Raw genomic sequence first — 54,700 nt, forward strand, 5'->3', positions numbered from 1 at the left:
GACGCCGCCGACGTCGACGGCGCCACGCACGCTGCCGCGCGCCCCGGCGAACACGCCGGCCTTGGCCTCGACCACTTCCTTCGTGGCTTTGAGCCCGGCGCGGCCGCGGACGCCGAACATGCCTTCCGCCTTGCCGTCGAGACCGAGGACGCCGTAGTCGGCGCGGCCGGTCGCGGTGCTCTTGACGCCGTCGATGGTCTCGGCCTCCAGGATGAGGCCCTTGTTGTTCAGCGCCGCCTGGAGGTTGGTCTCGATGCCGACCATGGTCTCGACCTTGCCGGTGAGCGTCAGGTCGCCCTTCTGGAGCTTGCCCTCGGCGACCTGGTGCAGCAGGTAGGCGTAGTAGCGGTAGCGGCCCAGCTTGCCGTGCTCCGGCGGGATGAACTTGCTGCCGTTCTCCCACGTCTTGATCGACGAGCTGCCACTGGCGTCCCACCCGCTGGTGATCGCGTCGACGAGACCGCCGATCGCGCTGCCGGCCGCGGCCTCGATCGTGCCGATGACCCGCGCGGCGTCGACGGCTTCGCGTTCCAGCTGGTCACGCGCCCGGTCGAGCACTTCCCGCGCCTGCTGCTGGAGCTGCTCACCCTGCCGCACCGCTTCTTCCGCGGCGTCCTCGGCGGCTCGCTCGAGAGCGCGGCGGCCGTCGTTCCACAGCTCGATCGCCTCCCGGGCCTGCTCCTGCGCCCAGCGCAGCGTGTCGGCGTAGCGGCTCAGCCCGCCCGCGGCGGCCGCCAGGCTGTCGGCCGCCTTCAGCCACTGCGGAGGCAGCAGGTCGACCAGCTCGCCGAAGGCGTCGGAGGCCGCGCCCTGCCAGCCCGGCACGCCGAAGCCGGCCAGCCCGGAGCCGACGCCCTCGAACTGCTTCGCCTGGTCGAGCAGGGTGCGGACGTGCTCGACGATCGTGTCCGGAGAGCCGGGGACGAGCGCGCGGGGATCGTCGGTGGAGCCGAGCTCCGCGCTCACCGCCCGGCCCGGCGGATGGCGGCCTCGTTGTCGAGCTCGGTGCCCTGGAACAGCGTGGCCGTGTCCCGCAGCGCGGTGCCCGTCAGGCCGACCCGCTCCTGCAGCAAGCGCGCGGCGATGCGTGCCAGCCCGGTGAACTCGCCGAGCCTGCTCGCCAGAGCGGGGTCGCCGTAGACGTCCGCCGTCGCCACGATCCCGGCGAGCGGCGAATCGTCCAATTTGGCCAGTACGTCACCTAAGTGACCTGCGGCTTTGTTCAGCTCATCCGGCTCGGCGTCAAGAACTCCCCACACGTGCTCCGATGTAAGCCAGCGGGCGGGAACGGGCGGTGAACGAGCGTGTGAGCGGGGGTGAACCGGCCGCGAAGATCAAGATCGCGCGATTCCGTTGTGCAACGTTTTGACCACGGTGTCCACAATGCCGTGCCGGGGCACGCCGGACAGCTCGCCCTCGGTGTGCCCGGTGTACACCAGCGCCCACAGCACGCGCTGGATCCACTGTGGAGTGAGCCCGGGGTCGAACACGCCCTCCGCCTGCCCGCGTTCGATGAGGGCGATCACCGGATCGTCCGGCGGCGTGCCGCCGTCCGGGCCGTGCTCGGCCAGCACCCGCGGGTCGCCGAACAGGAAGACCAGCCGGTCCCCGACCGCCACCATCGCGGCGACCAGCCTGCGCATGGCGTCCAGCGCCGGTCCCCGGTCGATGGCGGCGTCGGCGACGGAGGCCTCGATGGCGGCGATCGAGTCCTCGACCGCGGCCTTGATCAGGGTCGCGCGATCCGGGAAGTAGCGGTGCAGGGTGGTCCGCCCGACCCCGGCCGCGTCGGCGATCTCGGCGAGTTTGGCCTGGTAGTCGCGACCGAGGAGGGTCGCGGCGGCGCTGAGGATGGCGCTGCGGGTCCGGTCGCGGGTGCTCACGGCGACAAACTACCGCCTTGCCATATTGGGTCGCGGGAGTACTGTTGTGGAACACAGATGTTCCACTCTGGGGAGGGCGAAATGCGAATCCTGGTGACCGGCGCGACGGGCAACGTGGGCAGGCTGGTGGTGGACGAGCTGCTCGCCGCGGGCGCGTCCGAGGTGCGGGCGCTCACCACCGATCCGGTGCGGGCCGCGCTGCCGCCCGAGGTGGAGGTCGTCGAGGGCTACCTCGGGCGCGTCGAGACGCTGCCCCGCGCGCTGGAGGGCGTGGACCGGATGTACCTGGCGCCGCTGACCCGGACGGTGCGGGAGGTGACCGAGCTGGCCAGGGAGGCCGGCGTGACGCGGATCGTCGACCTCGCCGGGCCGGAGGGCAGCTGGTGGTACGACATCGAGAAGGCGGTCGAGCACTCCGGCATCCCGTGGACGCACCTGGAAGCCGGCGAGTTCATGACGAACACGACGATCTGGGCCGACCAGATCCGGAGCCGCGGCGAGGTGCGCGAGGCGTACCCGCGGGCGGCGAACGCGCCGATCGCGCTGGAGGACATCGCGGCCGTCGCGGCGAAGGCCCTGCTGGAGGACGGCCACGAAGGCGCGGCGTACGGGCTGACCGGGCCGGAGACGCTCACCCGCGCGGAGCTGGTGGAGCAGATCGGGCAGGCGCTGGGGCGGGAGATCCCGCTGGTCGAGGTCTCCCACGCGGACGCACTGGCCGACCTGACGGAGACGATGGGCGCGGACGCGGCCGCCTGGTACCTGGACGGTTGCGCCGAGATGGCGGAGCACCCGCAGCCGGTTTCGCCTGCGGTGTCGCAGGTGCTGGGCCGCCCGGGCATGAGGTTCGCCGAGTGGGCGGCCGCGCACGCGTCGTTGTTCCGCTAGGCGGGGCGCGCGGTTGGCGGCGCGCGCCGAGTGGACGGACGTGCCGCGGCCGCGAACGCTGGGCGGGCGTGAGGTTCGCCGAGTGGGCGACCGCGCACGCGTCGTTGTCCGTGCGGCTCGCGAGGTGCGGCCGCATCGCGGGTGCTGGGCCGCCCGGGGTTGTCGTTCGCGGAGTGGGCGGCCACCCACGTGTCGTTGTTCCACTAGGCGCGCAAGCGCGCGGCGGCGCCGAGGTGGCGGAGTATCCGCAGCCGATCTCGCCCGCGGCGTCTAGGGTGTCCGGGCACGGCCCACGCCGAGTGGGCGGCCGCGCGCCTCGTTGACCGTCAGGCGCGCAAGCGTGCGGCGACCTCACGGGTGCTGGGCCGCCCGGGCATTCCGTTCGTCGAGTGGGCGGTCGCGCACGCGTCGTTGTTCCACTAGGCCACGCAAGCGGGTGGCGGCGCCGAGGTGGCCGAGCGCCCCGCAGCCAGTCTCGCCTGCGGTGCTAGGCGCGCAAGCGCGCGGCCGCATCGCGGGCGGCGGACTGGACCTTGCCGCGGTCGACGTGCACCGGCTCCCGGTCCGACACCACCTGTTCGCCTGCCACCCAGACGTCCCGGACCTGCCGCGACCCCGACGCCCACACCAGGTTCGAGATCACCTGCTCGTCCGGCTCGTCCAGGCCGGTCGCGAACGCCGGGCCGTCCGGGTCCACGTGCACGAAGTCGGCCCAGCGGCCGGGCTCCAGCGCGCCGATGTCGGTCCGGCTCAGCGCGTCCGCGCCGCCGCGGGTGGCCAGCAGCAGCGCGTCCTTCGCCCGCAGCGCGGTCGAGTCCTGTGTGGACAGCCGGGCGAGCATCGCGGAGAGCTGGACCTCCTCCCACAGGTCGAGGTCGTCGTTGCTGGCCGGGCCGTCCGTGCCGAGCCCGACCGCGACCGCCGCCGCCCGCAGGTCCGTCAGCCGCGCGATGCCGGACGCCAGCTTCGCGTTCGACCCCGGGCAGTGCGCCACCCCGGTCCCGCGCGCGGCGAACAACGCGATGTCCTGATCGGACAGGTGGACGGCGTGCGCGGCGAGTACCCGCCCGCCCAGCATGCCGACCTCCTCCAGCAGTTGCGGCACCGAGCCGAACTCCGCGCGCTGCCGGGCGTCCTCGTCCGCCGCCTCGGCCACGTGGATCTGCACCAGCGCACCCCGCGCCGCGGCGGATTCGGTGACCTGCCGCAGCGCCTCGACCGGCAGCATGTACGCCGAATGCGGCGCGTAGGACAGCTCGATCCGCTCACCGGGGCCGAACCGCAGACCGTCGGCGTCGATCCAGCGGTCCGCCACCTCGATCATGCGCCGCCAGTCGACGCCGGGCAGGTCGATGATCGGGCCGCCGAGCACCGCCCGCGCACCGGTCTCCAGCACCGCCTCGGCCATCTGCTCGGCGAAGAAGTACATCTCCGCGCTCGTGGTGACGCCGTGCCGGAGCATCTCGACCGAACCGAGCAGCATCCCGGCACGCACGTCCTCCGCGCGCAGCTTCGCCTCGGCAGGCCAGATGATCTCGTTGAGCCAGCGCAACAGCGGCAGGTCGCCGCCCATGCCGCGGAGCAGGGTCATCGGGCTGTGCGCGTGCGCGTTGATCAGGCCGGGCAGCAGGATCCCGGTCAGCTCGGTGACCGGCAGATCGCCGGGCGCCTCGGCCGCGGGACCGCAGAACGTGATTCGCCCGTCGTCGCCGACGTCCACCACGCCGTCCCGGATGACCGAGCAGGCCGGATCGCAGGGCAGGACGACGGGGGCGCGGAAGCGTTGCGGCATCCTGGGATTCTAGGTCTCCTGCCGGGCCGTGGCGGCCAGCGACCCGAGCAGCGCGAGGGCCTCGGCGCTCGGCGAACCCGGTTCGGCGTGGTAGACGACGAGCTCCTGCCCCGGACTGGACCGGACGTCGAAGGTCTGCATGGTCAGGGTCAGCGGGCCGACCTCGCGGTGCACGAACTCCTTGCGCTCCAGGCTCTTGCCTCGGGCGTCGTGACCGGTCCACAGCTCGGCGAACTCCGGGCTGGCCGCGAGGAGCTCGGCGAGCACCTGCCGGACCCGCGGGTCGTCCGGGTTCTTGCCGTAGCCGAGCCGGAAACCGGCGACCGAGTTGCGCGCCACCTCGTGCCAGTCCCGGTAGAAGGTGCGCGCGGCCGGGTCGGTGAACACGACGTGCATCAGGTTGCGCGAGTGCGCCCAGTCGTGGAAGAGCGCGTCGGCGATCGCGTTCGAGGCGAGCACGTCGTAGGCGAGGTTGTAGACGATGGCGGGGTTGTCCGGCCAGGCGCTCATCAGCTGCAGCAGGCTTGGATCGACGCGAGCGGGCACCGCGGTGAGCCGGGTGCGCGGGCTGAGCCCGGCGAGGCGGAACAGGTGCTGGCGGCCGTCCTCGCCGAGGCGGAGCGCGGCGGCCAGTGCGTCGACCACCTGCGCCGACGGGGTGCGCTCGCGGCCCTGCTCCAGGCGGACGTAGTAGTCCACGCTGACGCCGGCCAGCAGCGCCACCTCCTCGCGGCGCAGGCCGGGCACGCGGCGCTGGCCGGTGCTGGGGAGGTTGACCTCGTCCGGGCGCACCTGGGACCGCCGGGAGCTGAGGAAGTCGCCGAGTTCGGACCGTGCCATGACGTGATCGTAGGTCCGCGGCGGCGGTGCTACCTGGGTGCAGCGCTCCCAGGAAGACCGCGCCCTGCCACGGTCCGGCCACCCGGGCCACGGTCGGTGCCATGAGCAAACTCGATCTCACCGGGCGGGTCGCCGTCGTCACCGGCGCGGCGCGCGGCATCGGCCGGGCGTGCGCGGAGTTGCTGCGCTCGCGGGGCGCGCGCCTCGTCGTCACCGATCTGCGGGAGTCCGTGCACGAGCTGGCCGCCGACGACGTGGCGGTGCTGACCGGCGACGTCGCGGACGAGGAACTGGCCCGCGCCACGATGCGGCTTGCGGTGGAGCGGTTCGGGCGGTTGGACGTGCTGGTGAACAACGCCGGGCGGACGCTGAACAAGCCGGTCACCGAAACGAGCGTCGAGGACTTCGAGGCGATCCTGCGGGTCAACGCGCGCGGCAACTTCGTGCAGGCGCGGGAGGCGTTCCGCGTGATGGCGGCCGCCGGTGGCGGGGCCATCGTGTCGATCGCGTCGGTGTCGTCGGTGGTGGCGTTCGAGACGCAGACCGCCTACGCCGCGTCGAAGGGCGCGCTGGCCCAGATGACGCGGGTGCTGGCCATCGAAGGCGGACCGGTGGGGATCCGCTCGAACGCCGTCCTGCCGGGCGTCATCGACACCGACATCATGGAGGGGGTGGTCGACAACGGCCGCGAAATGCTCGCCTCGTTCGGCCCCGCCCACCCCATCGGCCGCATCGGCAAGGCCGACGAGGTCGCCGAAGCGGTGGCGTTCCTGTCCTCCGACGCGGCGAGCTTCGTCACCGGCGCCCTGCTCCCGGTCGACGGCGGCTGGACGGCGCAGTGACTCAGCGCGGCAGCATGGGTTCGAGGCTGGTGGCCAGGTCCTGAGCCGCCGCGCACGCCTCCGCCTGCAGGTCGGCGGAGAGCAGCACGACGGTCGTCGCGGCCGGGGCGTGCCCGGGGACGTCGAGCACGACCTCGCACGTGCCGGGGCCGGTGAACTGGCCGATCAGCGCCTTGCGGCCGTTGACGTCGAGCGGCGCCGCCTCTGCCGGTTCCCCCTGCTCGTGCTCAAGGGCGATGCTCACGGTGCCGTAACCCGGCCTGGACGCGCCGCACTCGTTCCGCACGCCGATCGGCCTGCCCGGCGTGAACCCCTGTCCGGCGAGCAGCTGGTCCAGGACGGCGCAGGCGGCCAGCGGCTCCAGCGGGTCCGCGGTCGGTGCCGCCGTCGTCGGCGCCGGCGTCGGCCTGTCGCTGTCGGTTGTCGAGCAGGCCCCGAGACCGGCCGCCGCGACGACCGAAACCACCCACGCCGCCCTGCGCCCCATGAACGGACAGCCTGCACCCTGCGCGGCTAGTCCACCAGCCCGCTGCGCCACGCCCAGGCCGCGACCTCGACGCGGTTGCGTGCGCCGACCTTGCCCTGCACCGCGGCCAGGTGCGTCTTCACCGTCGACAGGGACATGTACAGCTCGGCGCCGATCTCGGTGTTCGTCAGGCCGCGGGCCGCCGCCTTCACCACGTCCAGCTCACGCGCGGTCAGCGGTTCCTTCGGCGGATCGACCTGCCGCCTGGCGGACGCGCCCTCGAAGTGCTTCAGCAGCCGCACCGTCACCTGCGGCGACACCAGCGCGTCGCCGCGGTGGGCGGCCCGGATCGCTTCGATCAGCAGCGCCGGGCCGGCGTCCTTGAGCAGGAAGCCGCTCGCGCCGTTGCGCAGCGCGGTGTGCACGTACTCGTCCAGGTCGAAGGTCGTCACCACCACGACCTTCAGCGGGTCGGCGACGTCCGGCCCGGCCAGCTGGCGCGTCACCTCCAGCCCGTCCAGCCCGGGCATCCGGATGTCCAGCAGGCACACGTCCGGCCGCAGCTCACGCGCCTTCGTCACCGCCGCGACACCGTCCTCGACGTCGGCGACCACCTCGATGTCGTCCTGCGCGTCGAGGATCATCCGGAACCCCATGCGCACCATGCTCTGGTCGTCGGCGATCAGTACGCGAATCAAGCCTCTTCCTCCACCGGCAACCACGCCTCCACCACCCAGCCCCCGTCCGGCGCCGGGCCCGCGGCGAGCCGGCCGTGCAGCAGCTCGACCCGCTCGCGCATCCCGACGAGACCGTATCCCCCGGAACCTCCGGCCGGACGCGTCACCACTTGGTGTCCGTCGTCGGCCACCCGGATGTGCAGTTCGCCGTCCCGGACCTCGGCCAGCACGCACGCCCGCGTCGCGCCCGCCGCGTGCTTGCCGATGTTCGTCAGGGACTCCTGAACCAGCCGCAGCGCCGAGCGCGCCACCTCCTGCGGCAGGTCCGCGGGCACCCGCACGTCGGCCTCGGTGGGGACGCCGTGGTGCCCGGCCTCGACGAGCCGCCGCAGGTCCGCGTCCAGGTCCATGGTGGCCTGGTCGGTGACCGCCTCCCCGCCCGCGCGCATGCTGCCGACCAGCCGCCGCATCGCGGTCATCGCCTCGGTGCCCGCGGCCTCGATGCGTTCGATGACCTCCAGCGCGACCTTCGGGTTCTGGTCGGCGATCACCTTCGCCGCCTGCGCCTGCACGATGATCCCGGTGACGTGGTGCGCCACCAGGTCGTGCAGTTCCCGCGCCAGCGCCATGCGCTCGGAGTTCTGCGCGTCGGCGACCGCGGCCTCGACCACCTTGCGCCGCTCGGAGTCGCGGGCCCGGAAGTACAGCCCGGCGGCCACCGCGATCCCGAGCACGAGCACCGCGGCGATCACCAGGTCGCGCAGGTCCGACATGTCCGCCCGGCCCCGGCCGCTGACCACCGTGGTGAGCGTGGTGAACGCGACCGCGGCCGACATCAGCGCGATCGCGCCCCACGCCCGCTTCGGCTCGACCGACCGGACCAGCAGGACCACGACGATGATCCCGGCGACGATCTCGGTGAACGGCAACGCGCCGTAGCCCAGCAGGTACTGCCGCGGCGCGATCCACAGCGCAGCCGAGGTGGCGAAGATGATCCCGGCGAGCAGCAAGCCGGCGCGCAGCGGGCGGCGGGTCGCGTACACGGCCGTCGCGGCCGCGGCGAGCGAGCAGGTCAGCGCGGGCAGCGCCCGGATGTTGCTGTCCAGCAGCTGGTACAGCTCCAGGAAGACGGGCAGGCTGAGCGCGCCGATCAGAGGCCACTGCTCGCGCACCAGGTCACGCACCGCGCTCTCCTTGCGCGGCGCCTGCCCGCGCCGGAACTGCAGCCCGGTGAGCACCACGGCGACCAGCAGCACCATGCCGAGCAGCATCGTCTCGCTCAGCCCGCGACTGCCCGAGCCGTTGCGGTAGGCGGTGGCGAACAGGGTGGCGAGCACCAGCGTGGCGGTGCCGATGATGGACTCCGCCCACCGCACCCGCCGCACGCAGAAGAACACCAGCTCCAGCCCGGCGACGGTCTCGCTCAGCGACACGTTGCTCAGCAGCGTCGTATACGCCGCCGCGTCGGTCGCCCGGATCAGGAAGGTCGACGCGAACAACGTCGCGGCGCCCGCGAACACGGCCACCGCGGGCCGCGTCCGCGCCCACAACGCGCACGCGCCCAGCGCGACCATCCCGGGCAGCAGCAGGAGATCCCGGCCCCGCGGCCCAAGCGAGTCCACACTGGCCGGCAGCACCACCGCGAGATCGCACAGGAAGGCGGCGAGCAGCAGGACGCCTTCGAGACCCAGCCATCGCCAGGCCGAGGTCACGCGATCGGAGAACGGCACAACGGAACGGTAGAGGATCCGCGCGCCCCCGCACCTTGGCCGCCCGGCCACCCCGTATCGGCCGATCGGCCGATACGGGCACCCCGCCCCACCTGTGAACCTGCTGTGCGGGAACAACGGAAGGGGAAGGTTCATGACTCCACAAGGGAGTGTCGTGTTGTCCGGGCGGGGGCTCGTCAAGCGGTACGGCGAGCAGGTGGCGCTGGCCGGCGTCGACGTGGACGTCCACGCCGGGGAGGCGCTCGCCGTCGTCGGCCCGTCGGGGTCGGGCAAGACGTCGCTGCTGCACGTGCTGGCCGGGATCCTGCGGCCGGACGGCGGCGAGATCCTGCTGGACGGCAGGCGTGTCGACCAGCTGTCCGAGACCAAGCGCAGCGAGCTGCGGCGCACCGAGTTCGGTTTCGTGTTCCAGCAGGGGATGCTCGTGGCCGAGCTGTCCGCGGAGGAGAACGTGGCGCTGCCGATGCTGCTCGGGGGCGCCAAGCGCCGCGAGGCGATCGGCGCGGCACGGGAGTGGCTGGGCCGGCTCGGGCTGCGGGGCCGGGAGGGGTCCCGCCCCGGTGAGCTGTCCGGCGGCCAGGCGCAGCGGGTCGCGATCGCCCGCGCGCTGACGCACCGGCCGAAGGTGATCTTCGCCGACGAGCCGACCGGCGCGCTGGACACCCGCACCGGCAAGGACACCATGGACGCCCTGCTGGTCGCGGCCTCGGACTCGGGCACGTCGGTGGTCATCGTGACGCACGACGTGGAGCTCGCCGCGTCGCTGCCGCGCACGGTGACCATCCGGGACGGGCGCATCGCGGAGCAGGTGGGGGTGCTGCCGTGAGCCCGGTCCAGCTGGCGTTCAAGGTTCTGCGGGCGGACCGGCGGACCAGGACCGCCACCCTGCTCACCGCGGTGGGGGTCGCGGTGGCCACGGGTCTGGTCCTGTTGCTGCTGAGCCTGCCGTACGCGACGCAGGCCCGCGCCGAGCGCGCGGTGTGGCAGGAGCAGTACGGCTCCCGTGACGGCGGCACGCCGACCCTGTCGATCTCGTCGAGCGCCGACTACTTCGATGGCAGGCGGATCGACCGCGTGGACGTGGCCCAGCTCGCCAACGGGGTCGCGTTGCCCGCCGGGGTGCCGAAGTTCCCGGCGCCCGGCGAGGTGCTGGTGTCGCCGGAGTTGTACCAGGCGATGAACCGGCTGCCCGCCTCGCAGCTGGCCGACCGGTTCCCCGGCAAGGTGGTGGGCACCCTCGGCGAGGACGCCCTGCGGTTCCCGGACCAGCTCGTCGCGCTGGTCGGGCACACCCCGGAGACGATGCCGGCGAACGCGAACGAGCGGAACGGGTTCGTGCCGCCGTCGGAGGCGAGGGTGGACGCGCTGCTCACCCTGCTGGCCGGGGTCGGGGTCGTGGTGCTGCTGGTGCCGAGCCTGGTGCTGGTGGCCTCCTCGGCGCGGCTCATCGCGGCCCGCCGCGAGCAGCGGCTGGCGGCCCTGCGCCTGGCCGGCGCGACACCGGGACAGGTCGTGTCGATCACCGCGGCCGAGACCGGGATCGCCGCGGTCACGGGCGCGCTGCTCGGCTGGGCGATCAGCCCGCTGCTGTGGTCGCTGGCCCGGCTGGTGCCGTGGGACGGCGGCACCTGGCTCGCCGGTGACTTCCGCGTGCCGATCGGGCTGACCGTGTTCGTGCTGGTCGCGGTGCCCGCGCTGGTGCTGCTGGCCGCCGTGCTCGGGCTGCGGCGGGTGGTGAGCAACCCGGTCGGGGCGGTCGTGCAGCACACGCCGAAGCCGTTGCGTTGGTGGCGCCTGCTCTCGCTGCCGGCGACCGCGTTGTTCTTCTTCTTCGCGATCGAGCAGGGCGACGACGTCAACCTGATCCTGCTCGGGCTCGCGCTGATGATCGCCTCGGCGATGCTGGTAGGGCCGTACGTGACGGCGGTGATCGGCGGGTTCTTCGTGAGCCGCTGGCGCAAGCCGTCCGCGTTGCTGGCCGGGCGCCGGCTGCGCAACGACCCGCGCGGCGCCTACCGCGCTTCGGCCGGGGTCGTGCTCGCCGTGTTCACCGGGTCGATGGCGCTGACGCTGATGCCCAGCTTCGACGCGATGACCGGTGGCGGCGGGACCTACCGCGACTCGGTGCTGTCGGTGGACACCTCCGGGGAACGGGCGGGGACGATCGCCGCACAGGCCAACGCGACGCTGGAGCGCTACAACCTGCCCGCCCGCGCGGTGTCGATGCCGGAGGTGACGCTGAAGTCGGTGAACGGCTCCACCTACACCGGCGTGGTCGTCCCCTGCGCGGACGCGGTCAAGGTCTTCCGCGTGCAGGCCGCCTGCACCGGGCCGGGGATCTACAGCACCCACGACCTGGAGCTCGGCGGCTTCCGGGTGGCAGGCGACTACGACGCCGAAGGCGTGCCGTTCGCCGCGGGCACCGCGGTCAAGCCGATGACGCAGACCGACGACGACGGGTACGCGCCGCTGATCATCGACCCGGCCGTCATGCCGGCCGGAGTGGTGCCGTCGTACTCGCGGGTCGCCGTCGACACCACGCCGGCCGACCGCGAGCTGGTGCGCACCGCGCTGGTCGGCGCGGCCGGCGGCGAAAGCGTGTACAGCCGGGAGCTGTACCTGGACGGCCAGCGCGACCAGCTGGACGACCTGCGGCGCGTCACCGTCATCGGGGTGACGGTCGCGGCGATCCTGGCCGGGTGCAGCGCGGCGATCGCGACCGCCGGATCGGTGATGGACCGGCGCCGCACGTTCGGGGCGCTGATGGCGGCCGGCACGCCGACCCGGGTGCTGTCCAGGGCGCTGCGGATGGAGGCCGCGCTGCCCGCGCTGGTCGCCACGATCGGGTCCGGGCTGCTGGGAATGATCGCGGGCCTCGGGTTGTTCTCGATCATTCAGGAATCCCAGAACGCCTCGGCGGTGATCAGCCCGTGGCTGGTCGCGCCGGTGGTGCTCGGGTTCGCCGTGGCGGTGCTCGCCGCGTCGGTCTGCACCCCGGCCCTGAACCGGGTGCGCGCGGAACCGCTGGCCGACGAATGAGCTGGTCCGGCCGCCCCTCGTCGGGGGAGGGGCGGCCGGTCAGCCCACGCGTTCGAAGATCAGGTCCCGGCTGATCCGGCCCTCCTGGTCGGCCCGATGCTCGAACTTGGTGACGGGCCGCCAGCTCGGCCGCGGCGCCCAGTCGTCGAAGCGGTTGCGCAGCGCGGGCTCGGCGGAGCACACCTCGAGCATCTGCTCGGCGTAGTGCTCCCAGTCGGTGGCCATGTGCAGGATCCCGCCCGGCGCCAGCCGCGACGCCACCAGCTTGACGAAGTCCGGCTGCACCAGCCGGCGCTTGTGGTGGCGCTTCTTCGGCCACGGGTCCGGGAAGAAGATCCGCACCCCGGACAGCGAGTCCGGCTCGATGTGCTCCTTCAGCGCGATCACCGCGTCGCCGTGCAGCAGGCGCAGGTTCTCCAGGCCGAGCCGCTCGGCGCGCAGCATCAGCTGCCCGAGACCGGCCTCGTACACCTCGACCGCGACGTAGTTGACCTCCGGCTCGGCGGCCGCGAGCTGCGCGGTCGTCTCACCCATGCCGGAACCGATCTCCAGCAGCACCGGAGCCGGGCGGCCGAACCACCCGGCGAAGTCGATCGGACCGGGCGGCAGGTCGGCCACCCTGCGCCCGATGTCCGCCCACTGGCGCTCCCAGGCACGCTGCTGGCCGACCGTCATCCGGCCGCCACGCTGCACGTATGAAACGACACTCCGCAGGCGGGGTTCGTGCTCGCTCTCCACCCGCCCAAGTTAGCTGCCGTCCCTGATGCGGCCTGCGTGGCGGTGCGGGTAGCGGCCCCTCCCGCCAGCCCGCCACCGCCCTCAACGGACACGCTTACGCGTGACAGCCTCGGTCAAGGCGGCCCCTGGCTGCGGGATCGCCTCCTCATGAATCCCCGACCACCACCCCTGGTGGACGCGCTCCGCGCGGCTATGCCCGTTCAAACCCGCGGCGGTGCCGGCTGCCCGAGTGGTGCAAGCGGCTCCGCCACTTCTCCAGAGGAAAGCCCCTAGCGGACGGCCTCGAACTCCCCCAACCGGGAGCGCAGGCCGCCGACCCCGTTCACGGCGATCGGCGACGGCGTCGTGCCGGTGTGGGCCGGCAACACGTCGATCCACCCGTCGTGGCGGCTGGTGGTCAGGATCGTGGTGGGGATCTTGTGCCCGGAGCGCCCGTTCTCCGACGGCATGAACTCCCAGTACCCGGATTCGCCGTCCGCGGCCCACGGCACGTACTCCCAGCCGGGGCGCCGGGACAGCAGCTGCGCCACCCGGTCCTCGATGCGGAAACCGGTCTCCCGCGAGTCCAGCCTGCCCTCCGCGAGGGCCCGCAGCCACCAGGGCGCCGGGATCATCTCGCCCCGGGCGCTCACGGCGCGGAACAACGCCAGCACTTCGGCTTCGGCGGCGCGGTGGATCCACGCGCGCCGGATCTCCGCCGGTCTCGTCGCGGTGGCCACGATCCGGGGCAACTCCACGGCCTGCGACCATTCGAGCGCGTCGAGCGGTTCCAGAGCGGGCGGATGCGCGACGGCGCGCGGGGCGGCGATTTCCTGATCAATATCCACCGTCAAGGGTCACCTCCGTGGAGTCGCCTGACGTGGTGATTCCAGAATGCCTGGTCAGAGGCGGTGCGTCCGCTTCCTGTGAGGGCGACCACAGGTGCTTTACGCGGTATTAACCCAGGGGTCGTAACAGCATCATCCGATTAATCGATTCGACCTTTCCGAAGGTCGCCGGATGCACTACAGGCGAAGGCCCGGGCCACCCCCCGAATTCGGTGGCCCGGGCCGTTCTTCTTCCCCGTGCTCCGGTCCCCACCGGAGCGTTCCTGTGGTGGTCTTCGCTCAGGCGTCGCGCTTGCGAGCCGTGGCGACCGCGATGGCCAGCAGCCCGACGGCGACCGCCGCGAAGTAGGCCAGCGACCAGCCCTGCGACAGCACCGCGGTGGACATCGGCGCGCCCGCGTCGACGTTGCGGCCCATGTTCGACGCGCCGTCGCCGGTGAGGAACTTGTTGGCGACGTTGAACGGCAGCCACTGGTAGATGTCGTCGCCGATGCTCGGGATGAGCCGGATCAGGTCCTCGACCGCGAGCGCGTAGATCAGCAGCAGCGCGATGGCGCCGGCGCTGTGGCGGAGCAGGATGCCCACGGCCACCGCGATCACCGCGGCGAGCGCGTAGACCGCGCCGACCCCGGCCACGTTGATCCAGTCTGCGCCGGTGTCCAGCGCGAGCGGGGCGTTCGGCTTGAGCAGCAGCGCCAGCGCCCACGAGCCGAACGCGCTCAGCTCGCCGATGACCAGTGCGACCAGTGCGACCACTGTCGTCTTCGCGACCAGTGCGGCGGCCCGGTTGGGCACCGCCTGGAAGGTCGTGCGGATCGTGCCGAAGCGGTACTCGGTGGTGACCGCGAGAGCGGCCAGCACCATGATCACGGCCATGCCGAAGCTGTAGCCGAACTGGGTCGAGGCGACGGTGGCGGTGAACTCGCCCCCGTCGTCGGCGTTGCCGACGACCAGGGCGGAGAACCCGATCGTGGTGGCCAGGGCCACCAGTGCGCACCACCACGGCGAGCGGGTGGTGAACAGTTTCATCCGTTCCACGGCAAGCAAAGTCATGATGTTCGCGTCTCCCCTAGTTCGCCGGCTCGAGAGCGTGCCGGGCTTCGGTCTCCAGACCGGTGTGGTACTCCACGGAATCGCCCGTGATCTGCATGAACGCCTGCTCCAGCGAACCCGTCTGCGGGCTCAGCTCGTGCAGCACGATGCCGTTGCTCGCGGCCAGCTCGCCGATCTTGTCGCTGTCCAAACCGGACACCAGGATGCCGTCGTCGGTGTCGGTGGCGCTGTCGGCGGGCAGCAGCGAGCGCAGCTTCGCCAGCTGCGGGCTGCGCACCTTGACGGTGTTCTCGCTGGCCCTGGCCACGAACTCCTTCGTGGTGCTCTGCGAGATCAGCTTGCCCTTGCCGATGACCACGAGGTTGGAGGCGGTCAGCGCCATCTCCGACAGCAGGTGGCTGGAGACGAAGACGGTGCGGCCCTCGTCGGCGAGGCGGTGCATGAACTTGCGGATCCAGAGGATGCCCTCCGGGTCGAGGCCGTTGACCGGCTCGTCGAACAGCAGCACCTCCGGGTCGCCGAGCAGTGCCGCGGCGATCCCCAGCCGCTGCGACATGCCCAGCGAGAACCCGCCTGCGCGCTTGCCCGCGACGCTGGTCAGGCCGACGATGTCCAGCACCTCTTCGACGCGGCGCGCCGGGATGTGGTTGGACTTCGCCATCCAGGCCAGGTGCGCTCGCGCCGAGCGGTTCGGGTGCACCCACTTGGCGTCGAGCAGCGCGCCGACGGTCCGAAGTGGATTCTTCAGTTCCGTGTAACGCTTTCCGCCGATGGTCACCTGGCCGCTCGTCGGATTGTCCAGGCCCAGGATCATCCGCATGGTGGTCGATTTCCCGGCGCCGTTCGGACCGAGGAAACCGGTCACCTCGCCGGGGGCGACGTCGAATGACAGATCGTTGACGGCGAGCGTTTTTCCGTAGTGTTTGGTGAGGCCCCGTGCCTCTATCATGGTTGCTCCCCTGTGCTGGTCAAAAGCCTGTTGTTCCCCGTGCGGCTCTCATGCTGACCGATCGGGGCACGCGTGCGCGTCATCCTGTGGTTCGAACTTCCCACCCGACTGCGGTAGTAGCCTCCCGCGATTCGCGTGCGCACGGGATCGGTGATGACCCTGAATCGCCCCTGAGCTTCGGGGCCCGATTTTGTCGGGGTCGGGCGTTATCGTGCCCGCATGACGGCGAAGACGGTGCTGGTGACGGGCGCGACCAGGGGGTGCGGTCGCGCGATCGCGGTGGAGCTCGGCCGGGGTGGGGCGACGGTGTACGTCACCGGACGTACGACCCGCGAGTCGTCGTCGCCGATGAAGCGGTCGGAGACGATCGAGGAGACGGCCGAGCTGGTGGACGCGGCGGGCGGCCGGGGCGTTCCGGTGCGGTGCGACTTCACGTCGGTGGCGGACGTGGACGCGCTGCGGGACCGGGTCGAGGCGGAGTCCGGCGGCCTGGACGTCCTGGTCGACGACGTCTGGGGTGGTGACCCGTTCGTCGACTTCGAGCGGCCGTACTGGGAGTCCAGCCTGGACGACGCGCTGACCCTGGTGCACAACGCGCTGGACACACACCTGATCGCGCTGCACCGGCTGTTGCCGCTGGTGGTGCGGCGCCTCGGCGGTTTCGTGATCGAGGTGACCGACGGCGACGACGACGAGTACGTGGGCGCGGGCATCCCGTACTACCTGGCGAAGTGCGGGGTGCGGGCGCTCGGCAGGGCGCTGGGCGCGGAGCTGGCGGCGAAGGGGTGCGTCGGCCTGTCGGTCACGCCCGGTTTCCTCCGCTCCGAGGCGATGCTGGACCTGTTCGGCGTCGCGGAGCCGAACTGGCGCGACGCGGTGACCGGCGCGGGCGGCCCGGACTTCGCGATCTCGGAGACGCCGTACTACCTGGCGCGTGGGGTGGCCGCGCTGGTGAACGACCCGGACGCGGCCCGTTTCGCCGGCCGCACGCTCGCCTCGTGGACGCTCATGCACGAGTACGACGTCACCGACGTGGACGGCACCCGGCCGGACTGGGGCCGCTGGTACGCGGAGGTCCACAAGGCGGGCCGCAACCCGGCGGAGGTGGACCCGGCCCCCTACCGGTGAGAGGATGACCGGCATGACGACCAGAAAGGGCCATGCCGCGTAGGCGCCCCGCACAGCTGCGCACCGGCCGGACGACCTGGCCGGAGCACCGCCGCATCCCGCAGGTCGGCGGGGTCTCCGCGGGCACCCTGCGCGCGATCGCCCACCTGGAACGCACCCGGCTGCACCCAGGCGCTGTCGCCGAGGCGGTGGCCGGCTGGTCCCGGTTCGTGCACGGCGCGGCCCGGCGCTTCGACGGCTACGCCCCCGAAGACTGCCCCTGCCCCGGCTGCCAGTGGGACGACCCGGTCGTGCGCCGGAAGACGCTGGCGGCGGTGCTGGCCGCACTGCCCGGTAGGGCGGCGCGTGAGCTGCGGTCCGTCCTCCGCCCTCTGGACGAGCGTTATCTGGCGCGCGCGGTGGCTGATCCGGAGTCGTATCGCGTGCGAGTGCTGCTCTTGTGACGCCACAGGCCGGAACCGTCGAGGACTGCCGCTCGGCGGGGCTGCCAGTCGAGTGGCGCGGTCGCGCGTCGGAAGGGGTGGCGGCGGTGCTGGCCGCACTGCCCCGTAAGGCGGCGCGTGAGCTGCGGTCCGCCCTCTGGACGAGCGCTACCTGGCGCGCACCGTCGCTGGTTCGGAGACGCATCGCCTGCGAGCGCTGCTCCTGTGACGCCACAGGCCGGAACCGTCGAGGACTGCCGCTCGGCGGGGCTGCCAGTCGAGTGGCGCGGTCGCGCGTCGGAAGGGGTGGTGGCGGTGCTGGCCGCACTGCCCCACAAGGCCGCGCGTGAGCTGCGGTCCGTCCTCCGCCCTCTGGACGAGCGCTACCTGGCGCGCGCGGTGGCCGACCTGGAGTTGTATCGCCTGCGGGTGCTGCTCTTCTGACGCCTCAGGCCGCACCGCCGACGGCTGTCCACGGCGGCGACCCACGCGCCGCCCACGCCGGAACCCGATGGCCACCTCGCGCGTGGCCGGCCGCCTCAGTGCGGCCACCGGCACGCCGGGGGGTCGCGAGCCGGAGCCGGCTCCGCCGCGCTGGCCCGGACGCGGGCGGCGCCACCCGGCGCCCAACGGCAAGCGATCGGTCGCCCCGAGCCAGGTGCCCCGCCGGGGCCGCCTCGCTCAGGCCAACCCGGGCCGGATCAACCCCGTCTCGTAGGCCAGCACCACCGCCTGCACGCGGTCCCGCAGTCCGAGCTTCGCCAGGATCCGTCCCACGTGCGTCTTCACCGTCGCCTCGGAGAGGAACAGCTTTTCCGCTATCTCCACATTGGACAGGCCCTTCGCGATGAGCACCAGCACCTCCCGCTCCCGCTCGGTCAGCACGTTCAGCTCGGCCTCGTCGCGCAGGGGGCCGCCGCCGCTCATGAAACGGTCCAGCAGCCGCCGCGTCACCGACGGCGACACCACGGCGTCCCCGGACGCCACCGACCGCAGCGCCGACACCAGGTGGTCCGGCGGCGTGTCCTTCAGCAGGAACCCGCTGGCCCCGTTCTGCAGCGCCGCGTACACGTACTCGTCCAGGTCGAAGGTCGTCATCACCAGCACCCGCGACGTGCCGGCCTCGACGATCCGCTTCGTCGCCTCCACCCCGTCCATCACCGGCATCCGCACGTCCATCAACACGACGTCCGGCCGCAGCGAACCGGCCAGTGACACCGCGTCCGCGCCGTTGCCCGCCTCGCCGACCAGGTCGATGTCGTCCTGCGCGCCCAGCACCATGCGGAACCCGACCCGCATCAGCTCCTGGTCGTCGACCACCACCACGCGGATCACGGGTCGAGCCTCACCGGGAAGCTCGCGTGCACCCGCCAGCCACCGCCCGGCCGCGGCCCCACCTGCAAAATCCCGCCGAACAGGTGCGCCCGTTCGCGCATCCCGATCACCCCGTTGCCTCCCGGCAGGTCCGGCCCGGGCACCAGCTCCCGCGCCTTCCCGGCCCCGTCGTCCACGATCTCCACGTCCACCAGGTTCTCGGTCCGCCGCACCCGCACCTCCGCCCGGGCCCCCTGACCGGCGTGCTTGAGCGTGTTGGTCAGCGACTCCTGCACGATCCGGTACACGCCGAGCGACACCCCGGCAGGCAGTTCGGCGAGCGACCCGTCGATCGACAACTCCACCGGCACCCCCGCGGTCCGCACCCGCTCCGCCAGGTCGGCCAGCGACTCCGCGGTCGGCTGCGGGATGCGCGGCTCCCCGGCCACCTCTTCGTTGCGCAGCACCTGCAGCAGCCGCCGCAGCTCGGTCAGCGCCTGCCTGCCCGTCTCGGAGATCGTGCGCACCGCCCGCTCGGCCAGCTCCGGGTTGGACCGCAGCGCGTAGGACGCCCCGTCGGCCTGCACCACGATCACGCTCACCGCGTGGGCGACCACGTCGTGCAGCTCCCGCGCGATCCGCCCGCGCTCCTCGGCCACCGCGATCCGCCCGGCCTGGTCGCGTTCGGTCTCCAGCAGGTGCAGCCGCGCCTCCATCTCCGCGTGGTAGGCCCGGCGCGCGCCGACGAACTCGCCGAGCACCCAGCACAACGCGAAGATCAGCCCGATGAACAGCAGCGGCGCCCAGCCCTGCGGCGACCAGCCGGCCCACATCTGCACCACGCTGATCACGGCCTGCGCGGCCAGGTACAGCGCGGCCTGCCGCCGCCCGACGTAGACGACCACCGTGTACAGCGCCACGCAGCTCGCCGTCGCGCTGCCGACCCCCAGCTCCAGCGCGCTGTGCGGCACTGTCATCAGCAGGATCACGTAGGCGGTGACCACCGGGTACTTCCGGCGGAACGCCACCGGCCCCACCATCGCGAGGTCCAGCGGGATCGCCACGTACCACCGCTGACCCTCGCTGGGCTCGGCCCGCGCGACCAGGAACAACAGATCCATGAGCAGCAGCAACACGGCGAGCAGGACGTCCCCGACCATCGGGTGCGCCCGCATCCACAAGCTCAGTCGCCGCACACCGTTCACCCTAGGTCGGCGGCGGTCCACTCCGCGTCATCCCGAGGTATCACCGCACGTGGGACTTCGGGCCGAGCTTCATGGCAGGATTCGGGGGCACAACGCAGGCACCGGGAGGGGGCGACGTGACGGCGACGACGGATCAGGGCCGCCTGGCCGGTCCGCTGTCGGTGTCGGTGGCCAACCTCTGCCGCCGCCTGCAGCCGCAGGTTTCCGCCCGCACCGCCGCCGGGTTCGCCGAGGTGCTGCGCCGCCTCGGCGCGCCGCTGCAGGTCGCGGTCGCCGGGCGCATCAAGTCCGGCAAGTCGACGCTGGTCAACGCGCTGATCGGGCGGCGGGTCGCGCCGACCGACGTGGGCGAGTGCACCCGCCTGGTGACCCGCTTCCAGTACGGCACGGTCGACCGCATCGAAGTGGTCTTCGCCGGCGGACACAAGCAGGTGCTGCCGTTCGCGCCGGACGGGTCCATCCCGGCCGAGCTGGGCGTGGACATCAGCAAGGTCTCGCACATCGAGGCGTACCTGACCAGCGCGGTCCTGCAGGAGATGACCGTCATCGACACCCCCGGCCTCGGCTCGCTGGACGCCGCGTCGGTGTCGCGCACCGAGCAGTTGCTGGGCGCGGCCCACGCCGAAGAAGGCGGCGACGAGCTGGACGAGACCTCGCGCAACGCGGTCGCCGGCGCGGAGGCCGTCCTCTACGTCGTGACCCAGGGCGTGCGCGCGGACGACCAGCAGGCGCTCGCCGCGTTCACCGCCGCGACCGCGAGCCGCGAGGCCGGCCCGGTCAACGCGATCGCCGTGCTGAACAAGGCCGACACCATCCCGCCGGAGTCCGTCGAGGGTTCCGGCGGCGACGTGTGGCGGGCCGCGTCGATCCTCGCCGAGAAGCAAGGTCTGCTGCTCAAGCCGCGGGTCGCCGACGTGCTGCCGGTGATCGGGCTGATCGCCGAGTCGGCCGAGTCGGGCAACTTCACCTCCGCCGACGCCGACGCGCTGCGCCAGCTGGCCGCTCTGGACGACGCGACGCTGGAGACCATGCTGATGGCGGCCGACATCTTCACCAGCTGGGACTGCGACGTCCCGGCAGGCACCCGCCTGCGGCTGCTGGAGAAGCTCGACCTCTACGGCATCCGCCGCGCCATCGACGCGATCCGCGCCGACTCGGCGATCACCGCGGGCGCCCTGCGCAGGCTGCTGCTCAGCGCCTCCGGTCTGGACGCCGTCCGCGCCCGGCTGAACACGGTCTTCGCCGCCCGCGCGGACGGGATCAAGGCCGCCGCCGCGCTCGCGTCGGTCACCGCGCTGGCGCACGCTTCCGGCGACCCGGCCGAGCGGCAGCGCGTGCACGACGCCATCGAGGTGCTGCTCGCCAAGCCCGAGGCGCACCAGCTGCGCCTGCTGGAGGCGCTCACGCTGGTCGTGGCCGGCGCGGTCGACATGCCCGAGGACCTGGCCGAAGAGGTCCTGCGGGTGGGCAGCAACGCCGACATCGACGAGCAGCTGGGCCTGCCCGGCGCGTCCCGGCCGGAGCTCGCCGCGCACGCGCTGGAGCGCGCCGGCTGGTGGCGGTCGTTCGCGTCCTTCGGCGCGACGCCCGCGCAGAGCCGGGTCGCGCACGTCGTGCACCGGGCGTACTTCCTCATCTGGCAGCAGCTGAGATGAACGAGGGGTGGTGAGCGTGGCTTCCTGGTTCCGGCGCCGGTCCGCGGACGACTCCCCGACCGGGCAGATCCCCGGCGCGCAACTGGCGAAGATCATCGACGAAGTCGAGGGAACCACAGCGGCGCAACCCCCGTCCAACACCGATGTGAACCGTGTATCCGATCTGGCCGCCGCCGGCCCGGAAGCGCTGGAGCAGGCGCGGGCCGACCGGCAGGAGCTGATCCAGCTCTGCCTCTACGCCCTGGACCGGGCGCGCAGCGGGGGCGTGGTCGAGCGCCTCGAACAAGGGCTGGCCCGCGTCGGGGTGGAGGCGGTGCGGCCGGACGGGCAGCGGTTCGACCCGTCCGTGCACGAGGCAGGCGGCGCGATCAAGACCGACGACCCGGCGCTGGACGGCGTGGTCGCCGAGACCGAGGTCGTCGGGTTCACCGACGGCGGCCGCCTGCTGCGCGCGCCCGTCGTGACGGTCTACACGAAGCGCTAAGGTCCGGTCGTGACCGCTCCGCCGCTCTCGTCCCTGCCCAACCAGGTCAAGCAGGCCCGCGAAGCACTGCTGACCCTGCTGCGGGAGAACGACCCGAAGGCGGCGGCGTGGGTCGAGGAGGTCCGCCGGTCGCGGCCGAAGAAGCCGCAGGTGGTGGTGGTCGGCGAGACCAACCGCGGCAAGAGTTCCCTGGTCAACGCGCTGCTGGCGACCCCAGGTCTGTCCCCGGTGGACGCCGACGTCGCCACCGCCGGCTACCTCGTCTTCGACCACGCCCCGGAGTGGGGCGCGCAGGCCTGCTACCCCGGTCAGCTCGCGCCGGTCGCCGTGCCGCTGCCTGAACTCGTTCGCTGGGTCTCGGCCGCGCACGAGCTGCCCGACGGCCAGCTGCCGCCGCGGTACGTCGAGGTCACCGGTCCCGTCCCGATCCTGGAGCGAGTGTCGCTGGTGGACACCCCCGGGGTCGGCGGGCTCGATTCGATGCACGGCGAGCTGGCCGCCGAAGCCGCGGCGAACGCGACCGCGCTGCTGTTCGTCGTCGACGCCTCGGCCCCGTTCACCGCCGGTGAGCTGGAGTTCCTGCGCCGCGTCGGCGATCGCGTGGAGACCGTGGTGTTCGCACTGTCCAAAACGGACGCCTTCCGCGGCTGGCGCGAGGTGCTGGAGGCCGACCGGCGGCTGCTGGCCGAGCACGCGCCGCGCTTCGCCGACGCGGTGTTCCACCCGGTGTCGGCGCGGATGTTCGAGATGGCCGCGAAGGCGCCGAACGAGCAGGCCGCGGTGATGCTGCGGGAGCGGTCTGGTGTGATCGAACTGCAGGCCGCGCTGCAGGAACTCGTCGTCGGCCGGTCGGCGATGCTCGGCGAGGCGAACACGCTGCGGGCGCTGTCCAGCGCGCTCGGCGAGGTGCACGCCGGGCTGCTGGCCGAGCAGCGGGCCCTGTCCTCCGGCGAGGCCGAGGCGGAGCGGTTGCGTGAGCGGCGCGACGAGCTGGCGGCCGAGCGCAAGACGTCCACCCGCGGCTGGCAGCTCAAGCTGCGCGGCGAGATCCAGCGGGCCAGGGTCGACCTCGGCCACGAAACCAGCCGCCAGGTCCGGGACGCCCAGTCCTACTTCCGCGCCCAGATCGACAACGCCAAGCGCGACCAGCTGACCCAGCTGCCGCAGCAGGTGGACGCGGCGCTGCAGATGATCTCCCAGCGCGTGTCGGCGACGATGGCGCAGCGGTTGAACCGGGTCACCGAGATCGCGCTGGCCGAGCTGTTCGCGCCGGAGGAGCTGGACGTGATCCGCTCGCAGTTCCTGCGCGCGGGCGGCCCGCAGGTGGTGCTGCGGCCGCCGGACCGCAAGCCGTCCACGCCCGAGGACAAGCTGCTCATCTTCATGGGGATCTCCGGTGGCGTCGGGGCGGGCAAGATCGCCGCGCTGCCGCTGGCCGGGGTCGCCCTGCTCAACCCGGTGGTGCTGCCCGCGACGATCGTCGTCGGCCTCGGCGCGGGCTGGTGGATGGCCCGCACCCGGCGGCACGCGGCGGACAAGCAGCACCTCAAGCAGTGGCTGGTCGAGTCGATCGCCGAGGCGCGTTCGATCCTCGACCAGCTGGTGGCCGAGCAGCTCATCGAGGCCGAACAGCAGCTGTCGCTGGCGCTCGACGAGGCGCTGTCCCGCCGGATCGACGCCATCGAGGCCGAACTCAAGCAGGTCGACAAGTCGATCAAAATGGGCGCGCAGGAGCGGGCGAAGAAGCTGGCCGCGGTGAGCCGGAAGCTCAAGGAGACCGGTGACGGCCGTGATCGGGCCGAGACCCTGCTCGGGCGCATCCGCACCCTGCGTGAGCAGGCCTGAGAGGGTCGGTTGTGCCGGGGAACCGAACCGGCCTAACGTGAGTCAAAGCGTGTGACTTCATTGGTGTGAGATTGGGGAGTTCGGCGTGTGGATCGATGAGACCGGCGGGGTTGAGCCCACCGACGCCACGACCTCCGACGGTGACCTGGAGATCACGGTCGACGGGCAGACCTACACGGCCGAAGAGAACATGGACCTCAACCACGACGGGGTCAACGAGACGGTCCGCCTCGACAACGCCGACGGCACGATCACCGCGTACGTCGACACCGACGACGACGGGCGCGCCGACCAGTACGTGCACACCGACACCGAGGGCAACGTCGTCGACCTGGCCCGCTACGACGAGACGACCGGCGACTGGGTCGCCGACCACGACTCCGAGGCGGGCGAGCCGGACGCCACCGAGACCGGCCGCGCGGGCGAGATCACGGCGGACATGTCCGACGGCACCGTCGAGGTCGGCCCGGCCACTGTGGACAGCGACAACGACGGCACCGCCGACAGCGCGGTTGTCACCGACGACCAGGGCAACACGCGGGTCTTCACCGACGTCGACGGCGACGGCCAGGCCGACGTCCAGACGATCATCACGCCCGAGGGCGAGACGACCACGTACCAGCACACCGGCCCCGGCGAGTGGACCGAGACGACGAACGGTTTCACCGCCGAGGTGCCGCCGGACAGCGACCAGCTGTGGGGCGGCAGCGGCGCACAGGCCGTCGAAGGGGTCGCGAAGATCGACTCCGGCACCGGGCAGTGGATCTCCCAGAACTGACGGCCGCGGAACCGAACTTCCCTGAACTGACCGGTAACCACGGCGAAATCAGGCCCCGATCGTCCCTCGCGGACGGCGGGGCCTGATCGCGTTTCCGGGCAAATCACCCACCCCCGGATATCGGCGAGATCACGCGCAAGCCGAAGAACTTTCTCCGCTACGCCGGTTCAGCGATATCTGAATCGATTCCCTGATCGTTCTTGTGAGAGAACCGACAGGTCAGGCCTCGGTTACCGGCCGTCCATCCGGCTACCCTCGGGGAATCCCAGTATTTCCAGCACACCGGTAGGGCAGCCGGTGTGCGAAGCCATTCGGTCGCCGGCGACGGAGCGCTTCCCCGGACTCACTGTCCGGGGTCGTGCTCCTGCCGTCGAAGTCAGGAGAAGGAATGACTGCAGTAGCCATCCCGGGACTGGACAAGGCGCCGACGTCGCACAGCGGTGTGCTTGCGTGGGTACGGGAGGTCGCCGAGCTGACCACCCCTGACCGAGTGGTGTGGTGCGACGGCTCCGACGAGGAGGCCGAGCGCATCAACAACGAGCTGGTCGAGGCCGGCACGTTCGTCCCGTTGAAGGCGAAGCCGAACTCCTTCTGGGCCGCCTCGGACCCGAGCGACGTCGCGCGGGTCGAGGAGCGGACCTTCATCTGCTCCGAGAACGAAGAGGACGCCGGGCCGACCAACAACTGGATGCACCCGGACGAGATGCGCGCCACCATGACCGAGCTCTACCGGGGCTGCATGCGTGGCCGGACGATGTACGTCATCCCGTTCTGCATGGGCCCGCTCGGCGACGAGAACCCGAAGCTGGGCATCGAGGTCACCGACTTCGCCTACGTCGTGGCGTCGATGCGGGTGATGACCCGCATGGGCACCAAGGCGCTGGAGAAGTTCGTCACCGACGACGGCACCGAGCGCGAGTTCGTGCCCGCTCTGCACTCGGTCGGCAAGCCGCTGGAGCCGGGCGAGAAGGACGTCGCCTGGCCGTGCAACGACACCAAGTACATCTCGCACTTCCCGGAGAGCCGGACGATCTGGAGCTACGGCTCGGGCTACGGCGGCAACTCGCTGCTGGGCAAGAAGTGCTACTCGCTGCGCATCGCCTCCGTCATGGCCCGTGACGAAGGCTGGCTCGCCGAGCACATGCTGATCCTCAAGCTGATTTCGCCGGAGAACAAGGCCTACTACGTGGCGGCCGCGTTCCCGAGCGCGTGCGGCAAGACCAACCTCGCAATGCTGCAGCCGACCATCCCGGGCTGGCGCGCCGAGACCATCGGTGACGACATCGCGTGGATGCGGTTCGGCGAGGACGGCCGCCTGTACGCGATCAACCCCGAGTTCGGCCTGTTCGGCGTCGCGCCGGGCACCGGTGTGAAGACCAACCCGGTGGCGATGAAGACCATCGAGGCCGGCAACACCGTCTTCACCAACGTCGCGCTGACCGACGACGGCGACGTGTGGTGGGAGGGCATGACCAAGGAGGCGCCGGCGCACCTCACCGACTGGAAGGGCCGCGACTGGACCCCCGAGTCGGACGAGCCCGCCGCGCACCCGAACTCGCGCTTCTGCACCCCGATCGCGCAGGTCCCGACGCTCGCGCCGGAGTGGGACGACCCGAAGGGCGTGCCGATCTCGGCGATCCTGTTCGGCGGCCGCCGCGCCACCACGGTCCCGCTGGTGACCGAGGCCCGCGACTGGCAGCACGGCGTGTTCATGGGCGCCACCATGTCGTCGGAGAAGACCGCGGCCGCGGCGGGCAAGGTCGGCGAGGTGCGCCGCGACCCGATGGCGATGCTGCCGTTCCTCGGCTACCACGCCGGCGCGTACTTCCAGCACTGGCTGGACACCGGCAAGAACGCCGACGCCGCCAAGCTGCCGAAGATCTTCTACGTCAACTGGTTCCGCCGCGGTGACGACAAGCGGTTCCTGTGGCCGGGCTTCGGCGAGAACTCGCGCGTGCTCAAGTGGATCGTCGAGCGTCTCGAGGGCAAGGCCGGCGCGGTCGAGACCCCGGTCGGCCTGGTGCCGCGCGCCGAGGACCTCGACCTGGACGGCATCGCCGAGCCGATCGAGGACGTCCAGGAGTCGCTCGCGGTCAAGCCGGAGGAGTGGCGCCAGGAGATCCCGCTGATCGAGGAGTGGTTCGCCAAGATCGGCGACCGGGTGCCCTCCAGCCTGCACGACGAGCTGGCGGCCCTGAAGCAGCGCCTCGGCTGAGTTTTCCGCCGCGCGAACGGCCATCCCCGGTTCCGGCCGGGGGTGGCCGTTTCGCCGTTTTCGGCTCTATGGTCGGAACATGCTGGGGATGCGCTTCGGTGTGAACATGATGGAGCCCGGATCGCGGGCCGAGTTCGTGGACAAGGTGCGGCGGGCGGAGGAGCTGGGCTTCGACGTCGTGACCGTGGCCGATCACCTGGGGATGCCGGCGCCGTTCCCGGCGCTGGTGCTCGCCGCGGAGGCCACGTCGACGGTGCGGCTGGGCACGTTCGTGCTCAACGCGCCCTTCTACCACCCCGCCGTGCTGGCGCGGGACGTCGCGACGACCGACCAGTACAGCGGCGGGCGGCTGGAGCTGGGTCTCGGCGCGGGGTACGTGCGCGAGGAGTTCGAGGCGGCCGGGCTGCCGTGGCCGGGGCGCCGGGTCGACCACGTCGAACGGACGGTCGTGGAGCTGCGCAAGCTGTTCGGCGACCCCGAGCACCAGCCGCGCCCGGCGCAGGACGGCGGGCCGCCGCTGATGCTGGGCGGCTGGGGCGACCGGATGCTGGCGCTGGCCGCGGAGTACGCGGACACGATCGCGCTGACCGGCGCGCCGACGGCGAAGGGCGGCGGACTGGTCGGCCTGGCCGGCGCGGACGCGTTCGCCGAGCGGGTGTCGTTCGTGCGGTCACGGCTGGGCGCCCGCACGGCGGAGATCAACGTCCTGGTGCAACTGGTCGTGGTGACCGACGACCGCCGCGCCGCACTGGCCGACCTCCAGCGGTTCGCGCCGGAGATGAGCGTCGACGCGATCGGCGAGCTGCCGACGCTGCTGGTCGGTTCGGTGCCGGAGATCGTCGCGCAGATCGAGCGCATGCGGGAGCAGTTCGGGATCACCTACGTGTCGGTGCTGGAACGCAGCCTGGACGCGTTCGCCCCGGTGCTCGAGCAACTGAAGTAACCGCGAGCCCCACGCTCCGCGCCGCGAGTCCCACGCTCGGCGCCGCGAGTTCCGCGCTCCGCCGCGCGAGCCGCACGCTGGCGCCGGGCGGGTGATTCCGCGCTCAGGGTCGCAAGTCCGTGCTCCGCGCCGCGAGTTCCACGTTCAGCGCCGCGAGTTCCACGCTCCGCCGCGCGAGTCCCGCGCTGGGTGGCGTGAGTTCTGCGCCAAGTGCCGCGAGTTCCACCCTCGGCGCCGTGAGTTCCACGTTCCGGTGCGCGAGTTCGCCGTCAGCCGGTCGGTACGCCGGTGATCGCGTCGCGCAGGGCGTCCAGTGGGAGGCCGACCGCGTCCGCGAGTGCGACCACCGTGAAGAACGCAGGCGTCGGGATGCGGCCGGTCTCGATCTTGCGCAGCGTCTCGACCGAGACGCCGGCCTCCAGCGCCACCTCGGCCATGCTGCGGGAACCCCGCGCGGCTCGCAGTGCGGCACCGAGACGCTCGCCGCGTTCGCGTTCGGCTTCGGTCAGCGGGACTCGCACCATGTCCACAGTCTATCCGCCCACCTGTCCCCAGCCTGTGGACAACTCTGTGCACAGGCTGGGGACTACCAGAAGAAAGGGGGCGTGAAAACCGCCGGAACGGCAACTCTTCTGCTGTGTCGCACGTCTCACTCATACCAGTCGGAGAGGAGGCCGCCATGTTGCTGGCCGGCGGACTGATGTTCGTGTTGACCCTGGTCTACCTGGTGTTGTGCACCTGCACGGGCCGGTTCCGCGAACTGAAGGAAGAACTGAAGAACCCCGCCGAGAACGAGCCCGGCGGGGTCCTGAAGACCGAGAACTAGGCGGTCGGGTCGGGCAGCGGCATACCAGGCAGCGTCTGGTCCCGCGGCACCACCCCGTCCACGAGGAAGTCCTCCACAACCTTGTCCACCGCCGCGTTGCCCCCGGCGTAGATCCCGTGGTCACCCTCGCCGGTCACGGTGATCATCCGCGAGCCCTTGAACGCGCGGTGCGCGCGCTCGGCGCCCTCGATCGGCGTCGCCGGGTCGTGCGTCGACTGCACCATCAGCACCGGCGGGACGCCCCGCCCGTCCAGGACCGGAAGCGGCTCCGGCTTGTTGTTCCAGAAGATGCACGGCTGGATCAGCCACCCCCAGCCCAGCAGCGGGTACTGCGGCCCCAGCTGCGCCGACTGCCGCACCGCCGTGTTCCGGTTGCCGAACCACGGACCCTCGTTGCACGGGATCGTCCAGAAGCTCGCGTCGTAGGCGTCGTCGTAGTCGGTGGGCACCACCAGCGGCTGCGGGCCGACCGCGTCGGTCACCGCCTTCACCTGGTCCAGCAACGCGGTCTGCTGCTGGGCCGACGCCGTCCCCTGCGTCAGGTTCCGCACGTTGACCAGGTAGTCCGCCAGCTCCGGGAAGTACCGCTTGTTGTACAGCTCGGAGGCGATGAACGAGTCCAGCGCGTTGGCCGACAGCTTCGTCCCGTCGACCTCGACCGGGTTCTGCGTGAGGGCGTAGCGCACCTGCTCGTAGGTCTGCCGGGTCATCTCCGCGGTCGTGCCGAAGTGGTACAGGCTGTCGTATTTCGCCATCCACGGCAGGAAGTCCTCCCGCCAGCGCCGCTCGAAGCCCAGCGGCTGCCAGTCGAACGACTTCTGCCACGTCGTGGTGAACTCGGTGTTCGAGTCGAGCACGAACTTGCCGGTGCGGTCCGGGAAGGCCTGCGCGTAGTGCGCGCCCATCCAGGTGCCCGCCGAGTAGCCGACCCAGTTGATCTTCTGCCGCTTCAGCAGCACGCGCAGCAGGTCGAGGTCGTTGATCGTCTGCCGGGTGTTGATGAACGGCCCGAGGTCGCCGGACTTCACCTGGCACGAGTCGGCCGCGTACTCGGTGGCATCCAGGATCAGCTTCAGGTTCTCCCGGCTGCGGTCCCGCGGGTCGAGGTCGCTGCCGGTGCCGATCGCGCCGCCGCAGGTGATGTTCGTGCTCTTGCCGGTGCCGCGCGGGTCGAACCCGATGATGTCCTGGTGCTCACGCACCCGCGTCTGGTTGCGCAGCCGCGCCGGGAACATCCGGCCGGGAGCGCCCGGGCCGCCCGGGTTGACGAACGTGCTCTCCGTCGCCTCGCCGGTCGCCTTGAGCCTGCTGACCGCGATCGTCACGTCGATGCCCTGGTTCGGCGCCGACCAGTCCCGCGGCGAGAGGTAGGTGGCGCACTCAATGCCCTCGGCGCCGGGAGGCGGGGTCTGCCCCGACAGCTCGTCGGGCGTGCAGGTGTGCCAGTTCAACGTCTGGAGGGCGTAGCGATCCGGGATGCCGGCCGAGTTCAGTGCGGGCCCGGCCGGCGCCGCGATCGCTGGTGTGCCCGCCGCCAGCAGGGTGCCGGCCAGAGCCGGGATCACCACCGCCCAGCGCGTCCGTGTCATGCTCGCCCCTTCGTCACTAGCCGCAGCCGCGCGCATACCCCGCGGCGCGCCTATTCATATCGGCCGGGCCGGGGCCGGGCAACCTGCGTTCGTCGGGTGTTGCGCTGATCAAATCGATACTCGGGCACGCGTGACGGCGGGGAGGTCAGGACTTAAGGTCAACGCGGCCATTCCCCGTCCAAGTGAGGTCACATGTCTGGCAAAGCCGCCGGGAAGGTCACCGGGCTCCAGATCAGCCCGTGGAACCTGATCCTGCTGTTACCACTGCTGATGCTCGTCACGCCGTGGTTCAACTTCGACAAGCCGCGGTTGCTGGGACTGCCGTTCTTCTACTGGTACCAGTTCCTCTTCGTGTTCGTCGGTGTCGTATCCGTGGCGATCGTCTACGTGATGACCAAGGGGAAGCCGGTCGTGACGGGCAAGCCGGACCGGCTCGCGGCCGAAGAGCTGGACGAGGGTGAGAAGTGATGGCACTGGCGCAGGCGCCCGGCAGCGGGCTGCAGTGGGTGGAGCTGAGCGTTTTCGTCCTGCTGTTCCTGGTGGTCAGCGTGATGGGCTTCGTCGCGTCCCGGTGGCGCGCGGCGGCCTCGCTGGACCACCTCGACGAGTGGGGCCTCGGCGGCCGCAAGTTCGGCTCGTGGATCACCTGGTTCCTCGTCGGCGGTGACCTCTACACCGCCTACACGTTCGTCGCCGTGCCCGCGCTGGTGTTCGGCGCCGGCGCGCTGGGCTTCTACGCCCTGCCCTACACGGTGATCCTGTACCCGATCGTCTTCCTGCCCGCGCTGCGGATGTGGTCGGTGTCCCGCTCGCGCGGCTACGTGACGCCGGCCGACTTCGTGCGCGGCCGCTACGGCTCGCCGACGCTGGCGCTGCTGATCGCGATCACCGGCATCGTCGCGACCATGCCGTACATCGCGCTGCAGCTGGTCGGCCTGGAAGCGGTGCTGCGGACGATGGGCCTCAACGGCGGCGGCATCGCCGGTCACCTGCCGCTGCTGATCGCGTTCCTGGTGCTCGCGCTCTACACCTACCAGTCGGGCCTGCGCGCGCCCGCGCTGATCGCGTTCGTCAAGGACGGCCTGATCTACATCGTCATCCTGGTCGCGGTGTTCTACCTGCCGTCCAAGCTCGGCGGCTGGTCGCACATCTTCGACGTGAGCCAGCAGAAGCTGCAGACGCCGGACCCGAAGACGGGCAACCCGTCGGGCTCGATCCTGCTGACCGCGAACAACCAGCTGCAGTACATCACCCTGGCGCTGGGTTCGGCGCTGGCGCTGTTCCTGTACCCGCACTCGCTCACCGGCGTGCTCGCCTCGCGCGGCCGCAGCGTGATCAAGCGGAACATGATCGCGCTGCCCGCGTACTCGCTGCTGCTGGGCCTGCTCGCGCTGCTCGGCTACGTCGCGCTGACCGCGGGCGTCAAGCCGATCACCAACGCGGCCACCGGCAACGCCGACTCCAACACCGTGGTGCCGGTGCTGTTCGACACGCAGTTCCCGTCGTGGTTCGCGGGCGTGGCGTTCGCCGCGATCGGCATCGGCGCGCTGGTGCCCGCGGCGATCATGTCCATCGCCGCGGCGAACCTGTGGACCCGCAACATCTACAAGGAGTACCTGAAGCGGGACGCCACGCCGGCGCAGGAGGCCAAGCAGGCCAAGCTGGCGTCGCTGGTCGTGAAGTTCGGCGCGGTCGCGTTCATCCTGTTCATCGACCCGCAGTTCTCGATCGACCTGCAGCTCATCGGCGGTGTGCTGATCCTGCAGACCCTGCCCGCGGTGGCGATCGCGCTGTACACGCGGTGGCTGCACCGGTGGGGCCTGATCGCCGGCTGGATCGTCGGCATGGTGTGGGGCATCATCATGCTCTACGGCATCCCGAACCCGAAGACGGGCAAGGCGCACTTCGGCGGTTCCGCGCTCGCGCTGGACAAGCTGTCGATCTTCGGCTGGCACCCGTTCTCGGGCTCGATGGTCCAGATCTACCCCGGGTTCGTGGCGCTGATCGCGAACCTCGTGGTGGCCGTGATCGTCACGGTGATCGCCCGGAGCCTGAAGATCTTCAACGGCACCGACGACACCGAGGGCACCGACTACCACGCCGACGAGCACGACAAGGATCTACGCCCCATCGGCGCGGCGCACTAGGGAGGAAGAACGTGGACAGCCGGTTCGGTGTCACGGAGCTGGAAGACCTGCCCGAGGACCTGCGGGAGCGCATCGGCGTGATCGCGGAGAAGTCGGGGTTCGTGCCGAACGTCTTCCGCGCGCTGGGGCACCGGCCGGCTGAACTGCGTGCCTTCCTCGACTACCACGACGCGCTCATGGAACGCACCGACGGCCTGAGCAAGGCCGAGCGGGAGCTGGTCGTGGTGGCGACGTCGGGGGCGAACCACTGCACCTACTGCGTGGTCGCCCACGGCGCGATACTGCGGATCCGCGCGAAGGACCCGCAGCTGGCCGACCGGGTCGCCACCAACCCGTGGCAGGTCGAGCTGGACGAGCGGGGCCGCGCGATCGTCGACCTGGCGCTCGCGCTGGCCCGCAAGCCGGAACTGTTCGGGGAGGCCGACATCGAGGCAGCCCGCAAGGCCGGGCTGACCGAGGACGAGATCTGGGACGTCGGCGCGATCACCGCGTTGTTCGCGATGTCCAACCGGCTGGCGCACCTGACCGCGTTGCGGCCGAACCCCGAGTTCTACGCGATGGGCCGCGATCAGAAGCGGTAGAGCGACTCGTGCAGGTCGCGCTGGATCTCGTACTTGCGGAGCAGGCGGCCGAGCAGCCGGGCCCACCACTTCGCCGGGTGCCGGTAGGCGCGCACCCACAGCGGCGGGATGCGGTCCGGCACGCGCGGGTCGGCCTTCGGGCGGAACTTGTCGCCGGTGAGGACGACGGTCGGGTGCCCGCGCGGGCAGGCCGTGGTCACCGAGATGACGCCGGGCGTCAGGTTGTGCACCCACTCCACCTCGTCGATGCCCATCAGGGTCCGGGTGTCGCAGGTTTCGCAGTAGACGACGAACACGTGGTCACAACTCCCGCCGCCAGGTCTCGCCGACGAGGTCGTGCCCGAAGCTGTGGTGGGGTTGCGAGTCGACGAGTTCGAACCCCGCCCGCCGGTAGATGTGCCGCGCGGCGGCCAGGACGCTGTTGGTCCACAGCTCCATCGCGGTGTAGCCGTGCGCCCGCGCGAAGGCCAGGCACTCGTCCACCAGGCGCTTGCCGACGCCGCGGCCGCGGGCGTGCGGTTCGACGAGCAGCAGGCGCAGTTTCGCGGTCTTGTCGTCCGAGCCGCGGACGCAGAACACGGAGCCGACGCGCTCCCCGCCCAGCTCGGCGATCCACCCGGCCTCGCGCGCCGGGTCGTAGTGCTCGACGTAGTCGGCGATGATCCGGGCGACGAGGGCTTCGTAGGTGGCGTCCCAGCCGTACTCCTGTGCGTAGACCGCGCCGTTGCGCTGCACGACCCAGCCGAAGTCGCCGGGCCGGGGCGGGCGCAGCACGAGTGCCGGGGCGGGTTCGCGCTCGCCGACGAGGTGGCGGATGGTGCGCATCGACGTGACCAGGCGGTGCTGGTCGTCGTCGGTGAGGCGGCTGAGCAGCTTGCCGATCTGTTCGATGGTGCGGTCCTCGAGGACCTGCTGCTCGGCGCGGCCGGCTTCGGTGAGCCGGACGAGCTGGCGGCGGCCGTCGGTCTCGTGGCGCTCACGGACCAGCAGGCCGCGGCTTTCCAGACGTCCGAGCAGGCGGCTGGCGTACCCGGGGTCCAGATCGAGGCGGCGCCGCAGCTCGGCGACCTCGGTGACGCCCTCCTGCGCGAGCTCGTAGAGCACGCGGGCCTCGCCGAGGGAGTAGTCGCTGCCGACGAGGCCTTCTTCGAGGACCCCGATGAGGCCGGTGTAGAGCCGGTTGAAGGCGCGGACCTGGGTGATGCGGTCGAGCAGTGGCGGGCTGTTCATTGACCACCTCAAGAAACTCGTTGACTGAGTCAAACAGTACTCGGGTGGAGGTGGGCCGCAAGTGGTTTTTCGAGGTGGGAGCCCGGAAATTGGAAAACCCCGTGATGCTGCCAGGTCGGGGGTCCGCCAGCATCACGGGGTCATCTGGGGTATCGCCACTTCCCCTGGTGGCGTTACAACCTGATCTATTTGTGGCCTAGCTCACGCGTCAGCGCAAGTTGGACTGACGCGCCTGGGCGATGGCGATCAGCTCCTGGCGGACCGTCACGGAACCGGCGGTGTCGATCGCGCGGCTCAGCGCCCGGCGGGTGCGCGCCTCGGCGCGGCGGGCTCGGAGCTTGGCGGCGATGTTGCTCATCGGTGTTCGCATCCCTCGTGCATCTCGGTGGCTGTGCTTCCAGTATGCACCTTTTTTCACAAGGTCGCCAACGATTATCCGGTGACCTAGGGCACTTGCCTACGAATCATCGGCAACAGCTCGATCTTGCGGAAGATCGCCATTTCTAGCTTGATCGCTAGAAAGCGGTAGAGACCGCCAGATGCGACTACGCAGATCGGCGCCGCGGATGACCTGGATCCGCCACGGCTCGAGCCGGAGCACGTGCAGCTTCGGGTCCGACGGCGACCGCCAGAACGCGCCGAGGTCGTACCCGGCGCCCCGCGGGCTGGTGTTGCGGTAGAGCCGCCACACGTGCGACTTCACGTCCACGTCGTCGACCCACTCGGCGACCGCCTCGACGGCGACCGAGTTGTTCCCCGGCTTCCAGTACGAGAACGAGGTGTGCGGGTTGCGGGCCAGGTGCGCGGCCTTGACCGGCGTCCGGTAGGTCGCCAGCCACCCGCGCGGCTGCCCGTCCACGTTCTCCCAGACCGGGATGAGGATCCGCGTGCGAGGCCGGTTCCGGGAGTCGACCGTGACCATCGTGGCGTACCCGATCGACCCGACGTAGGCGTTGAACTCGGCTTCGAGCTCGGCGAAGGAGGCGACGACGCGGCTCATCGGGCCACCCGCTTCCGCAACCCGGACGCGCTGATCACGGCGGCCACCGCGGCGGCCGCGATCGGCACCACCAGCGCGGACCGGTAGCCGTCGACCCCGCCGCTCGCCCCGGTGAGCACCGCCGTGCACGCCGCGAGCCCGAGCGCGGCGCCGAACTGGAAGGCGGTGTACAGCAGCCCGCCGGCCAGCCCCTGCTCGTGCTCGGCGACCCCGTCGGTGGCGACGATCGTCAGCGGGCCGTAGGCGAGCGCGAACGCCACCCCGAGCACGATCATCGTCGGGAACATCGCCAGGTAGACGGTGTCCGTGGAGATCGGCAGGAACAGGGCGTAGGACACCACGGCGAGCACGAGACCGGCCACGATGACCTTCGCGTTGCCGAACCGCTCGACCAAGCGCGGGGTCAGGGTCGGCGCGAGCACGGCGTCCGCGCCGATCGCCAGCATCGCGAGGCTGGTCTCCAGCGCACTCCACCCACGCAGCTCCTGCAGGTACAGCACGGCGATGAACTGGAACCCGAAGAAGGCCGCGGCGAACAGCAGACCCGCCAGGTTCGCGCGCACCAGCGCCCCGGACCGGAGCAGCCCCAGCCGGATCAGCGGCGCCGCGGACCGGCGCTCGACCAGGACGAACAGGGCCGCGAGCACGAGCCCGGCGGCGATGGTCGCGGTGGTCCAGCCCGCGGCGGAGTGCGCCGAGCGCTCGACACCCAGCACCAGCAGCACGATGGCGGCCGTGACGGTCACCGCGCCGAGCACGTCGACCCGCCGGTCCCGGGTGCGCTCCTGGGGAGTGGCGGGAATCAACGCGGCCCCCAGCAGCAGGATGACCAGCGCGAGGGCGGCGGGCACGAACAGCACCAGCCGCCAGTTCACGGCACTGAGCAGCCCGCCGAGCACCAGGCCGAGCGAGAAACCGCCCGCGGCCGTCCCGGAGTAGACCAGCAGCGCCCGGTTGCGCTGCGGGCCCTCCTCGAAGCCGGTGGTGATGATCGACAGTCCGGCCGGGGTCATCACCGCGGCGGCGACACCCGCGACGAACCGCGCGACGATGAGCAGCCAGCCCTCCCCGGCGAGCCCGCCGACGGCGGAGACGACCAGGAACACGGCGAGCCAGACCAGGAACATCCGGCGCCTGCCGAACAGGTCCGCGGCCCGGCCGCCGGCGAGCATGAACCCGCCGTAGCCGAGCACGTAGGCGCTGACCACCCACTGCAGCTCGCCGGTGGACAGGCCGAGATCGGCGCGGATGGCGGGCAGCGCGACGTTCAGCATCGCGACGTCGATGCCCTCCAGGAAGATCGCGCCGCACAGGACGAACAGCGTTCCCCAGGTTCGTGGAGTGAAGCGCGGTGGCGCTCCGGCGGTGGTGGACACGAGATCCGCTCCCAAGGTTTCGATTGGTAACAGACGAATCTTGTGTGACCATGGACAACTGTGGAAGACGGCACTTCAAAGGCACTCGGTTACTGCACGGGAACCGAGGACGACGAGGTCATCCAGTGGGACACCCGCGCGGACTGCGACGTCCGGCGCATCCTCGACCGGATCGCGGACAAGTGGTCCCTGCTCGTGATCGCGCTGCTCGACCGCCGGACGATGCGGTTCTCCGAGCTGCGGCGGGCGATCGACGGGGTCAGCCAGCGGATGCTCACCGTGACGCTGCGGCACCTGGAGCGGGACGGGATCATCAGCCGGACGGTCTACCCGGTGGTGCCGCCGCGCGTCGACTACGAGCTGACCCCGCTGGGCATTTCGCTGCACCAGGTCATCAAGTCGCTGGTGACGTGGACCGAGGAGCACCAGCGGGAGATCGCCGCGGCGCACGAGGCCTACGACCGGCGGGTCGCCGAGGAGGAGCGGGAACTGCTTCAGTCCACGGCGCGGCTGAGCAGGTAGTGCCCGAAGTGCGGCACGGTGAAGGCGATGTGCCCGCGCTCCGCGGAGTACACCAGCCCCTTCTTCATCAGCGAGTCCCGCGCCGGGGACAGTGACGAGGGCTTGCGGCCAAGGTAGACCGCCACGTCGGAGGTGCCTGCGCTCTCGTCCCGGCCCTGGGTCAGCTCCGCCATCGCCCGCAGGTACTCGCGCTCGGCGGGCGTGGCGCGTTCGTAGCGGGAGCCGAAGAAGCCGACCGCCAGTTCCTGCTCGGCCTCCGGCGCGGCGACCTGCACGTCCTGCACCGTGATCGGGTCGTCCGGCGCCGCGTCCCAGGCCGCTTTCGCGTAGGCCTGGATGAAGTACGGGTATCCGCCGGAGGCGTCGAACAACGCGTCCAGCGCCTCGGGCTCGATGCCGGCGTCCTCCCGCTCGATCGGCGCCAGCACGGCCCGGTCGGCCTCTTCCCGGTTCAGCCGGTCGATGCGCACGTACCGGAACAGCCGCTCCGAGTAGGACTTCGACGCCGACAGCACCGCGGGCACGTGCGGCAGCCCCGCCCCGACCACCACCAGCGGCGCGCCCGACTGGGACAGCTCGTGGCACGCCGTGCACAACGCCGACACATCGTCCGGCTGCAGGTCCTGGATCTCGTCGATCAGCAGCGCCACGCCGGTGCCGACGTCCGCGGCCAGCTCGGCGACGTCGGTGAACAGCTCGACCAGGTCGATCTCGATGTCACCGGAGTCGGCGCGGCCCTGCGCGGCGGGCACGTCGATGCCCGGCTGCCACCGGTCCCGCAGCTTCGCGTCCGCCTTGTTCGACCGCAGGGCGAACGCCTTCAGCACGGCGAGGACCTCTTCGACCCGGTCCGGCGCCCGGTGCCGCACCGCCAGGTCGCGGATCGCGCGGTGCAGCGCCGCCGACAGCGGCCGCCGCAGCTCTGCGTCCGGGCGCGCCTCGATCTTGCCCGCGCCCCACTTGTGCTTCACGGCCATCGACCGCAGCTCGCCGAGCAGCACGGTCTTGCCGACGCCCCGCAGGCCGGTCAGCACGAGACTGCGTTCCGGACGGCCACGGGCGACCCGCTGCAGCACCACCTCGAACGCGGTCAGCTCGCGTTCACGGCCCGCCAGCTCCGGCGGCCGCTGTCCCGCGCCCGGCGCGAACGGGTTGCGGATCGGGTCCACTCTGCCAACGTATCGGCGCGTCTAGTGCGACCCCGATATTTGCGGAGATTCCGCTACCGGCGTGTCGCTACCTTTTTATAGGGATAACTAGCGTGCGAACTAGAAAACGTTAGGGATGAAGTGACGCGGGAATGGGTAGATCCTCGACGTGACATGTCGCATCCGAGGAAGGCGAGGATCGTGATCTTGCGTCGACTGGCCCGCCCCATGCTGGCGAGCATCTTCATCTACGGCGGCATCAACGCCCTGAAGCAGGCCGAGGGGCACGCGGAGGCGGCCAAACCCGTGCTCGACAAGGTCGGCGAGCAGCAGGACAAGCTGCCCGACGCGCTCCCGACCGACCCGGTGAGCCTGGTCAAGATCGACGCGGGGGTGAAGATCGCGGCCGGGACCCTGTTCGCGCTCGGCAAGTTCCCGCGGCTGTCCGCGCTGGCGCTGGTCGGCAGCCTGGTGCCGACGACCGTCGCCGGCCACCCGTTCTGGGAGGCCAAGGACCCGCAGCAGAAGCAGGACCAGCTGATCCACCTGCTCAAGAACGCCGGACTGGCCGGTGGCCTGCTGATCGCGGCCGCCGACACCGAGGGCAAGCCGTCGCTGGGCTGGCGCGCCCGCCGCGCCGCCGACAAGGCGAGCAAGCAGGCCCACAAGGCGACCGAGAGGGCGAGCAAGCAGGCGCACAAGGCGTCGAAGCAGATCCAGTCGACGGCCGCGTCCGCCCGCGACGTCCTGCCGGTCTAACCGAGCAGGCGGATCACCAGGTCCCGGCGGCTGCGCACGCCGACCTTGTCGAACACGGCCTTGAGGTGGTCTTGCACGGTGTGCGCGGAGATGTGCAGCCGGTCGCTGATCGCGCGGGTCGGCAGGCCACGCAGGACGAGCGTGGCGACGTCGGCCTCGCGCGTGGTCAGCCCGTGCGCGGCCAGCACCAGCGGAGCCGCCGCGCGCGCGTCGGCCGGTTCGACCACGACGGCCAGCTGCCGGGTGCCGGTGAGCCGCGAGGCGTGCAGCGTGAGCCACGAGCCGTCGGCGCCACGCACCCGGACACTCGGCACGGCACTACCGGACCGCAGCGCGGCGGCGACCGCGTACACCGGCAGGGGCAGCGGAACGCCTGGCGGGAGCAGGGACAACAGGTGCTCGGCGTCGGGGGTGAGCGAGACGAGCCGAAGGTCGTCGGTCAGCAGCACCACTCCCGGCCGGTGGTCCGCGGCGGCCGGGCCGTCCACGAGAGCCGCGGTGCGGATGGCGTGCGCGAGATGAGGGGCGAGACGGGCGAGCGCGGTCTTCTCGGTCGCGGTGAAGCCGAGCAGGCCGTCCTCGCGGTGCAGGCAGAGGTAGCCCCAGCAGCGGCCGCCGGTCACGAGCGCCGCACGCATCTCGTCGCCGAGCCCGAGCGGGCGCATGATCTCGCGGTAGCGCTCGCTGGCCCAGCGGTCCCGCCCGGTGGCGCCGTCCAGGGTGGCGACCGGCCTGCCGGAGGTGACCAGCCCGGCGAAGGTGTTCACGTCGCCGCCGCCGAACTCGTTGTCCAGGAACAACGGCGCCGCGGTGTCCAGCGGCGGGTCCGGCCAGGCGCCGGTGAACAGCAGCGTCTCGGGATCGGCGGTCGCGAAGAACGTCGCGTCCGAGGGCACCACGCGGCGCAGGGCCCGCAGCACCTCCCGCCGGACGCCGGTGGTGTCCAGGCCGCTGTGCGACAGGCGGATCACGTCGTGCTCGGCGCGGACCGCACTGGGCGATCGCCGCATGTGCCCAGTGTGCGCCCCCGCCGTGCCCCGCGGAAATCCCAGACGCGTGGGATGGTCCCGGGGTCATCGCCGCCGCAGCATCACCGCATGACCACTGACCAGCTCAGCAGCAACAAGCAACTCGTCGAGGACTTCATCCAGGACCTGTTCACCAAGGGCGACCTCGGCGCCGTCGACCGCTACCTCGACCCCGCGTTCGTCAACCACGACCCGCCGTTCCCGGGCATCCCGGACGGGCCCGACGGCATGCGCCAGGCCGCCGCGACGATGCGCCAGGCCATGCCCGACTGGCGCAGCGAAGTCGAGCGGCTCGTCGCCGAAGACGACATCGTCGTGGAGGTGTTCACCGCCCGCGGCACCCACCAGGGCAAGCTGATGGGCGTGCCGGGCACCGGCCGCACGATCACCCTGCGCGGGATCAACGTCTTCCGCGTGCAGGGCGATCGCATCGTCGAGCGCTGGGGCAGGCTCGACCAGCTCGGCCTGCTCCAGCAGCTCGGGCTCGTGCCATGACAATCGGCCTGCGTTGCGGTGCGGGTGGCGGGACCTCGTGAGAGGACGCCCGCCCGTCGCCCACCACCCTCAACCGACGCGCTCCGCGCGGCTGAGCCAACTCAGAACCCGCGGCGGTGCCGGCTGCTGGCCCACAGCAACCGGCACCGCCGCTCAAAACCTCTGTTCACTTCTCCAGGATCGCCGTGATGCCCTGGCCGCCCGCGGCGCAGATCGAGATCAGGCCCCGCCCGGAGCCCTTCTCGTGCAGCAGCTTCGCCAGCGTCGCCACGATGCGGCCGCCCGTCGCCGCGAAGGGGTGGCCCGCGGCCAGCGACGAGCCGTTCACGTTCAGCTTCGACCGGTCGATCGGCCCGAGCGGCGCGTCCAGCCCCAGCTTCTCCTTGGCGAACGCCGGGCTCTCCCACGCCTTCAACGTCGCGAGCACCTGGGAGGCGAACGCCTCGTGGATCTCGTAGAAGTCGAAGTCCTGCAGCGTCAGCCCGGCCTTCGCCAGCATCCGCGGCACCGCGTACGCCGGGGCCATCAGCAGGCCCTCGCCGCCGTGCACGTAGTCCACCGCCGCGGTCTCCGAGAACGTCAGGTACGCCAGGACCGGCAGCTTCCGCGCGGCGGCCCACTCCTCGGTGGCCAGCAGGACCGTCGACGCGCCGTCGGTCAGCGGGGTCGAGTTGCCCGCGGTCATCGTGCCGTCCGGGCCGCCGAACACCGGCTTGAGCTTGGCCAGCTTCTCCGCGGTCGAGTCCGGCCGCAGGTTCTGGTCGCGGGACAGGCCGAGGTACGGCGTCACCAGGTCGTCGAAGAACCCGCGCTCGTACGCCGCGGCGAGGCGCTGGTGGCTGGTCGCGGCGAGGACGTCCTGCTCCTCGCGCGAGATCTCCCACTCCTTGGCCGTCATCGACGCGTGCTCGCCCATCGACAGCCCGGTGCGCGGCTCGGCGTTGCGCGGGATCTCCGGCACGATCTGGCCGGGCCGCAGCTTGGTCAGCAGCTTGAGCCGCTGGCCCACGGTCTTCGCGGAGTTGAGCTGCACCAGGATGCGGCGCAGGTCGTCGTTCACCGCCAGCGGGGCGTCGGAGGTGGTGTCCACGCCGCCGGCGATCGCCGAGTCGATCTGGCCGAGCGCGATCTTGTTCGCGACGTTGACGATCGCCTGCAACCCGGTGCCGCACGCCATCTGGACGTCCGCGGCCGGGGTCTCCGGCGAGAGCTTGCTGCCCAGCACGCTCTCCCGGGCCAGGTTGAAGTCCCGCGCGTGCTTGAGCACGGCGCCCGCGGCTACCTCACCGATGCGCTCGCCCTGCAGCGCGAAGCGGCTCACCAGGCCGTCCAGCGCGGCGGTGAGCATGTCCTGGTTGGACGCGTTGGCGTAGCGGCCGTTCGACCGCGCGAACGGGATGCGGTTGCCGCCGACGATGGCGACGCGACGAACGTCCATCAATTCCTCCCACTGCGGTGGTGAGCCTCGGATGACAGTGTAACCTACTCACGAGTAGGTAAGCTCGGTAAGGAGGCACGTGATGGCCGACCGGTATCAGCAGTTCACCAAGACGCCGATCGGGAAGTTCCTGGTGCCCAAGCTCGGGCTGCCCAACCCGCCGGTGCTGCGCCGCTACCGCCCCGGGCAGCCCGCCCTCGATGGTCCCGCACTTTTCGGCGCCGCGCCCGGTGGGCGGCTCGAAAAGACCGTGCAGAACCAGCTCGCGGCGGCCGGCATCACGGTGCTGACCGAGCCCGCGGGCGGCGACCAGCGCTACGGCGGCCTGGTGTTCGACGCCACTGGCATCACCGACCCCGCACAGCTGCGCGAGGTGTACCTGTTCTTCCACCCGGTGATCCGCAAGATCGGCTACTGCGGCCGGGTCGTCGTGCTCGGCACCCCGCCGGAGCTGGCTGACGGCCGGGAGCGGATCGCCCAGCGCGCGCTCGAAGGGTTCGTCCGCTCGGTCGGCAAGGAGCTCAAGCGTGGCGCGACCGCCCAGCTCGTCTACGTCGCGCCCGGCGCCGAGGAGGCCGCCGAGTCGACGCTGCGGTTCGTGCTGTCGGCCAAGTCGGCGTTCGTGGACGCCCAGGTGATCCGCGTCGGCGCCACCGGCACACCGTCGGTGCCCGCGATCGAGAACTGGGAGAAGCCGCTCGACGGCAAGGTCGCCCTGGTCACCGGCGCCTCCCGGGGCATCGGCGCGGCGATCGCCGAGGTGCTCGCCCGCGACGGCGCGCACGTGATCGGCCTGGACATCCCGGCGCAGGGCGGCGAGCTGTCCGAGGTCGCCAACAAGGTCGGCGGCTCCGCGCTGCAGATGGACATCACCGCGGCGGACGCGCCGGACAAGCTGGCCGCCTACCTCAAGGAGCGGCACGGCGGGGTCGACATCGTCGTGCACAACGCCGGCATCACGCGCGACAAGACCCTCGGCAACCTCACCGAGGGCGCCTGGGACGCGGTGATCACCGTGAACCTGGCCGCGCAGCTGGCGGTCAACGACAAGCTGCTGAGCGAGAAGGTGCTCCGCGAGAACGGCCGCATCATCGGCGTTTCGTCGATCGCCGGCATCGCGGGCAACGTGGGCCAGACCAACTACGGCACCAGCAAGGCCGGCGTGATCGGCATGGTGGCCGACGGCGCACCGAAGCTCGCCGAGTACGGCGCCACCATCAACGCCGTCGCGCCCGGCTTCATCGAGACGAAGATGACCGCGGCGGTCCCGCTGTTCATCCGCGAGGCCGGGCGGCGGCTGTCCAGCCTCGGCCAGGGCGGGCTGCCGGTGGACGTCGCCGAGACGATCGCCTGGTATGCCAACCCCGCGTCGGCCGCGGTGAACGGCAACGTGGTCCGCGTGTGCGGCCAGGCTCTGCTGGGGGCGTGATGGGCACGAAGGAACTCCGCGAAGCGCCGAAGCTGGCGCCGTTGTACGCCAAGGCGTTGCTGCCGCACAGCGGTGGCGGCGGCCTGCCGGACACCGAGTACGTGCGCGCGGGCGTCGAGTTCGACCCGGCGCACGTGGCGGCCTACAACCAGGTCTGCGGGTTCCGGCTGGGCGACGAACTGCCGGTGACCTACCCGCACATGCTCGCGTTCCCGCTGCAGATGGCGCTGATGACGCAGCCGGACTTCCCGTTCCCGCTGCTGGGCATGGTGCACGTCGCCAACCGCATCACGCAGCGCCGCCCGGTGCGGCTGACCGACACCGGCACGGTCCGGGTGCGCGCGGAGAACCTGCGGCCACACGAAAAGGGCCGCCAGTTCGACGTGATCAGCGAGTTCACCACCGCCGACGGTCCGATTTGGACGGAGGTGAGCACGTACCTGCGGCGCGGCGGCGGTGAGGGCGGCGGGAAGCGCGAGCAGCTCGCGGCGCCCGCGCCGAAGGCGATCTGGCGCGTGCCCGCCGACATCGGCCGCCGCTACGCCGAGGTCTCCGGCGACCGCAACCCGATCCACCTGCACCCGCTGACCGCGAAGCTGTTCGGGTTCCCGTCGGCGATCGCGCACGGCATGTGGACGAAGGCGCGTGTGCTGGCCGCGTTCGAGGGCAGGCTGCCGGACGCCTACACGGTCGACGTGAAGTTCAAGCTGCCCGTGCTGCTGCCGGCGAAGGTGGCGTTCACGTCGTGGCAGACGGGTGACGGGTGGGCTTTCGAGCTGTGGGCGGCGAGGAAGCCGAAGCCGCACCTGGAGGGGACGATCACTCCTCCGGACGCCACACCGAACCCTCGATGAGGTCGTTGAACCCCAGCCACACCAGGTTCATCAGCCACGACGCGAGCACGCCGTCCGACACCTCGGAGTGATCGAGCCACCAGTCGGCCAGTGATTCGGCGGCTCCGACGAGCGCCACGGCGAGGGCCGGGCCGGAGAACTCGGCCCGGTCCCCCAGGCCCTTCTTCATGCCCGCGGTGACCACGAGCGCGGTGACCACCTCGATGGCGCGCGAGCGCAGCATGGTGATCTCGTCGGCGAACCGGCCGCCGACGGTGAGGGCCTGGCGGTGCAGCACCGTCCAGGAGTCCCGGTACTCGGCGACGAAGCGGTAGAACGACCGCAGCCCGTGCCACAACTGCATGTCCGGCGGCAGTTCCGAGCGCAGTCCGTCGCGGACCGCCTCCAGCAGGCGGCTTGCCTCGCGGCGGATGCACTTGGCGAACAGGTCTTCCTTGGCGCCGAGGTAGGAGTAGATCATCGGCTTGGAGACGCCGGCGACCTCGGAGATCTCGTCCATCGACGCGGAGTGGTAGCCGTGCCGGGAGAACACCTCCACGGCGGCGTCCAGGATCTGCCGTTCTCGCACGGCTCTGGGCAACCGCCGCGAGCGCGGGGTCTTCACGTCTTCCGTCACGCCGACCTCCTTCACGCCGAAACGCTACCTCCTCACCCCTTCGCCGGTAGAATCTCCGCCTGTGTCCGGCACAGTGGTCGACGCGTTCGCCCGCCAGATCGATCTGAGCAGGCTGTCCGCGGAGCAGTTCATCCAGCTGCTCGAAACTCTGCACATGCTGGGGTCGGCCGGGACCGGCGTGCACCTGAGCGGGATGTCCACGGAAACGCTCGCCGACGTCGTGCGGCGCGCGTCGAAGGAGCAGCTCAGGGCGATCGGTGAGCACCCCGAGCTGCGGATGGTGTTCCTGGAGGAGATCTTCCGCCGGATGTCGGACCACTTCCTGGCGGAGAAGGCGCGGTATTCGAGCGTCGTGGTGTGCTGGCGGTTCCCGGGTGGCTCCGGGATCGGCGGGTACGACCGGTTCCAGACGGTCATCGAGGACGGCCGGTGCCACTCGGGGAAGGACCTGGGGCGCGAGCCGGACACGACGATCACGATCGCGCCGGACGACTTCTTCCGCGTCGCGACCGGCAACGCCGCGGTGGCGGCGATGTTCGTGACCGGCAAGGTCAAGGTGAAGGGCGAGTACGCGCCCGCTGTTCGGCTGTCGGGTTATTTCGATATACCGAAGCCAGCTTAGCCCTCGATGATCGGGCGGTTGGTGGTCTCCTTGTCGACCACCTCGCTGTCGACGACGATGAGCCGGTTCGGCATGCGGCGTTCGGCGCGTTTGAGCCAGGCCCGGCGGACGATGCCGCGGGTGGGCGGCAGCAGCAGCGCCAGCCCGGCGAGGTCGGAGAGGAAGCCCGGGATCATGATGAGCAACCCGCCGAACGCGACGAGCATGCCGTCGGTGATCTCCGCGTGCGGCGAGCGGCCGGCGCGAGCGGTGGCGAGGAACGCCTGAGCGGCGCGCGCCCCTTCCCGCCGGGCCAGCCAGGAGCCCAGGAACGCCCCGACCACGAGCAGCCCGAGCGTGCCCAGGAAGCCGATGAGCGAGCTGACCGCCCAAACGGCAGCCACCTCGGCGACGATGTACAGCAGCAACACGACAGCCATACCGGTTCAACGTCCGGAACCGGCGGATTTCTCCCGGGCCAGGCCGGAGAGGAACAGCCCGGCCTCGCGCGGGGTGGTCAGCAGGTACTGCCGGGCGCCGCAGCCGTGCTCGGCGATCGCGCGCAGGGCCCGGGGCCGCGAGCGGCGGCGGAAGGCCCAGATCCAGGCCAGGAACTCGAGGGACAGACGTTCCGGGCAGCCCGGCGCCTGCCCGTCCCGCCCCCAGCCCCGCAGGACACGCAGGACGGCCCGGCGCAGGCAGACCCTCCGCGGCGGGTCGAGAAGGATCACGGTGTCGGCGGCGGCGAGCCGGATCTCCAGCGTGCCGCCGTAGTTCCCGTCGAGGAGCCACCGCTCGCCGGCGACCAGGGCCCGCTGCCGCGCGGCGAACTCCCCGGCGGGCAGCGGCACCCAGCCCGGCTGCCAGTAGACGTGGTCGAGGTGGGTGACCGGGAGGTCGAGCAGCGCGCCCAGCCGCCGGGAGAAGGTCGACTTGCCCGCCCCACCGCAGCCGAGCACCACGACGCGCCGCATGGCCGCCGACCCTAGCCCACCTGTCGCAGCACGGCCGCCAGTTCCGCCGGCCGCGTCAGGAACGGGTGGTGCCCGCACGTCATCTCGACCACCGAGCCAGCCCGTTTCGCCTGCTCGCGCTGCACGTCCGGCGGTGTCGCCGGATCGTCGGCGCACACCACGTACGTCGAGGGCAGCGAGCGCCACGCGGCGGCCCGCACCCGCTGGGTGAACGCCGCCGCGGTCTGCGGGACCAGCCGCGTCATGGCGCCGGCCGCAACGTCCGGGTCGCAGTCGTGCACGTAGCGCGGCGCGAGCGAGGGGCGCAGCGACACCAGCCCCTCCCCGGCGGGCTCCACCGGCGCCACGCCACCGGTCACGTCGGCCAGGGACTCGCCAACGTCGGGCAGGTACGAGTCGACGTAGACCAGGTGCCGCGCCGCCGGGTGATCCGCCGCGGCCTCGGTCATCACCACTCCGCCGTAGGAGTGCCCGCACAGCACCGCTGGGCCGTCGTCCAGCGCCGCCCGCACCGCCGCGACGTCCGCGTACAGGTCACCCCCGCCACCGCAGCTGGGCAGCTCCACCGCCACGCTCTCCGGCAGCAGCGGCGCCATCCGGCTCCACCACCAGGCGCCGTCGCGGACCAGGGCACCGTGCACGAACACCACCCGCATGCCCCCAACCTGGCACCGCCCGGCGGCCGCCGGAAGCGTGTTCGCTCAGGGCTTGCGGGCCACGCCGCCGAGGACGCGGGACTCCGAGGGCGTCCGGCGGAACAGGGTGCGCCGGTCCGGGTGCCACGACGGCGCGTACACCAGCCCGGGCTCGAGCAGCTCCCAGTCGCCGAAGAAGCGGGCGAACTCGGCCCTCGTGCGCAGCTGCCCGGGGTTCGTGGTGCCCTCGTAGTACTCCACCAGGTCGGCCAGCGCCTGCCGCTCCTCGTCGCTGCGCGGGTTTTCGTTCGTCATCTGCGACAGGACCAGCAGCGAGCCCGGCGCGAGCCGGTTCCGGAAGTAGGCGACGCGGCTGTCCGGGTCGTCGGCGTCCTTGATGAAGTGCAGCACCGCGTTGATCACGAGCGCGACCGGCTGCCGCGCGTCCACCATGCCGGTGTCCAGGACCCGTTCCCACAGGTCCTCGGCGTGCATGAAGTCGGCGGCGATCGCCACGTGCCGCGCCGGGTCGGCGGTGTCGGCCAGCAGCAGCTGCGAGTGCGCCAGCGCGACCGGCTCGTTGTCCACGTACACGACCCGGCTGTCGCGTTGGGGCCGCGCCTCGTCGGCGACGTCGTGCACGTTGCCCGCCGTCGGCAGCCCCGACCCGATGTCCACGAACTGCCGCACCCCCAGCCGCGCGCACTCCCGCACCGCGCGGCCGAGGAACTGCCTGCTGGTCTTCATGTACTCGCCGATGAGCGGCAGCCTGCGCCGGATCTTCTGCGCGAACTCCCGGTCGATGGCGTAGTTCGTCGTGCCGCCGATGAAGTAGTCGTAGACCCGTGCCGCGGACGGGCGGTCCAGACTGTTCTCCACAGCGCGCAACGCCTCGTCCATGCGCTCCATGGTAGTGATCAACGAAGTCCGGATGTGATCCGAAATGAATTGCCCGATTGGAGCGTGATGGCCGAATTCTTCCTGGTCCACAGCCCGCTCGTGGGTCCGCAGACCTGGCAGCTGGTCGCCGACGAACTCCGTTCGCGTGGCCACCGCGTGGCCACCCCGTCCCTGGTCGCCGCGCTCGACGGGCCCGGCCCCTACTACCCGCGGCTCTTCGACGCGGTCCGCGAACCCGGCACCCTGGTGGTGCACAGCGGCGCGGGTGCGTTGGCCGCCGGGATTGCCGCCCGCACCGGCGCACCGCGGGCCGTCTTCGTCGACGCCCTCCTGCCGCACCCCGGCCGCAGCTGGTTCGACACCGCGCCGCCCGAGCTGGCCCAGCGCCTGCGCGACCTGGCCACCGACGGCAGGCTCCCGCCGTGGCACGAGTGGTTCCCGCCCGGCACGGTCGAGGACCTGCTGCCCGACCAGCGGATCCGCGACGAGTTCCTGGCCGGGTTGCCCCGCGTCCCGCTCGCCTACTTCACCGAACCCGCGCCCGCCGAGACCGAACCGCCGAGCGCCTACCTCCAGCTCAGCGGCGCCTACGACGAGGAAGCCCGCGAAGCCGCCGGACGCGGCTGGCCCGTGCAGCGCCTGGACACCCACCACCTCGCGCCGCTCACCGACCCCGCCACCATCGCGGACGCGCTGGAACGGCTGTGAGATTCCACATCGTGAGCTGCGGGAACAAGCGGATTCCCGCGTCTCGTTGAACCGTTCCGTGGCATCAGAGCAACGGCAGGCGCGCGTGCGCGCGCCCGAACTCGCCGGCGACGTGTGGCTGAACACCGGCGGTGAGACCGTCACCCTCGCCCAGCTGCGCGGCAAGATCGTGCTGCTCGACTTCTGGACGTCGGGCTGCATCAACTGCCTGCACGTCCTGGACGAGCTGCGCCCGCTGGAGGAGGAGTTCGCCGACGTGCTCGTCACGATCGGTGTGCACTCGCCGAAGTTCCTGCACGAGGGCGAGGCCGCGGCCATCGAGGCGGCCGTGCGCCGCTACGAAGTGCACCACCCGGTCCTCAACGACCCCGACATGACGACCTGGTCGCAGTACGCCGTGAAGGCCTGGCCGACGCTGGTGATCGTCGACCCGCAGGGCTACGTCGTGCACACCGCCGCCGGCGAGGGGCACGCCGAGGCGCTGCGCCGGGTCATCGCCGAGCTCGTCGAGACCCACGACGCGAAGGGCACCCTGCGCCGCGGCGGCAACCCGTACGTGCCGGTCGAGGAGCAGCCCGCCGACCTGCGCTTCCCCAGCAAGGCGGTGGTCACCGCCGAGGGTCGCATCCTGGTCGCCGACACCGGTAACCACTCGATCGCCGAGTTCGCCTCCGACGGCGAGACCCTGATCCGCCGCTTCGGCAGCGGCGCCCGCGGCCGCGCCGACGGCGCGTTCGACGTCGCGAGCTTGGCCGAGCCGTCCGGTCTCGCACTGCTGCCCGCCGAGGTCGCCGACCAGGCCGGGTACCACCTGCTCGTGGCCGACACGGCCAACCACCTGCTGCGTGGCGTGGACCTCGTCACCGGCGAGGTCACCACGGTCGCCGGCACCGGCAACCAGTGGCGTGACGGCGAGACCGACGGCGACGCGCTGTCCATCGACCTCACCAGTCCGTGGGACGTGATCTGGTGGGAGCCCGCGGGCGGCGCGGTCGTCGCGATGGCTGGCAACCACACGCTGGGCCTGTTCGATCCGCGCACCGGCCGGATCTCCCGGTTCGCCGGCACGACCGTCGAGGGCCTGCGTGACGGCGCGGCCGCCGAGGCGTTCTTCGCGCAGACCTCCGGCCTCGCCGTCCAGGGCGACCGGTTGTGGCTCGCCGACGCCGAGACCTCCGCGCTGCGCTACCTGGAGGACGGCGCCGTGCACACCGCGATCGGCACCGACCTGTTCTCCTTCGGCCACCGCGACGGCGACGCCGCGGACGCGCTGCTGCAGCACCCGCTGGGCGTCGCGGTGCTGGCCGACGGCACCATCGCGATCGCGGACACCTACAACGGCGCCGTCCGCCACTACGACCCGGCGAGCGGCAAGGTTTCCACGCTGGCGAAGGACCTCGCCGAGCCGTCGGGCCTGCTGGTCACCGGGGACGCGCTGCTGGTCGTCGAGTCGGCTGCGCACCGCCTCACCGCGCTGCCGCTGAGCGCGGACGGGCAGCAGGTCGCCGGGGACGCGCTCGCCGTGCGCCGCCCGCCGACCGAGCTGGCCCCGGGCACGGTCGAGTTCTCGGTGGTCTTCACGCCGCCGCCCGGCGAGAAGCTCGACGACCGGTTCGGCCCGTCGACCCGCCTGCAGGTGACCGCCGCGCCGCCGGAGCTGCTGGCCGAGGGCGAGGGCACCGGCACCGAGCTGACCCGGACGCTCAAGATCGCCGAGGGCCACACCGAGGGCGTGCTGCAGGTCGTGGCGCAGGCCGCGAGCTGCGACGCCGACGCCGAGCACCCGGTCTGCCGGGTGACCCGCCAGGACTGGGGCGTGCCGATCCGGATCACGCCGGACGGGCCGGACCGCCTCCAGCTGATCCTCGCGGGGGCGTGAAAGCACTCTCCAGCACGTCCACGGCCTGGTGGAACAACGTGACCAGGTCCGGATCCGAACCGGGCTGCCAGCGTCCGATGGCGGCCCGGTTCGCGCCGATCGCGGCCGCGGCCGTGGTCCGCACGTAGAGGTCGTCCGCCGGTAGTCCGGTGCGCGCGGCCAGGGCTTCGGCCACTGCCTCTTCGAGCGCGCGGTTGGCCTGTGCCACTCGCGGCATCAGCTCCGGGTGCTCGCGCAGCAGCAGCGTCCGCTCGGTCCACACGTCAGTGGCGGCCAGTTCCGCGAAGCGCCCGGCGAACACCTCCCGCAACGCCGTCAGCGGCGGCTCGTCCGCGGGCCGGTCCGCGATGCGCTGCCCCAGCGTGGCGGCCGCGATGTCCAGCGACAACACGGCCTCGTCCTTGGTCGCGAAGTAGTTGAAGAACGTCCGTGGCGAGACCCCGGCGGCCGCGCAGATGTCCTCGACGGTCACCGCGTCCGGCCCGTGCCTGCGGTACAGCGTGACGGCCGCGTGGCGCAGTGCTTCGCGGGTGGCTTCCTTCTTGCGCTCGCGCAGACCGGTGGGCGGGCTCACGATTCTTACTGTACTGCATTTTTGCAGCGCCTGCAAAAAGTGATAAGCTGACAGCATGGCGGAACATGTCGAAACCCAGGAACAAGAACCCGGAAAGCTCCGCACCCTGGCCGAAAGCCTGTGGTTCCCGGTCTTCTTCGCCCTCGGCTTCGTCTTCTGCTACCTGCTCGCGTTCCACGCGCCGTCGCCGCACCACATCGAGGTCGCGGTCGCCGACGAGACCGCCGCGGCGCGCATCGAGGCGGCCCTGGGCCAGGCGAGCCCCGGCGCGTTCGACATCCAGCCGGTCGCCACCGCCGACCAGGCCCGCCAGGCGGTGCTCGACCGCGACGCCACCGCCGCCTACTCCGCGGACCCGGCGCGCCCGACGCTGTTCGTCGCCAAGGCCGACGGCTACCTGCTCGAATCGGTCCTCAACCAGGCCTTCGCCCCGGTCGCCGCCCAGACCGGGCACGCGCTCACCGTCGTCGACCTCGCGCCGACCGAACCCGGCGATGCGATGGGCACCGGCCTGTTCTACCTCGTGCTGATCTGGAACATCCCCAGCTACATCGTCGTGATGATGTTGCTGCGGGCGGTCACGCTGAGCCGCCGCGCCAAGGTCGCCACGCTGGTCGGCTTCGGCGCCCTGCTCACCCTCATCGGCTACGCCGGCGGCGTCGCGATGGACGTCATCCCGAACGACCCGGTCGCGATCCCCGTCGCGTTCCTGCTCACGCAGGCCGTCTCGCTGACCTCGTTCGGCCTGGTGCCGCTGGTCAAGCAGTGGTTCCCCGGGGTGGCGATGGGCCTGTTCGTGCTGCTGTCGATGCCGTCCAGTGGCGGCGCGGTGCCGGTCCAGATGGTCCCCGGGTTCTTCCGCGCGCTGCACCCGTTCTTCCCGATGGGCAACCTGATCGAGGCCCTGCGCGGCATCTTCTACTTCGACGGCCGGGGCGTGCTGCGGCCGGTGCTGGTGCTGTGCGGGTGGGTCCTGCTCGGCGTCGTGTTGATCGCCGGTCACGCCCTCGTGCAGCGTCGCAAGGGCGGCGCGGTCGAGGAGCCGCCGGTCGAGGACCCGGCCTTCGAGATGCCGCAGCCGACCGCGGTGCCGGCGGACCACCGCCACTTCGGCGAGCCGGTGCCGACGCTGACCGGCGCGGTCCACGCGGCCGACGGCTCGCCGGTGCCGGGCGCCGCGGTGACGGTGATGGACGGCCGCGGGCACCAGCTCGTCCGCACGACGGCCGACGGCGAGGGCCGCTACGCGGTCGCCGGGCTGCCCGGTCAGTTCGTCGACCTGGTCGTGTCCGCGCCAGGGTTCGAGGCGACCGCGAGCCGCGCGCTGGTGCGCGAGGGCGGGACCACACACCGGGACTTCACCCTGCGCGGACGGCAACCGCTGGTCTCCGCGGCACGCTGAGGACACGTAGCATTACCGGCGTGTCGGAAGCCAAGAACCTGCCGGACGCCGCGGCGAAGCTGGAAATCCAGATGCTGCACGACCGCGTCCTCGTCCGGGTCTCCGCGGAGGAGGGAGAGCGCCGCAGCAGCGGCGGCATCGTGATTCCGGCGACCGCTCAGGTGGCGCGCCGTCTCGCGTGGGGCGACGTACTGGGGGTAGGCAGTAATGTACGCAACGTGAAGGTCGGCGACCGCGTGCTGTTCAACCCCGAGGACCAGCTCGAGGTCGAGGTCCAGGGCGAGGCGTACCTGGTGATGCGGGAGCGCGACATCCACGCGGTGGCCACCGAGCGCACGGAGCACGGGACGGGCCTGTACTTGTAACGCGTCCGGGAGGAAGCGTGGGGCGGGAGGACCAGTACTGGCCGGAGCGGGACCCTGATTCCCTCCGGAACGCCGAGACCGCGGTCGGACCGCGTCCGCCCGCCGAGTTCCTGCTGGACGAACCGCTCGACGCGACCGAGGACGCCCTGGTCGGGGAACTCCTTGAGGTCGGCGACGCGCCCGCGGCGCCACCGTCGCCCGGCAAGCGCTTCCTGGCCCGCGCGTTCATGGTCGCCGGCTGCCTGCTGGGCGTCGGGGTCATCCTCTACGGCGCGGACCTGATCGTCAGCGCCGGTGACGTGCCGCGCGGCGTGACGGTCGCCGGTGTCGAGGTCGGCGGGCTCAGCCGGGAGGACGCCGAGGCGAAGCTGCGCCGCGAGCTGGGCCCGCGCCTGAACGCGCCGGTCCCGGTCGAGGCCGGGGACGTGCGCACCACGCTCGACCCGGCGCGGTCCGGCCTGACCGTCGACTGGTCGTCCACCGTCGCGCAGGCCGGGCGCCAGCCGCTGGACCCGCTCGACCGGATCACGTCGTTCTTCCGCACCCGCGAGGTCGGGGTCGTCACGTCCACCGATCCGGACAAGCTGCACCAGTCCATCGCGCGGCTGGCAGCCGAGCGCATCAACCACCCACCCACCGAGGGCAGCATCGGGTTCGTGACGGTCCCGGGCACCGACGGCGGGGTGAACCCGTACCCGATCGAGCCGAGGAACGGGCAGGACCTGGTCGACGTCAAGGGCGCCGGGGACATCCTGCGGGCGAGCTGGCTGGACAAGAGCGGCGTGCGGCTGCCGGTCGTGCTGACGCCGGTCAAGGTCACCTCGGCCGGGGTGCACTCGGCGCTGGAGCGGCTGGTCGCGCCCGCGGTGGCCAAGCCGGTCACGCTGCACGGCGACGGCGCCGACGCGGTGCTCAAGCCCAGCGCGATCGCCGCCGCCCTGAAGTTCAGCCCGGCCGACGGCGGCGCGCTGCGGGTCGAGGCCGATCCGGGGAAGCTGCAGCAGGCGGTGCGGGACCCCCTGGTGTCCACCGAGAAGCGCGGCAAGGACGCGCAGATCGTGTTCGCCGGTGGCGCGCCCGCCGTCCAGCCGTCCGAGGACGCGCGCAAGATCGACTGGAACCGGACGTTCCAGCCGCTGATGGACGTCCTCGCCAAGCCGGACGGCCGCGACCTGGCGGTGCGCTACCAGACGACCCGCCCGCAGACCACCACCGAGGAGGCGAACGCGCTGGGCATCAAGGAGGTCGTCGGCGAGTTCACCACCAGCGGGCTGTCCGGCCCGGCCGCGACGAACGCGCGGATCATGGCGGACAAGGTGAACGGCACGATCCTGCGGCCCGGTGAGACGTTCAGCCTCAACGCGCGGGTGGGCGCCCGCAGCCAGTCGCAGGGGTACGTCCCGGCGCCGGTCAACGAGGACGGGTTCGGCCCGGAGGTCATCGGCGGCGGCTCGTCGCAGCTGGCGACGACCCTCTACAACGCGGCGTACTTCGCGGGCCTGACCGACGCGGGCCACACCGAGCACAGCTACCACCTGGACCGCTACCCGGCGGGCCGGGACGCCGTCGCGATCACCGCCGACGGGGCGGCGGTGGACCTGAAGTTCACCGACAGCCTCAAGAGCGGGGTGGCGATCCAGGCGTCGGTGTCCGGCGGCAGCGTCACGGTGAAGATCTGGGGCACCAAGCAGTACCGCGTGGAGTCCTCGACCGGTTCGTTCTCGGACTTCCGGCCGCCACCGCTGCAGCCCGGCGGCCCCGGTCCGGACTGCCGCCCGTCCGGCGGCCGCCCCGGCTTCACCACCACCGACACCCGGGTGCTCTACGACGTGACCACCGGAGCGGAGGTCCGCCGCGACACCAGGACCGTCACCTACGCCCCGAAGCCGGCCGTGCTGTGTGGTTTCGGGG

58 protein-coding genes (2 of these 58 only partly in view) are annotated in these 54,700 nt (G+C 71.6%); 28 read left to right on the forward strand and 30 right to left on the reverse strand.

From position 1 onward, the window contains the following. The 3 genes from L2C96_RS09495 to L2C96_RS09505 form a co-directional block, all read right to left on the reverse strand. Window positions 1-966, reverse strand: partial view of a putative T7SS-secreted protein gene (locus L2C96_RS09495; protein WP_237335879.1) — the 5' portion only. Its footprint begins 291 nt before the window's first position; the window shows 966 of its 1,257 coding nt (coding positions 1-966); it begins with the start codon at window positions 964-966; its stop codon lies off the left edge, out of view. Next, on the reverse strand, window positions 963-1,184 hold the full coding sequence (locus L2C96_RS09500) for a hypothetical protein (RefSeq protein WP_020423010.1): 222 nt from the start codon (window positions 1,182-1,184) through the stop codon (window positions 963-965). The genes L2C96_RS09495 and L2C96_RS09500 overlap by 4 nt, the downstream gene beginning before the upstream one ends. 150 nt (window positions 1,185-1,334) lie before the next feature. Continuing rightward, the gene (locus tag L2C96_RS09505; RefSeq protein ID WP_237335880.1) at window positions 1,335-1,883 is read right to left on the reverse strand and encodes a TetR/AcrR family transcriptional regulator; all 549 of its coding nucleotides are present in this window, start codon (window positions 1,881-1,883) and stop codon (window positions 1,335-1,337) included. 81 nt (window positions 1,884-1,964) lie between these two features. On the opposite strand from L2C96_RS09505, the gene L2C96_RS09510 reads away from it, so the two are divergent. After that, on the forward strand, window positions 1,965-2,771 hold the full coding sequence (locus L2C96_RS09510) for an NAD(P)H-binding protein (RefSeq protein ID WP_237335881.1): 807 nt from the start codon (window positions 1,965-1,967) through the stop codon (window positions 2,769-2,771). 487 nt (window positions 2,772-3,258) lie between these two features. On the opposite strand, the gene L2C96_RS09515 is transcribed toward L2C96_RS09510, so the two are convergent. Together L2C96_RS09515 and L2C96_RS09520 are read right to left on the reverse strand one after the other, a co-directional pair. After that, the gene (locus L2C96_RS09515; RefSeq protein ID WP_237335882.1) at window positions 3,259-4,563 is read right to left on the reverse strand and encodes an amidohydrolase family protein; all 1,305 of its coding nucleotides are present in this window, start codon (window positions 4,561-4,563) and stop codon (window positions 3,259-3,261) included. A 9-nt stretch (window positions 4,564-4,572) separates the two neighbouring features. Continuing rightward, on the reverse strand, window positions 4,573-5,403 hold the full coding sequence (locus L2C96_RS09520; protein ID WP_020423005.1) for a helix-turn-helix transcriptional regulator: 831 nt from the start codon (window positions 5,401-5,403) through the stop codon (window positions 4,573-4,575). A 101-nt stretch (window positions 5,404-5,504) separates the two neighbouring features. Between L2C96_RS09520 and L2C96_RS09525 the strand changes: the two genes are divergently transcribed. Continuing rightward, window positions 5,505-6,245, forward strand: coding sequence for an SDR family NAD(P)-dependent oxidoreductase (locus tag L2C96_RS09525; RefSeq protein WP_237335883.1), 741 nt, complete (start codon window positions 5,505-5,507; stop codon window positions 6,243-6,245). Window position 6,246: 1 nt separating this feature from the next. Here L2C96_RS09525 and L2C96_RS09530 read toward each other — a convergent pair whose 3' ends face one another. Genes L2C96_RS09530 through L2C96_RS09540 form a run of 3 tightly spaced genes read right to left on the reverse strand, consistent with a single transcriptional unit; the run spans window position 6,247 to window position 9,118 of the window. Beyond that, the gene (locus tag L2C96_RS09530) at window positions 6,247-6,732 is read right to left on the reverse strand and encodes a cupredoxin domain-containing protein (protein WP_020423003.1); all 486 of its coding nucleotides are present in this window, start codon (window positions 6,730-6,732) and stop codon (window positions 6,247-6,249) included. A 26-nt stretch (window positions 6,733-6,758) separates the two neighbouring features. Then, on the reverse strand, window positions 6,759-7,409 hold the full coding sequence (locus tag L2C96_RS09535; protein WP_020423002.1) for a response regulator: 651 nt from the start codon (window positions 7,407-7,409) through the stop codon (window positions 6,759-6,761). Continuing rightward, entirely contained in the window at window positions 7,406-9,118 is a 1,713-nt protein-coding gene (locus L2C96_RS09540) for a sensor histidine kinase (RefSeq protein WP_237335884.1), read from the reverse strand. The genes L2C96_RS09535 and L2C96_RS09540 overlap by 4 nt, the downstream gene beginning before the upstream one ends. Window positions 9,119-9,251: 133 nt before the next feature. Between L2C96_RS09540 and L2C96_RS09545 the strand changes: the two genes are divergently transcribed. Together L2C96_RS09545 and L2C96_RS09550 are read left to right on the forward strand one after the other, a co-directional pair. Beyond that, window positions 9,252-9,944: an ABC transporter ATP-binding protein gene (locus L2C96_RS09545; RefSeq protein WP_027936616.1), complete on the forward strand. Its 693-nt coding sequence runs from the start codon at window positions 9,252-9,254 to the stop codon at window positions 9,942-9,944. Beyond that, window positions 9,941-12,157, forward strand: a complete 2,217-nt coding sequence (locus tag L2C96_RS09550; RefSeq protein WP_237335885.1) for an FtsX-like permease family protein — start codon at window positions 9,941-9,943, stop codon at window positions 12,155-12,157. The genes L2C96_RS09545 and L2C96_RS09550 overlap by 4 nt, the downstream gene beginning before the upstream one ends. Window positions 12,158-12,196: 39 nt before the next feature. Here the strand turns inward: L2C96_RS09550 and trmB are convergent, their stop codons facing one another. The 4 genes from trmB to L2C96_RS09570 all read right to left on the reverse strand — a co-directional run bounded on the left by trmB (window position 12,197) and on the right by L2C96_RS09570 (window position 15,724). Beyond that, complete coding sequence (gene trmB, locus L2C96_RS09555; RefSeq protein ID WP_237335886.1) at window positions 12,197-12,895, reverse strand: tRNA (guanosine(46)-N7)-methyltransferase TrmB; 699 nt, start codon at window positions 12,893-12,895, stop codon at window positions 12,197-12,199. A gap of 269 nt (window positions 12,896-13,164) precedes the next feature. Further along, complete coding sequence (locus L2C96_RS09560) at window positions 13,165-13,728, reverse strand: hypothetical protein (RefSeq protein WP_237335887.1); 564 nt, start codon at window positions 13,726-13,728, stop codon at window positions 13,165-13,167. A 273-nt stretch (window positions 13,729-14,001) separates the two neighbouring features. Beyond that, window positions 14,002-14,775: an ABC transporter permease gene (locus L2C96_RS09565; RefSeq protein WP_027936614.1), complete on the reverse strand. Its 774-nt coding sequence runs from the start codon at window positions 14,773-14,775 to the stop codon at window positions 14,002-14,004. Window positions 14,776-14,791: 16 nt separating this feature from the next. Next, on the reverse strand, window positions 14,792-15,724 hold the full coding sequence (locus L2C96_RS09570) for an ABC transporter ATP-binding protein (protein ID WP_237335888.1): 933 nt from the start codon (window positions 15,722-15,724) through the stop codon (window positions 14,792-14,794). A gap of 219 nt (window positions 15,725-15,943) precedes the next feature. Here L2C96_RS09570 and L2C96_RS09575 point away from each other — a divergent pair, with 219 nt between their 5' ends. The 3 genes from L2C96_RS09575 (at window position 15,944) to L2C96_RS09585 (ending at window position 17,718) form a co-directional block, all read left to right on the forward strand. Continuing rightward, window positions 15,944-16,852: an SDR family NAD(P)-dependent oxidoreductase gene (locus tag L2C96_RS09575; protein WP_237335889.1), complete on the forward strand. Its 909-nt coding sequence runs from the start codon at window positions 15,944-15,946 to the stop codon at window positions 16,850-16,852. A gap of 32 nt (window positions 16,853-16,884) precedes the next feature. Next, on the forward strand, window positions 16,885-17,295 hold the full coding sequence (locus L2C96_RS09580) for a hypothetical protein (RefSeq protein ID WP_237335890.1): 411 nt from the start codon (window positions 16,885-16,887) through the stop codon (window positions 17,293-17,295). Window positions 17,296-17,499: 204 nt separating this feature from the next. Next, on the forward strand, window positions 17,500-17,718 hold the full coding sequence (locus L2C96_RS09585; protein ID WP_237335891.1) for a hypothetical protein: 219 nt from the start codon (window positions 17,500-17,502) through the stop codon (window positions 17,716-17,718). Between the two features lie 237 nt (window positions 17,719-17,955). Here the strand turns inward: L2C96_RS09585 and L2C96_RS09590 are convergent, their stop codons facing one another. Beyond that, window positions 17,956-18,609: a response regulator gene (locus tag L2C96_RS09590; RefSeq protein ID WP_020422271.1), complete on the reverse strand. Its 654-nt coding sequence runs from the start codon at window positions 18,607-18,609 to the stop codon at window positions 17,956-17,958. Next, window positions 18,606-19,763, reverse strand: a complete 1,158-nt coding sequence (locus tag L2C96_RS09595; RefSeq protein ID WP_425550238.1) for a sensor histidine kinase — start codon at window positions 19,761-19,763, stop codon at window positions 18,606-18,608. The genes L2C96_RS09590 and L2C96_RS09595 overlap by 4 nt, the downstream gene beginning before the upstream one ends. Window positions 19,764-19,864: 101 nt before the next feature. On the opposite strand from L2C96_RS09595, the gene L2C96_RS09600 reads away from it, so the two are divergent. The 6 genes from L2C96_RS09600 (at window position 19,865) to L2C96_RS09625 (ending at window position 27,713) form a co-directional block, all read left to right on the forward strand. Beyond that, a complete protein-coding gene (locus L2C96_RS09600) occupies window positions 19,865-21,448 on the forward strand; it encodes a dynamin family protein (protein ID WP_237335892.1) in 1,584 nt (527 codons plus the stop codon). Between the two features lie 7 nt (window positions 21,449-21,455). Next, window positions 21,456-21,932 (forward strand): nucleotide exchange factor GrpE, encoded by a 477-nt coding sequence (gene grpE, locus L2C96_RS09605; protein ID WP_020422268.1) that lies wholly within the window; start codon window positions 21,456-21,458, stop codon window positions 21,930-21,932. A 9-nt stretch (window positions 21,933-21,941) separates the two neighbouring features. Further along, window positions 21,942-23,777: a dynamin family protein gene (locus L2C96_RS09610; protein ID WP_020422267.1), complete on the forward strand. Its 1,836-nt coding sequence runs from the start codon at window positions 21,942-21,944 to the stop codon at window positions 23,775-23,777. Between the two features lie 85 nt (window positions 23,778-23,862). Continuing rightward, window positions 23,863-24,555 carry a DUF6802 family protein gene (locus tag L2C96_RS09615; protein WP_237335893.1) on the forward strand — a complete coding sequence of 231 codons (693 nt, stop codon included), beginning with the start codon at window positions 23,863-23,865 and terminating at the stop codon, window positions 24,553-24,555. 388 nt (window positions 24,556-24,943) lie between these two features. Then, window positions 24,944-26,770, forward strand: a complete 1,827-nt coding sequence (locus L2C96_RS09620; protein ID WP_027936490.1) for a phosphoenolpyruvate carboxykinase (GTP) — start codon at window positions 24,944-24,946, stop codon at window positions 26,768-26,770. Window positions 26,771-26,849: 79 nt separating this feature from the next. After that, window positions 26,850-27,713: an LLM class F420-dependent oxidoreductase gene (locus L2C96_RS09625; protein ID WP_237335894.1), complete on the forward strand. Its 864-nt coding sequence runs from the start codon at window positions 26,850-26,852 to the stop codon at window positions 27,711-27,713. A 269-nt stretch (window positions 27,714-27,982) separates the two neighbouring features. Here L2C96_RS09625 and L2C96_RS09630 read toward each other — a convergent pair whose 3' ends face one another. After that, entirely contained in the window at window positions 27,983-28,237 is a 255-nt protein-coding gene (locus L2C96_RS09630; protein ID WP_020422263.1) for a helix-turn-helix domain-containing protein, read from the reverse strand. A gap of 155 nt (window positions 28,238-28,392) precedes the next feature. Between L2C96_RS09630 and L2C96_RS09635 the strand changes: the two genes are divergently transcribed. Then, on the forward strand, window positions 28,393-28,539 hold the full coding sequence (locus L2C96_RS09635; protein ID WP_020422262.1) for a hypothetical protein: 147 nt from the start codon (window positions 28,393-28,395) through the stop codon (window positions 28,537-28,539). Here the strand turns inward: L2C96_RS09635 and L2C96_RS09640 are convergent. Then, window positions 28,536-30,128, reverse strand: coding sequence for an alpha/beta hydrolase (locus L2C96_RS09640; RefSeq protein WP_237335895.1), 1,593 nt, complete (start codon window positions 30,126-30,128; stop codon window positions 28,536-28,538). The two genes, L2C96_RS09635 and L2C96_RS09640, sit on opposite strands and share 4 nt — an antisense overlap. A gap of 192 nt (window positions 30,129-30,320) precedes the next feature. On the opposite strand from L2C96_RS09640, the gene L2C96_RS09645 reads away from it, so the two are divergent. From L2C96_RS09645 to L2C96_RS09655, 3 genes are read left to right on the forward strand one after another with little or no spacing between them, the layout of a single operon-like run. Then, entirely contained in the window at window positions 30,321-30,596 is a 276-nt protein-coding gene (locus tag L2C96_RS09645) for a DUF3311 domain-containing protein (protein ID WP_020422260.1), read from the forward strand. Continuing rightward, window positions 30,596-32,275 (forward strand): monocarboxylate uptake permease MctP, encoded by a 1,680-nt coding sequence (gene mctP / locus L2C96_RS09650; protein WP_237335896.1) that lies wholly within the window; start codon window positions 30,596-30,598, stop codon window positions 32,273-32,275. Before L2C96_RS09645 ends, mctP begins: the two co-directional genes overlap by 1 nt. A gap of 11 nt (window positions 32,276-32,286) precedes the next feature. Continuing rightward, window positions 32,287-32,856 (forward strand): peroxidase-related enzyme, encoded by a 570-nt coding sequence (locus L2C96_RS09655; RefSeq protein ID WP_020422258.1) that lies wholly within the window; start codon window positions 32,287-32,289, stop codon window positions 32,854-32,856. On the opposite strand, the gene L2C96_RS09660 is transcribed toward L2C96_RS09655, so the two are convergent. The 5 genes from L2C96_RS09660 to L2C96_RS09680 all read right to left on the reverse strand — a co-directional run bounded on the left by L2C96_RS09660 (window position 32,844) and on the right by L2C96_RS09680 (window position 36,462). Next, the gene (locus L2C96_RS09660; RefSeq protein ID WP_020422257.1) at window positions 32,844-33,152 is read right to left on the reverse strand and encodes a hypothetical protein; all 309 of its coding nucleotides are present in this window, start codon (window positions 33,150-33,152) and stop codon (window positions 32,844-32,846) included. The two genes, L2C96_RS09655 and L2C96_RS09660, sit on opposite strands and share 13 nt — an antisense overlap. 4 nt (window positions 33,153-33,156) lie before the next feature. After that, window positions 33,157-34,086 (reverse strand): bifunctional helix-turn-helix transcriptional regulator/GNAT family N-acetyltransferase, encoded by a 930-nt coding sequence (locus tag L2C96_RS09665; RefSeq protein ID WP_020422256.1) that lies wholly within the window; start codon window positions 34,084-34,086, stop codon window positions 33,157-33,159. A gap of 208 nt (window positions 34,087-34,294) precedes the next feature. Then, the gene (locus L2C96_RS09670; protein WP_017985832.1) at window positions 34,295-34,444 is read right to left on the reverse strand and encodes a hypothetical protein; all 150 of its coding nucleotides are present in this window, start codon (window positions 34,442-34,444) and stop codon (window positions 34,295-34,297) included. A 99-nt stretch (window positions 34,445-34,543) separates the two neighbouring features. Beyond that, complete coding sequence (locus L2C96_RS09675) at window positions 34,544-35,086, reverse strand: pyridoxamine 5'-phosphate oxidase family protein (RefSeq protein WP_237335897.1); 543 nt, start codon at window positions 35,084-35,086, stop codon at window positions 34,544-34,546. After that, window positions 35,083-36,462, reverse strand: a complete 1,380-nt coding sequence (locus tag L2C96_RS09680; RefSeq protein ID WP_237335898.1) for an MFS transporter — start codon at window positions 36,460-36,462, stop codon at window positions 35,083-35,085. Before L2C96_RS09680 ends, L2C96_RS09675 begins: the two co-directional genes overlap by 4 nt. A gap of 60 nt (window positions 36,463-36,522) precedes the next feature. On the opposite strand from L2C96_RS09680, the gene L2C96_RS09685 reads away from it, so the two are divergent. After that, window positions 36,523-36,984, forward strand: coding sequence for a winged helix-turn-helix transcriptional regulator (locus tag L2C96_RS09685; RefSeq protein WP_237335899.1), 462 nt, complete (start codon window positions 36,523-36,525; stop codon window positions 36,982-36,984). Here L2C96_RS09685 and L2C96_RS09690 read toward each other — a convergent pair. Continuing rightward, a complete protein-coding gene (locus L2C96_RS09690) occupies window positions 36,957-38,153 on the reverse strand; it encodes an ATP-binding protein (RefSeq protein WP_237335900.1) in 1,197 nt (398 codons plus the stop codon). The two genes, L2C96_RS09685 and L2C96_RS09690, sit on opposite strands and share 28 nt — an antisense overlap. Window positions 38,154-38,360: 207 nt before the next feature. Here L2C96_RS09690 and L2C96_RS09695 point away from each other — a divergent pair, with 207 nt between their 5' ends. Further along, window positions 38,361-38,891, forward strand: coding sequence for a DoxX family protein (locus L2C96_RS09695; protein ID WP_020422251.1), 531 nt, complete (start codon window positions 38,361-38,363; stop codon window positions 38,889-38,891). On the opposite strand, the gene L2C96_RS09700 is transcribed toward L2C96_RS09695, so the two are convergent. Continuing rightward, window positions 38,888-39,901, reverse strand: coding sequence for a helix-turn-helix transcriptional regulator (locus tag L2C96_RS09700; protein WP_237335901.1), 1,014 nt, complete (start codon window positions 39,899-39,901; stop codon window positions 38,888-38,890). The genes L2C96_RS09695 and L2C96_RS09700 overlap by 4 nt on opposite strands. Window positions 39,902-39,988: 87 nt before the next feature. Between L2C96_RS09700 and L2C96_RS09705 the strand changes: the two genes are divergently transcribed. Beyond that, entirely contained in the window at window positions 39,989-40,414 is a 426-nt protein-coding gene (locus tag L2C96_RS09705; protein WP_237335902.1) for an ester cyclase, read from the forward strand. 166 nt (window positions 40,415-40,580) lie between these two features. Here L2C96_RS09705 and L2C96_RS09710 read toward each other — a convergent pair whose 3' ends face one another. Further along, a complete protein-coding gene (locus tag L2C96_RS09710) occupies window positions 40,581-41,852 on the reverse strand; it encodes an acetyl-CoA C-acetyltransferase (protein ID WP_237335903.1) in 1,272 nt (423 codons plus the stop codon). Between the two features lie 82 nt (window positions 41,853-41,934). On the opposite strand from L2C96_RS09710, the gene L2C96_RS09715 reads away from it, so the two are divergent. Both L2C96_RS09715 and L2C96_RS09720 read left to right on the forward strand, forming a co-directional pair. Beyond that, complete coding sequence (locus tag L2C96_RS09715) at window positions 41,935-43,281, forward strand: 3-oxoacyl-ACP reductase (protein WP_237335904.1); 1,347 nt, start codon at window positions 41,935-41,937, stop codon at window positions 43,279-43,281. Next, window positions 43,281-44,135 (forward strand): MaoC family dehydratase, encoded by an 855-nt coding sequence (locus L2C96_RS09720; protein ID WP_237335922.1) that lies wholly within the window; start codon window positions 43,281-43,283, stop codon window positions 44,133-44,135. Before L2C96_RS09715 ends, L2C96_RS09720 begins: the two co-directional genes overlap by 1 nt. On the opposite strand, the gene L2C96_RS09725 is transcribed toward L2C96_RS09720, so the two are convergent. Beyond that, window positions 44,101-44,766: a TetR/AcrR family transcriptional regulator gene (locus tag L2C96_RS09725; protein ID WP_372491189.1), complete on the reverse strand. Its 666-nt coding sequence runs from the start codon at window positions 44,764-44,766 to the stop codon at window positions 44,101-44,103. The two genes, L2C96_RS09720 and L2C96_RS09725, sit on opposite strands and share 35 nt — an antisense overlap. A gap of 46 nt (window positions 44,767-44,812) precedes the next feature. Here L2C96_RS09725 and L2C96_RS09730 point away from each other — a divergent pair, with 46 nt between their 5' ends. Beyond that, window positions 44,813-45,373 (forward strand): SCP2 sterol-binding domain-containing protein, encoded by a 561-nt coding sequence (locus L2C96_RS09730; protein WP_027936488.1) that lies wholly within the window; start codon window positions 44,813-44,815, stop codon window positions 45,371-45,373. On the opposite strand, the gene L2C96_RS09735 is transcribed toward L2C96_RS09730, so the two are convergent. The 4 genes from L2C96_RS09735 to L2C96_RS09750 are packed head-to-tail and all read right to left on the reverse strand — an operon-like array spanning window position 45,370 to window position 47,870. Further along, on the reverse strand, window positions 45,370-45,792 hold the full coding sequence (locus tag L2C96_RS09735) for an FxsA family protein (RefSeq protein WP_017985824.1): 423 nt from the start codon (window positions 45,790-45,792) through the stop codon (window positions 45,370-45,372). The two genes, L2C96_RS09730 and L2C96_RS09735, sit on opposite strands and share 4 nt — an antisense overlap. A gap of 6 nt (window positions 45,793-45,798) precedes the next feature. Further along, entirely contained in the window at window positions 45,799-46,326 is a 528-nt protein-coding gene (locus L2C96_RS09740; protein ID WP_237335906.1) for a P-loop NTPase family protein, read from the reverse strand. Window positions 46,327-46,337: 11 nt separating this feature from the next. Beyond that, window positions 46,338-46,982 carry an alpha/beta fold hydrolase gene (locus tag L2C96_RS09745; RefSeq protein WP_237335907.1) on the reverse strand — a complete coding sequence of 215 codons (645 nt, stop codon included), beginning with the start codon at window positions 46,980-46,982 and terminating at the stop codon, window positions 46,338-46,340. Between the two features lie 45 nt (window positions 46,983-47,027). Then, window positions 47,028-47,870: an SAM-dependent methyltransferase gene (locus L2C96_RS09750; RefSeq protein WP_237335908.1), complete on the reverse strand. Its 843-nt coding sequence runs from the start codon at window positions 47,868-47,870 to the stop codon at window positions 47,028-47,030. A 57-nt stretch (window positions 47,871-47,927) separates the two neighbouring features. On the opposite strand from L2C96_RS09750, the gene L2C96_RS09755 reads away from it, so the two are divergent. Then, complete coding sequence (locus L2C96_RS09755) at window positions 47,928-48,569, forward strand: alpha/beta hydrolase (RefSeq protein WP_237335909.1); 642 nt, start codon at window positions 47,928-47,930, stop codon at window positions 48,567-48,569. Window positions 48,570-48,654: 85 nt separating this feature from the next. Then, on the forward strand, window positions 48,655-50,448 hold the full coding sequence (locus L2C96_RS09760) for an NHL domain-containing thioredoxin family protein (protein WP_237335910.1): 1,794 nt from the start codon (window positions 48,655-48,657) through the stop codon (window positions 50,446-50,448). Here the strand turns inward: L2C96_RS09760 and L2C96_RS09765 are convergent. Continuing rightward, complete coding sequence (locus L2C96_RS09765; protein ID WP_237335911.1) at window positions 50,399-51,022, reverse strand: TetR/AcrR family transcriptional regulator; 624 nt, start codon at window positions 51,020-51,022, stop codon at window positions 50,399-50,401. The two genes, L2C96_RS09760 and L2C96_RS09765, sit on opposite strands and share 50 nt — an antisense overlap. A gap of 55 nt (window positions 51,023-51,077) precedes the next feature. Between L2C96_RS09765 and L2C96_RS09770 the strand changes: the two genes are divergently transcribed. The 3 genes from L2C96_RS09770 to L2C96_RS09780 all read left to right on the forward strand — a co-directional run. Further along, window positions 51,078-52,424: a carboxypeptidase regulatory-like domain-containing protein gene (locus L2C96_RS09770; protein WP_020422237.1), complete on the forward strand. Its 1,347-nt coding sequence runs from the start codon at window positions 51,078-51,080 to the stop codon at window positions 52,422-52,424. Between the two features lie 71 nt (window positions 52,425-52,495). After that, on the forward strand, window positions 52,496-52,789 hold the full coding sequence (locus L2C96_RS09775) for a GroES family chaperonin (protein ID WP_051079572.1): 294 nt from the start codon (window positions 52,496-52,498) through the stop codon (window positions 52,787-52,789). Between the two features lie 17 nt (window positions 52,790-52,806). Beyond that, window positions 52,807-54,700: the 5' portion of a VanW family protein gene (locus L2C96_RS09780; protein WP_237335912.1), read on the forward strand. The gene runs 38 nt beyond the window's last position; only the first 1,894 of its 1,932 coding nucleotides appear in the window; it begins with the start codon at window positions 52,807-52,809; its stop codon lies beyond the right edge, outside the window.

This window comes from Amycolatopsis tucumanensis (assembly GCF_021654135.1).
GTDB classification, from domain to species: Bacteria; Actinomycetota; Actinomycetes; order Mycobacteriales; family Pseudonocardiaceae; genus Amycolatopsis_E; species Amycolatopsis_E tucumanensis.

Bases quoted from the DNA above. Each gene is read 5' to 3' on its own strand.
- L2C96_RS09720 (WP_237335922.1), top strand. From the start codon at position 43,281: ATGGGCACGAAGGAACTCCGCGAAGCGCCGAAGCTGGCGCCGTTGTAC.
- L2C96_RS09645 (WP_020422260.1), top strand. From the start codon at position 30,321: ATGTCTGGCAAAGCCGCCGGGAAGGTCACCGGGCTCCAGATCAGCCCG.
- L2C96_RS09545 (WP_027936616.1), top strand. From the start codon at position 9,252: ATGACTCCACAAGGGAGTGTCGTGTTGTCCGGGCGGGGGCTCGTCAAG.
- mctP (WP_237335896.1), top strand. From the start codon at position 30,596: ATGGCACTGGCGCAGGCGCCCGGCAGCGGGCTGCAGTGGGTGGAGCTG.
- L2C96_RS09520 (WP_020423005.1), bottom strand. From the start codon at position 5,403: ATGGCACGGTCCGAACTCGGCGACTTCCTCAGCTCCCGGCGGTCCCAG.
- L2C96_RS09515 (WP_237335882.1), bottom strand. From the start codon at position 4,563: ATGCCGCAACGCTTCCGCGCCCCCGTCGTCCTGCCCTGCGATCCGGCC.
- L2C96_RS09740 (WP_237335906.1), bottom strand. From the start codon at position 46,326: ATGCGGCGCGTCGTGGTGCTCGGCTGCGGTGGGGCGGGCAAGTCGACC.
- L2C96_RS09770 (WP_020422237.1), top strand. From the start codon at position 51,078: ATGGCGGAACATGTCGAAACCCAGGAACAAGAACCCGGAAAGCTCCGC.
- L2C96_RS09710 (WP_237335903.1), bottom strand. From the start codon at position 41,852: ATGGACGTTCGTCGCGTCGCCATCGTCGGCGGCAACCGCATCCCGTTC.
- L2C96_RS09695 (WP_020422251.1), top strand. From the start codon at position 38,361: ATGCTGGCGAGCATCTTCATCTACGGCGGCATCAACGCCCTGAAGCAG.
- L2C96_RS09530 (WP_020423003.1), bottom strand. From the start codon at position 6,732: ATGGGGCGCAGGGCGGCGTGGGTGGTTTCGGTCGTCGCGGCGGCCGGT.
- L2C96_RS09600 (WP_237335892.1), top strand. From the start codon at position 19,865: ATGGCAGGATTCGGGGGCACAACGCAGGCACCGGGAGGGGGCGACGTG.
- L2C96_RS09665 (WP_020422256.1), bottom strand. From the start codon at position 34,086: ATGAACAGCCCGCCACTGCTCGACCGCATCACCCAGGTCCGCGCCTTC.
- L2C96_RS09565 (WP_027936614.1), bottom strand. From the start codon at position 14,775: ATGACTTTGCTTGCCGTGGAACGGATGAAACTGTTCACCACCCGCTCG.
- L2C96_RS09625 (WP_237335894.1), top strand. From the start codon at position 26,850: ATGCTGGGGATGCGCTTCGGTGTGAACATGATGGAGCCCGGATCGCGG.
- L2C96_RS09510 (WP_237335881.1), top strand. From the start codon at position 1,965: ATGCGAATCCTGGTGACCGGCGCGACGGGCAACGTGGGCAGGCTGGTG.
- L2C96_RS09570 (WP_237335888.1), bottom strand. From the start codon at position 15,724: ATGATAGAGGCACGGGGCCTCACCAAACACTACGGAAAAACGCTCGCC.
- L2C96_RS09640 (WP_237335895.1), bottom strand. From the start codon at position 30,128: ATGACACGGACGCGCTGGGCGGTGGTGATCCCGGCTCTGGCCGGCACC.
- L2C96_RS09630 (WP_020422263.1), bottom strand. From the start codon at position 28,237: ATGGTGCGAGTCCCGCTGACCGAAGCCGAACGCGAACGCGGCGAGCGT.
- L2C96_RS09575 (WP_237335889.1), top strand. From the start codon at position 15,944: ATGACGGCGAAGACGGTGCTGGTGACGGGCGCGACCAGGGGGTGCGGT.
- L2C96_RS09620 (WP_027936490.1), top strand. From the start codon at position 24,944: ATGACTGCAGTAGCCATCCCGGGACTGGACAAGGCGCCGACGTCGCAC.
- L2C96_RS09775 (WP_051079572.1), top strand. From the start codon at position 52,496: ATGCTGCACGACCGCGTCCTCGTCCGGGTCTCCGCGGAGGAGGGAGAG.
- L2C96_RS09750 (WP_237335908.1), bottom strand. From the start codon at position 47,870: ATGGAGCGCATGGACGAGGCGTTGCGCGCTGTGGAGAACAGTCTGGAC.
- L2C96_RS09745 (WP_237335907.1), bottom strand. From the start codon at position 46,982: ATGCGGGTGGTGTTCGTGCACGGTGCCCTGGTCCGCGACGGCGCCTGG.
- L2C96_RS09635 (WP_020422262.1), top strand. From the start codon at position 28,393: ATGTTGCTGGCCGGCGGACTGATGTTCGTGTTGACCCTGGTCTACCTG.
- L2C96_RS09675 (WP_237335897.1), bottom strand. From the start codon at position 35,086: ATGAGCCGCGTCGTCGCCTCCTTCGCCGAGCTCGAAGCCGAGTTCAAC.
- L2C96_RS09755 (WP_237335909.1), top strand. From the start codon at position 47,928: ATGGCCGAATTCTTCCTGGTCCACAGCCCGCTCGTGGGTCCGCAGACC.
- L2C96_RS09735 (WP_017985824.1), bottom strand. From the start codon at position 45,792: ATGGCTGTCGTGTTGCTGCTGTACATCGTCGCCGAGGTGGCTGCCGTT.
- L2C96_RS09670 (WP_017985832.1), bottom strand. From the start codon at position 34,444: ATGAGCAACATCGCCGCCAAGCTCCGAGCCCGCCGCGCCGAGGCGCGC.
- L2C96_RS09525 (WP_237335883.1), top strand. From the start codon at position 5,505: ATGAGCAAACTCGATCTCACCGGGCGGGTCGCCGTCGTCACCGGCGCG.
- L2C96_RS09580 (WP_237335890.1), top strand. From the start codon at position 16,885: ATGCCGCGTAGGCGCCCCGCACAGCTGCGCACCGGCCGGACGACCTGG.
- L2C96_RS09595 (WP_425550238.1), bottom strand. From the start codon at position 19,763: ATGCGGGCGCACCCGATGGTCGGGGACGTCCTGCTCGCCGTGTTGCTG.
- L2C96_RS09705 (WP_237335902.1), top strand. From the start codon at position 39,989: ATGACCACTGACCAGCTCAGCAGCAACAAGCAACTCGTCGAGGACTTC.
- L2C96_RS09700 (WP_237335901.1), bottom strand. From the start codon at position 39,901: ATGCGGCGATCGCCCAGTGCGGTCCGCGCCGAGCACGACGTGATCCGC.
- L2C96_RS09715 (WP_237335904.1), top strand. From the start codon at position 41,935: ATGGCCGACCGGTATCAGCAGTTCACCAAGACGCCGATCGGGAAGTTC.